The sequence below is a fragment of the Actinocorallia longicatena genome, from assembly GCF_039534125.1.
Classification (GTDB): domain Bacteria; phylum Actinomycetota; class Actinomycetes; order Streptosporangiales; family Streptosporangiaceae; genus Actinocorallia; species Actinocorallia longicatena.
This window is the reverse complement of record NZ_BAAAUV010000035.1, coordinates 1-55,747: the sequence shown is the minus strand read 5'-3', so window position 1 is coordinate 55,747 and position 55,747 is coordinate 1. Positions and strand designations below refer to the sequence as shown.

At 71.9% G+C, this 55,747-nt stretch carries 53 protein-coding genes (1 of these 53 cut by a window edge); 30 read left to right on the top strand and 23 right to left on the bottom strand.

The genetic code is table 11. From position 1 onward, the window contains the following. Both ABD785_RS37005 and ABD785_RS37000 read right to left on the bottom strand, forming a co-directional pair. A protein-coding gene (locus tag ABD785_RS37005; protein WP_344838256.1) for an FG-GAP repeat protein crosses the window boundary here: on the bottom strand, nt 1-811 show its 5' portion. It extends 569 nt beyond the left edge of the window; only the first 811 of its 1,380 coding nucleotides appear in the window; its start codon is at nt 809-811; its stop codon lies beyond the left edge, outside the window. Further along, a complete protein-coding gene (locus ABD785_RS37000; RefSeq protein ID WP_344838253.1) occupies nt 808-2,454 on the bottom strand; it encodes a serine/threonine-protein kinase in 1,647 nt (548 codons plus the stop codon). The genes ABD785_RS37005 and ABD785_RS37000 overlap by 4 nt, the downstream gene beginning before the upstream one ends. A 165-nt stretch (nt 2,455-2,619) precedes the next feature. Between ABD785_RS37000 and ABD785_RS36995 the strand changes: the two genes are divergently transcribed. Further along, nucleotides 2,620-3,093, top strand: coding sequence for a 4'-phosphopantetheinyl transferase family protein (locus ABD785_RS36995; protein ID WP_344838250.1), 474 nt, complete (start codon nt 2,620-2,622; stop codon nt 3,091-3,093). A gap of 19 nt (nt 3,094-3,112) precedes the next feature. On the opposite strand, the gene ABD785_RS36990 is transcribed toward ABD785_RS36995, so the two are convergent. The 3 genes from ABD785_RS36990 to ABD785_RS36980 form a co-directional block, all read right to left on the bottom strand. Then, nucleotides 3,113-3,958 (bottom strand): SDR family NAD(P)-dependent oxidoreductase, encoded by an 846-nt coding sequence (locus ABD785_RS36990; RefSeq protein WP_344838247.1) that lies wholly within the window; start codon nt 3,956-3,958, stop codon nt 3,113-3,115. After that, a complete protein-coding gene (locus tag ABD785_RS36985; RefSeq protein ID WP_344838245.1) occupies nt 3,955-5,004 on the bottom strand; it encodes a ferritin-like domain-containing protein in 1,050 nt (349 codons plus the stop codon). Before ABD785_RS36985 ends, ABD785_RS36990 begins: the two co-directional genes overlap by 4 nt. A 92-nt stretch (nt 5,005-5,096) precedes the next feature. Further along, the gene (locus ABD785_RS36980; RefSeq protein WP_344838242.1) at nt 5,097-5,693 is read right to left on the bottom strand and encodes a TetR/AcrR family transcriptional regulator; all 597 of its coding nucleotides are present in this window, start codon (nt 5,691-5,693) and stop codon (nt 5,097-5,099) included. A gap of 80 nt (nt 5,694-5,773) precedes the next feature. On the opposite strand from ABD785_RS36980, the gene ABD785_RS36975 reads away from it, so the two are divergent. Then, nucleotides 5,774-7,210, top strand: a complete 1,437-nt coding sequence (locus tag ABD785_RS36975) for a flavin-containing monooxygenase (protein WP_344838240.1) — start codon at nt 5,774-5,776, stop codon at nt 7,208-7,210. A gap of 160 nt (nt 7,211-7,370) precedes the next feature. Here the strand turns inward: ABD785_RS36975 and ABD785_RS36970 are convergent, their stop codons facing one another. Beyond that, nucleotides 7,371-8,717, bottom strand: coding sequence for an ABC1 kinase family protein (locus tag ABD785_RS36970; protein ID WP_344838237.1), 1,347 nt, complete (start codon nt 8,715-8,717; stop codon nt 7,371-7,373). A 101-nt stretch (nt 8,718-8,818) separates the two neighbouring features. Here ABD785_RS36970 and ABD785_RS36965 point away from each other — a divergent pair, with 101 nt between their 5' ends. From ABD785_RS36965 to ABD785_RS36955, 3 genes are all read left to right on the top strand, one after another. Next, nucleotides 8,819-10,117 carry an AarF/UbiB family protein gene (locus tag ABD785_RS36965; RefSeq protein WP_344838236.1) on the top strand — a complete coding sequence of 433 codons (1,299 nt, stop codon included), beginning with the start codon at nt 8,819-8,821 and terminating at the stop codon, nt 10,115-10,117. Nucleotides 10,118-10,130: 13 nt separating this feature from the next. Then, complete coding sequence (locus ABD785_RS36960) at nt 10,131-10,517, top strand: hypothetical protein (protein WP_344838233.1); 387 nt, start codon at nt 10,131-10,133, stop codon at nt 10,515-10,517. A gap of 64 nt (nt 10,518-10,581) precedes the next feature. Next, entirely contained in the window at nt 10,582-10,911 is a 330-nt protein-coding gene (locus ABD785_RS36955) for a hypothetical protein (protein WP_344838230.1), read from the top strand. Nucleotides 10,912-10,961: 50 nt separating this feature from the next. On the opposite strand, the gene ABD785_RS36950 is transcribed toward ABD785_RS36955, so the two are convergent. Continuing rightward, complete coding sequence (locus tag ABD785_RS36950) at nt 10,962-11,540, bottom strand: TetR/AcrR family transcriptional regulator (RefSeq protein ID WP_344838227.1); 579 nt, start codon at nt 11,538-11,540, stop codon at nt 10,962-10,964. 75 nt (nt 11,541-11,615) lie between these two features. Here ABD785_RS36950 and ABD785_RS36945 point away from each other — a divergent pair, with 75 nt between their 5' ends. Continuing rightward, nucleotides 11,616-12,884: a nitroreductase/quinone reductase family protein gene (locus tag ABD785_RS36945; RefSeq protein ID WP_344838225.1), complete on the top strand. Its 1,269-nt coding sequence runs from the start codon at nt 11,616-11,618 to the stop codon at nt 12,882-12,884. Here the strand turns inward: ABD785_RS36945 and ABD785_RS36940 are convergent. Beyond that, on the bottom strand, nt 12,858-13,505 hold the full coding sequence (locus ABD785_RS36940; protein ID WP_344838222.1) for a TetR/AcrR family transcriptional regulator: 648 nt from the start codon (nt 13,503-13,505) through the stop codon (nt 12,858-12,860). The two genes, ABD785_RS36945 and ABD785_RS36940, sit on opposite strands and share 27 nt — an antisense overlap. 65 nt (nt 13,506-13,570) lie before the next feature. Between ABD785_RS36940 and ABD785_RS36935 the strand changes: the two genes are divergently transcribed. Beyond that, on the top strand, nt 13,571-14,146 hold the full coding sequence (locus ABD785_RS36935; RefSeq protein ID WP_344838219.1) for a TetR/AcrR family transcriptional regulator: 576 nt from the start codon (nt 13,571-13,573) through the stop codon (nt 14,144-14,146). 22 nt (nt 14,147-14,168) lie between these two features. Here ABD785_RS36935 and ABD785_RS36930 read toward each other — a convergent pair whose 3' ends face one another. Both ABD785_RS36930 and ABD785_RS36925 read right to left on the bottom strand, forming a co-directional pair. After that, complete coding sequence (locus tag ABD785_RS36930; protein WP_344838217.1) at nt 14,169-14,831, bottom strand: aggregation-promoting factor C-terminal-like domain-containing protein; 663 nt, start codon at nt 14,829-14,831, stop codon at nt 14,169-14,171. An 11-nt stretch (nt 14,832-14,842) separates the two neighbouring features. After that, the gene (locus tag ABD785_RS36925) at nt 14,843-16,030 is read right to left on the bottom strand and encodes a M20 metallopeptidase family protein (protein ID WP_344838214.1); all 1,188 of its coding nucleotides are present in this window, start codon (nt 16,028-16,030) and stop codon (nt 14,843-14,845) included. A 93-nt stretch (nt 16,031-16,123) separates the two neighbouring features. Here ABD785_RS36925 and ABD785_RS36920 point away from each other — a divergent pair, with 93 nt between their 5' ends. Continuing rightward, entirely contained in the window at nt 16,124-16,807 is a 684-nt protein-coding gene (locus ABD785_RS36920) for a hypothetical protein (protein WP_344838211.1), read from the top strand. Between the two features lie 89 nt (nt 16,808-16,896). Then, nucleotides 16,897-17,457, top strand: a complete 561-nt coding sequence (locus tag ABD785_RS36915; protein ID WP_344838208.1) for a MarR family winged helix-turn-helix transcriptional regulator — start codon at nt 16,897-16,899, stop codon at nt 17,455-17,457. A 197-nt stretch (nt 17,458-17,654) separates the two neighbouring features. Here the strand turns inward: ABD785_RS36915 and ABD785_RS36910 are convergent, their stop codons facing one another. After that, nucleotides 17,655-18,542 (bottom strand): TauD/TfdA dioxygenase family protein, encoded by an 888-nt coding sequence (locus tag ABD785_RS36910; protein ID WP_344838206.1) that lies wholly within the window; start codon nt 18,540-18,542, stop codon nt 17,655-17,657. Nucleotides 18,543-18,689: 147 nt separating this feature from the next. After that, on the bottom strand, nt 18,690-19,298 hold the full coding sequence (gene rpsD / locus ABD785_RS36905) for a 30S ribosomal protein S4 (RefSeq protein WP_344838203.1): 609 nt from the start codon (nt 19,296-19,298) through the stop codon (nt 18,690-18,692). A 79-nt stretch (nt 19,299-19,377) separates the two neighbouring features. Here rpsD and ABD785_RS36900 point away from each other — a divergent pair, with 79 nt between their 5' ends. Then, complete coding sequence (locus ABD785_RS36900) at nt 19,378-20,130, top strand: DUF2470 domain-containing protein (protein ID WP_344838200.1); 753 nt, start codon at nt 19,378-19,380, stop codon at nt 20,128-20,130. A 78-nt stretch (nt 20,131-20,208) separates the two neighbouring features. Here the strand turns inward: ABD785_RS36900 and ABD785_RS36895 are convergent, their stop codons facing one another. The 3 genes from ABD785_RS36895 to ABD785_RS36885 all read right to left on the bottom strand — a co-directional run bounded on the left by ABD785_RS36895 (nt 20,209) and on the right by ABD785_RS36885 (nt 23,633). Next, nucleotides 20,209-21,378, bottom strand: coding sequence for a trans-sulfuration enzyme family protein (locus ABD785_RS36895; RefSeq protein ID WP_344838197.1), 1,170 nt, complete (start codon nt 21,376-21,378; stop codon nt 20,209-20,211). Nucleotides 21,379-21,440: 62 nt separating this feature from the next. After that, on the bottom strand, nt 21,441-22,244 hold the full coding sequence (locus ABD785_RS36890) for a lysophospholipid acyltransferase family protein (RefSeq protein ID WP_344838195.1): 804 nt from the start codon (nt 22,242-22,244) through the stop codon (nt 21,441-21,443). A 15-nt stretch (nt 22,245-22,259) separates the two neighbouring features. Continuing rightward, complete coding sequence (locus ABD785_RS36885) at nt 22,260-23,633, bottom strand: FAD-dependent oxidoreductase (protein ID WP_344838193.1); 1,374 nt, start codon at nt 23,631-23,633, stop codon at nt 22,260-22,262. A 131-nt stretch (nt 23,634-23,764) separates the two neighbouring features. On the opposite strand from ABD785_RS36885, the gene ABD785_RS36880 reads away from it, so the two are divergent. The 3 genes from ABD785_RS36880 (at nt 23,765) to ABD785_RS36870 (ending at nt 28,378) form a co-directional block, all read left to right on the top strand. Then, on the top strand, nt 23,765-24,523 hold the full coding sequence (locus ABD785_RS36880) for an iron-containing redox enzyme family protein (protein WP_344838190.1): 759 nt from the start codon (nt 23,765-23,767) through the stop codon (nt 24,521-24,523). A gap of 131 nt (nt 24,524-24,654) precedes the next feature. Beyond that, nucleotides 24,655-26,757, top strand: coding sequence for an MMPL family transporter (locus ABD785_RS36875; protein ID WP_344838187.1), 2,103 nt, complete (start codon nt 24,655-24,657; stop codon nt 26,755-26,757). A gap of 169 nt (nt 26,758-26,926) precedes the next feature. Beyond that, nucleotides 26,927-28,378 (top strand): WS/DGAT/MGAT family O-acyltransferase, encoded by a 1,452-nt coding sequence (locus ABD785_RS36870; protein WP_344838185.1) that lies wholly within the window; start codon nt 26,927-26,929, stop codon nt 28,376-28,378. Here the strand turns inward: ABD785_RS36870 and ABD785_RS36865 are convergent. Together ABD785_RS36865 and ABD785_RS36860 are read right to left on the bottom strand one after the other, a co-directional pair. Further along, nucleotides 28,375-29,046, bottom strand: coding sequence for a uracil-DNA glycosylase (locus ABD785_RS36865; RefSeq protein ID WP_344838184.1), 672 nt, complete (start codon nt 29,044-29,046; stop codon nt 28,375-28,377). The genes ABD785_RS36870 and ABD785_RS36865 overlap by 4 nt on opposite strands. A 76-nt stretch (nt 29,047-29,122) precedes the next feature. Further along, on the bottom strand, nt 29,123-30,652 hold the full coding sequence (locus tag ABD785_RS36860; RefSeq protein ID WP_344838181.1) for an N-acyl-D-amino-acid deacylase family protein: 1,530 nt from the start codon (nt 30,650-30,652) through the stop codon (nt 29,123-29,125). Nucleotides 30,653-30,676: 24 nt separating this feature from the next. Between ABD785_RS36860 and ABD785_RS36855 the strand changes: the two genes are divergently transcribed. From ABD785_RS36855 to ABD785_RS36800, 12 genes are all read left to right on the top strand, one after another. After that, nucleotides 30,677-32,002, top strand: a complete 1,326-nt coding sequence (locus ABD785_RS36855) for a serine hydrolase domain-containing protein (RefSeq protein WP_344838179.1) — start codon at nt 30,677-30,679, stop codon at nt 32,000-32,002. After that, entirely contained in the window at nt 31,999-33,090 is a 1,092-nt protein-coding gene (locus ABD785_RS36850) for a M20/M25/M40 family metallo-hydrolase (RefSeq protein ID WP_344838177.1), read from the top strand. Before ABD785_RS36855 ends, ABD785_RS36850 begins: the two co-directional genes overlap by 4 nt. A gap of 76 nt (nt 33,091-33,166) precedes the next feature. Further along, nucleotides 33,167-33,946 (top strand): GNAT family N-acetyltransferase, encoded by a 780-nt coding sequence (locus ABD785_RS36845; RefSeq protein WP_344838175.1) that lies wholly within the window; start codon nt 33,167-33,169, stop codon nt 33,944-33,946. 7 nt (nt 33,947-33,953) lie between these two features. Further along, a complete protein-coding gene (gene menC / locus ABD785_RS36840; RefSeq protein ID WP_344838173.1) occupies nt 33,954-35,066 on the top strand; it encodes an o-succinylbenzoate synthase in 1,113 nt (370 codons plus the stop codon). 52 nt (nt 35,067-35,118) lie between these two features. Further along, on the top strand, nt 35,119-36,795 hold the full coding sequence (locus tag ABD785_RS36835; RefSeq protein WP_344838171.1) for a PucR family transcriptional regulator: 1,677 nt from the start codon (nt 35,119-35,121) through the stop codon (nt 36,793-36,795). 34 nt (nt 36,796-36,829) lie between these two features. Next, the gene (locus ABD785_RS36830) at nt 36,830-38,410 is read left to right on the top strand and encodes an ABC transporter substrate-binding protein (RefSeq protein ID WP_344838168.1); all 1,581 of its coding nucleotides are present in this window, start codon (nt 36,830-36,832) and stop codon (nt 38,408-38,410) included. Further along, nucleotides 38,411-39,346 carry an ABC transporter permease gene (locus ABD785_RS36825; RefSeq protein ID WP_344838166.1) on the top strand — a complete coding sequence of 312 codons (936 nt, stop codon included), beginning with the start codon at nt 38,411-38,413 and terminating at the stop codon, nt 39,344-39,346. Then, nucleotides 39,343-41,124: a dipeptide/oligopeptide/nickel ABC transporter permease/ATP-binding protein gene (locus ABD785_RS36820; RefSeq protein ID WP_344838164.1), complete on the top strand. Its 1,782-nt coding sequence runs from the start codon at nt 39,343-39,345 to the stop codon at nt 41,122-41,124. The genes ABD785_RS36825 and ABD785_RS36820 overlap by 4 nt, the downstream gene beginning before the upstream one ends. 1 nt (nt 41,125) lies before the next feature. Beyond that, the gene (locus ABD785_RS36815; RefSeq protein ID WP_344838161.1) at nt 41,126-41,812 is read left to right on the top strand and encodes an ABC transporter ATP-binding protein; all 687 of its coding nucleotides are present in this window, start codon (nt 41,126-41,128) and stop codon (nt 41,810-41,812) included. Between the two features lie 26 nt (nt 41,813-41,838). Further along, nucleotides 41,839-42,318 carry a helix-turn-helix transcriptional regulator gene (locus ABD785_RS36810; protein WP_344838159.1) on the top strand — a complete coding sequence of 160 codons (480 nt, stop codon included), beginning with the start codon at nt 41,839-41,841 and terminating at the stop codon, nt 42,316-42,318. A 223-nt stretch (nt 42,319-42,541) separates the two neighbouring features. Continuing rightward, on the top strand, nt 42,542-43,219 hold the full coding sequence (locus ABD785_RS36805) for a purine nucleoside phosphorylase YfiH/LACC1 family protein (protein ID WP_344838156.1): 678 nt from the start codon (nt 42,542-42,544) through the stop codon (nt 43,217-43,219). A 21-nt stretch (nt 43,220-43,240) separates the two neighbouring features. Further along, the gene (locus tag ABD785_RS36800) at nt 43,241-44,104 is read left to right on the top strand and encodes a spermidine synthase (RefSeq protein WP_344838153.1); all 864 of its coding nucleotides are present in this window, start codon (nt 43,241-43,243) and stop codon (nt 44,102-44,104) included. Between the two features lie 3 nt (nt 44,105-44,107). On the opposite strand, the gene ABD785_RS36795 is transcribed toward ABD785_RS36800, so the two are convergent. The 4 genes from ABD785_RS36795 to ABD785_RS36780 form a co-directional block, all read right to left on the bottom strand. Then, a complete protein-coding gene (locus ABD785_RS36795) occupies nt 44,108-44,629 on the bottom strand; it encodes a DinB family protein (RefSeq protein ID WP_344838149.1) in 522 nt (173 codons plus the stop codon). Nucleotides 44,630-44,713: 84 nt separating this feature from the next. Next, nucleotides 44,714-46,603, bottom strand: coding sequence for a PhoX family protein (locus tag ABD785_RS36790; RefSeq protein WP_344838146.1), 1,890 nt, complete (start codon nt 46,601-46,603; stop codon nt 44,714-44,716). 139 nt (nt 46,604-46,742) lie between these two features. Continuing rightward, nucleotides 46,743-48,101 (bottom strand): MFS transporter, encoded by a 1,359-nt coding sequence (locus tag ABD785_RS36785; protein ID WP_344838141.1) that lies wholly within the window; start codon nt 48,099-48,101, stop codon nt 46,743-46,745. Between the two features lie 36 nt (nt 48,102-48,137). After that, entirely contained in the window at nt 48,138-48,485 is a 348-nt protein-coding gene (locus ABD785_RS36780; RefSeq protein ID WP_344838136.1) for a nuclear transport factor 2 family protein, read from the bottom strand. 88 nt (nt 48,486-48,573) lie between these two features. Between ABD785_RS36780 and ABD785_RS36775 the strand changes: the two genes are divergently transcribed. Together ABD785_RS36775 and ABD785_RS36770 are read left to right on the top strand one after the other, a co-directional pair. After that, entirely contained in the window at nt 48,574-51,192 is a 2,619-nt protein-coding gene (locus tag ABD785_RS36775) for a helix-turn-helix transcriptional regulator (RefSeq protein ID WP_344838134.1), read from the top strand. A 71-nt stretch (nt 51,193-51,263) separates the two neighbouring features. Further along, complete coding sequence (locus ABD785_RS36770) at nt 51,264-51,665, top strand: VOC family protein (protein WP_344838129.1); 402 nt, start codon at nt 51,264-51,266, stop codon at nt 51,663-51,665. Nucleotides 51,666-51,752: 87 nt separating this feature from the next. On the opposite strand, the gene ABD785_RS36765 is transcribed toward ABD785_RS36770, so the two are convergent. Continuing rightward, nucleotides 51,753-52,181, bottom strand: a complete 429-nt coding sequence (locus tag ABD785_RS36765; protein WP_344838125.1) for a DUF6010 family protein — start codon at nt 52,179-52,181, stop codon at nt 51,753-51,755. Between the two features lie 152 nt (nt 52,182-52,333). Between ABD785_RS36765 and ABD785_RS36760 the strand changes: the two genes are divergently transcribed. Then, a complete protein-coding gene (locus ABD785_RS36760) occupies nt 52,334-52,849 on the top strand; it encodes an NADPH-dependent F420 reductase (RefSeq protein ID WP_344838122.1) in 516 nt (171 codons plus the stop codon). A gap of 195 nt (nt 52,850-53,044) precedes the next feature. Next, a complete protein-coding gene (tuf, locus tag ABD785_RS36755; protein WP_344838119.1) occupies nt 53,045-54,229 on the top strand; it encodes an elongation factor Tu in 1,185 nt (394 codons plus the stop codon). 46 nt (nt 54,230-54,275) lie between these two features. On the opposite strand, the gene ABD785_RS36750 is transcribed toward tuf, so the two are convergent. After that, complete coding sequence (locus tag ABD785_RS36750; RefSeq protein ID WP_344838116.1) at nt 54,276-54,554, bottom strand: helix-turn-helix domain-containing protein; 279 nt, start codon at nt 54,552-54,554, stop codon at nt 54,276-54,278. Between the two features lie 177 nt (nt 54,555-54,731). On the opposite strand from ABD785_RS36750, the gene ABD785_RS36745 reads away from it, so the two are divergent. Next, nucleotides 54,732-55,301: a hypothetical protein gene (locus ABD785_RS36745; RefSeq protein WP_344838112.1), complete on the top strand. Its 570-nt coding sequence runs from the start codon at nt 54,732-54,734 to the stop codon at nt 55,299-55,301. The last annotated feature ends 446 nt before the right edge of the window (nt 55,302-55,747 follow it).

Sequence of the window (55,747 nt, the reverse complement as noted above, 5' to 3'; positions counted from 1 at the left end):
AGTGCTCGCCCTTGGCGCCGCCCGGCCGGTAGACGTCCTCCACCACGCTGAAGGAGCCGACGTCGGTGCCCTCGGAGTCGACGTCCTCCAGCGGCTCGCTGACGACGAGGTCGTCGAGGCCCGCGTCGCCGCGGATCCGGCCGAGCGCGACCGACCAGCCGAACAGGTCGCCGGGCTCCGCGACGCCCTCGGCCCGCTCGTCGTCCTGGGTGATCACCTGGCCGCGGCCGATCTTGCCGTCGCGGAAGTACTGGAGATGGACGGCCCCCGCGTTGGCCTTGCCTCCGACCGTCTGGGCCGGGGCCCCGACGGCCAGCAGGGCGGGCTGGTCCCCGCTTCCGGCGGCGATGGCCAGCGACCAGCCGAAGCGGCGGGAGCCGGCCGCGGGCTCGACGACGTCGCCCGGGGTGAGGCCGTCGGGGGAGCCGTAGAAGACGTGGACCTTGCCCTCGCCCTTGTTCGCCCAGGGGGCGCCGACGGCCAGGTCGAGACAGGTGTCGTCGTTGAGGTAGCCGGTGGCGAGCGCCTGGCCGAACCCCTCGGCCGCCGCGGGCCGCGCCGCCGTCAGCACGACGGTCCGCGCCTTGCCGAGGCCGCCGTCGGCGCCGTACAGGACCGACACCGCACCGGCGGACGGTGCGCCCGCCGCCGAGGCACGGGAGTCGCCGACGGCCAGATCGGCCCTGCCGTCCCCGTTGAAGTCGCCGGGGGCGGTGCCCGTGCAGGACGCCGCGTGGGACGCCCGTCCCGGGAGGACGACGAGGCCGGTCGCGAGCAGCACGGCCGACGTGGTGAGCAGGGGCTTTCTCACAGGGCGATCCTCACGGGGGTGGCGTAGCCCTCGGCGGTGAGCTCGACCCCGGTGAGGTCGGTGCCCGCGGGGACGTCGAACAGGAGGGTTCCGGCGGTGCGTCCGCCGGGTTCGAGCGAGGAGGCCTTCTCGGGGAGGCCGCCGGGGAACTCCTTGGCGACGGCCCTGAGGGAGTCCTCGCCGAGGAGCGTCACGCCCGGACGGCCGATGCCGGGCGCGGCGTTCAGCAGGTCGGGGTTGTCGAGGGTCAGGTCGACCAGGCAGAAGGTCCCGGTGGCCGTCAGGTTCTGGTGGGTCTTGGCCCCGCAGCGCGGCGCCCCGACGGTCGCCTGGACCTTGCCGAGCGCCACCGGCCGGTTCACGCCGGTCTCGTCCGACAGTTTCACCGCGGCGAAGCCGTCGGGGGCCGCGGTGGTTCCGCCGTCTCCGCGCTTGCCGCCGTCGCCCCGTTCCTCGAGGGCCCAGTAGAGGCCGCCGCCGAGCAGCAGCAGCCCGGCCAGCGTCGCCACCAGCGAGGCGATCACCCGGTCGGGCCCCCTGCGCCGCAGCGGCACCGGCCCGGTCGGGCCCTGGGCCGCGGGCCGGGTGGAGGGCTCCGCGACGCCGAACCCGTCGGGCTGGGCGAAACCGCCGGGCGGTCCCGGCCGCCCGAACCCCGCGGGGGCGTCGGGCTGGGCGAACCCGGCGGGCGCCGGGGCGTACGGGGGCGGGGTGCGGGGGCCGGAGGGCGGCTCGGGCACCGGGTCGGGGTCGGGGGGCGGGGGCGACCACGAGCGTTCGAGGACCGCGGTGGCCCGCTCGTCGCTGGTGCCCGCGGAGCCGCCGACGAGCTGGAGCAGCAGGTCACGGGCGCTGGGCCGGCGGGCGGGATCCTTGTCGAGGGCCCTGCGCACCTGGGTGAGCAGCGGCTCGGGGACGCCGTCGAGCTCGGGTTCGCCGTGCAGGATGCGCGAGGCCATCGCGATGGGCTCGCCCGTCCCGAACGGGTGCCGGGCGCGGGCGGCGAAGGCGACGAGGCAGCCCCAGGTGTAGATGTCGACCGCGGTGGTCGCGCTGTCGCGCAGGAGCTGCTCGGGGGCGATCCAGCCGGGGCTGCCGATGAGCTGGCCGGTCATGGTCATGCTCGTCGTGGCGTCCATCGCCCGGGCGATGCCGAAGTCGATGACCCGCGGGCCCGACACCGAGAGGATCACGTTGGACGGCTTCAGGTCGCGGTGGATCAGGCCCGCGCCGTGGATGGCGGTCAAGGCGGCCGCCACCCCGACGGCCAGGCCCTGGAGCGTCCCGTAGGACAGCGGGCCCCGCTCCAGGACATGGTCGAGCAGCGTGGGCCCGTCGATGTACTCGGTGATGAGATAGGGGCGGCCCTCGTGGACGCCGCTGCCGAGCATCGCCGCGGTGCAGAACGAGGCGACCCTGCGGCCGGCCGCGACCTCCTGGGCGAAGCGGGCGCGGAAGCCGGGGTCGACACCGAGCTCGTCCCGGATCACCTTGACCGCGACCAGCTCTTCGGCCCCGGTCTCGCCGACGCGGCTGCCGAGGAAGACGGCCCCCATGCCGCCGGCGCCGAGGCGCCCCACGATGGTGAAGGGCCCGATGGCACGCGGATCGCCGGGGGAGAGTGCCTGCGCGTTACTGGTCACACTAATGTGACGTACGTGCGGGAACTGGGGTTCGGATTGCGGATTCACTGGGCGAACACCTCCGATAGTGATTCGTCCGATCTATCCCTCTTGGATGGGATAGAGAAGGATCGACGTAACGCCTATCTCCGAGAGGAGGACAGGCGGCGCTTCACCCTCGGCGTCGTGTGGACCAAGCGCCTGGTGGCCGAGCGGGCCGGGCTGAGCCCCGGCGAGATAGCCCTCGACCGGACCTGTGAGGACTGCGGCCGTCCGCACGGACGGCCCCGCTACCCGGGCGTCCACATCTCGGTGACCCATTCGGGCGCGCTGGCGGGGGTCGCCGTCGCCGACGTCCCGATCGGCATCGACGTCGAGCAGCGCGACCGGCCCCTCACCGAGGTGGCCTCCCACCTCGTGGCGCCCGGCGAGCGCTACGACGATCTCCACATCCTGTGGACGCGCAAGGAGGCCCTGCTCAAGGCCACCGGCGACGGGCTGCGCGTGCCGATGACCGACCTGCTGGTCTCCGGTCCCGGTGAGCCGCCCGCCCTGCTCGGCTGGAAGGACCGGCCCGACCTGCCGTCCCGGATCCTCCTGGACGACCTCGAGCCCGCCCCCGCCTACGCGGGAGCGGTCGCCCTGATCCGGCCCGCCTGAGGCACGCCGGGAGACCGGTTCAGAAGCCCGCCGGGATGCGGGCGATGAGCCGGTTGACCGACGGGGCGAAACGGGCGGCGTAGTGGGCGAGGTGGCCCTCGAAGTTGACGGACACCACCGCCTCGTTCCGCTCGACCGCCTTCACGATCCGGGCGGCGACCTTCGACGGCGGATAGCCGCGCAGCCGAAGCGCCCGCTCACCCCGCCGGTGCAGGCGCTCGGCGACCTCCTCGGGCACCCCGGCGGCGACCAGGGAGTTCCTGGCGATGTTGGTGCCGCTGAAGCCGGGGCAGACGCAGGTCACGCCGATGCCCTCGGACGCGAGGTCGGCGCGCATGCACTCGCTGAGCATCCGGACGGCGGCCTTGGTCGTGCAGTAGGACGGCAGCGAGCGGACCGGCGTGTAGCTCGCGGCCGAGGCGATGTTCACGATGTGGCCCGACCGCTCCCGCCTCGGCAGCCCGCGGTTCCGCTCGGCCATCTGCCGGCCGAAGATCCGCGACCCGTTGACGACGCCCGTCAGGTTGACGCCGATGATCTTCTCCCAGTCCTCGAAGGACGTGTCGAGGAACGGCCCGGTGATCGCGATGCCCGCGTTGTTCATCACCAGGTCGGGCACCCCGTGCTCCGCCTTCACCGCATCGGCGAACTTCTCCATCGCCGCCACGTCCGCGACGTCCACGGCGTAGGCGGCCCCGCCCGGCCCCAGCCGCGCCGCCAGCTCGACCGTGCGCTCGGCGCCCGGCAGGTCCAGATCGGCGGCGAGGATCCGCATCCCGCGCTCGGCGAGGGCCAGCGAGGTCGCCCGGCCGAAGCCGCTCGCGGCGCCGGTGATGACGGCGGTCCCGCCCCGGAAGTCCTTCAAGAACGCGCCTCTTCCCTGCGCTCGAGTTCGATCAGTTCGTCCACCTCGGCCCGGCGCGCCTCCTCCTCGGCGGCGAAACGCTCGGCGTCGAGCCGGTCGGCCTGCTCCTCGTCGGCCCGCATGAGCGCGTCGAGGTCCTGCCGGGCCATGTCGATCACGCCCATGTCGGTGTATGCCCGCTGGACGCGCTCACCCCACAACCCGATGTCCTTGACGCACGGGACGATCCGGCTGAACAGGAAGCTCTGGTACATGTTCATGAACTTCGAGCCGTCGAGGACCTGCTTGATCTCGGGGATCGGCAGCCCGAAGTGCTCCCAGACCTCGTACTGCCGGATCCGGTCCTTCATCAGGTGGCAGCCCTCGATGACGAAGTCCTCGCGCTCGCGCAGCTCGGCGGCGGAGAGGTCCTTGTAGTAGTCGCGCAGCGCCATCCGGCCGAACGCGACGTGCCGCGCCTCGTCCTGCATCACGTAGGTGAGGATCTGCTTGGGCAGCGGCTGGGTGGTGATGTCGCGGGCGACGCCGAAGGCGGCCAGCGCCAGGCCCTCGATGAGGACCTGCATGCCGAGGTAGGGCATGTCCCAGCGGGAGTCGGTGAGGGTCTCGGCCAGCAGCTTCTGGAGCTGGTCGTTGATCGGGTAGACCAGGTCGAGCTTCTCCAGCAGGAACCGCTTGAAGGTCTCGACGTGCCGGGCCTCGTCCATGGTCTGGGTGGCCGAGTAGAACTTGGCGTCCAGGTCGGGGGCGGCCTCGCCCTGCTCGCCGTGCAGGAACTGGGAGAACTGCCACGACGCCTGGTGGTGGCGCAGCTCCTTACGGCCGGACTCGCCGAGCTTGTCCCACCAGACGGTGCCGAACAGCGGGCTGGCCTGGTCGGGAACGCCGAACGCGTTGCAGGGGTCGACCTCGATGGACCAGTCGATCCGCTTGTCGGCGTCCCACTGGCGGTCCTTGCCCTTCTGGTAGAGGTCGAGCAGCCGGGCCCGCCCCTCGTCGTACTCCCAGCTGAACCGGGCGTCGCCGGACATCGGAATCTCCCACATGGAGTCCTCCTCGCGCCTTACGGTGTACGAATCCCTCGGTCCGTACCGTCGCATCCGGCGAGACGGGCTGTCAAGAAGGGGGCGGGCGCCCGTCAGGGGGAGGGGTCGACGAGGACGCGGAGGCCGTCCCAGCAGAAGTCGAGGGTGTAGGCGGCGGCGCGTTCGGGGCTGATGCCGTCGTGCATGGCCCACAGCGAGATCCGCTCGCAGGCGCCGATGATCAGCTCGGTGTAGGCGGTGATCCGCTCGTCCTCGACGTGCGGCGCCCAGGCCGCGATCACCGGGGCGATCAGGCCGTGCTGCTGGCGGCGGACCGACTCGACGGCGTCGAAGGTGGCGGCCATCGGCTCCTGGATCAGCACCGCGAACGAGCGGCTGTGCGCCGTGGCGAAGGTGTAGTAGGCCACCAGGCCGCGTTCGAGGATGTCGCGCGGCTCGGTGCCGAGGGCCATCGCGGCGGTCGTCACCTCGTAGAGCTCGGTGCGGGCCCGGTTCACCGCGGCGGTGAGCAGGCCCTCCTTGGAGCCGAAGTAGTCGTAGAGGAGGGGCTTGGAGACTCCGCAGCGCTCGGCGATCTCGTCCATGGTGGCGACGGCGAAGTTCCGTTCGGCGAAGACCTCCTCGGCCACGTCGAGCATCTGCGTCTCGCGGTCGGCCCGGGACATCCGCTTTCTTGTGGTCCTGCTCACAGGGACTTATCCTACCATTGGTAACTTACTCGGGGTAACTTACCGGGAGTACTAGACGGGCTAGCTAATAGAGGACGGCCATGAGCAAGTCGATCGTGATCATCGGAGCGGGCTTCGCCGGGCTCGGCATGGCCATCCGGCTCCGCAAGCAGGGCTTCGACGACTTCGTCATCCTGGAGAAGTCGCACGCCGTCGGCGGGACCTGGTGGGACAACACCTACCCGGGCTGCGCCTGCGACGTCCCGTCGCCGATGTACTCCTACTCCTTCGAGCTCAACAAGAACTGGTCGCGGCTGTTCGCGCCGCAGCCCGAGATCCAGAAGTACCTGGCCGCCTGCGCCGAGAAGTACGACCTCCAGCGCTACATCCGCTTCGGTACCAAGGTCGACTCCCTCGACTGGGACGACGCGGGCGAGCACTGGAACGTCCGGCTCGGCGACGGCGACACCCTCACCCCGCGCGCCGTCATCTCGGGGATGGGCGCCCTGCACATCCCGAGCCACCCCACCATCCAGGGGATGGCCGACTTCAAGGGCACCGTGTTCCACTCCGCCGAGTGGGACCACTCCTACGACATGGCGGGCAAGCGCGTCGCCGTCATCGGGACGGGCGCCAGCGCCATCCAGTTCGTGCCGCAGATCGCCAAGAAGGCCGCGAAGCTCACCCTGTTCCAGCGGACCGCGCCGTGGATCCAGCCCAAGCCGGACATCCCGATGCCGGGCGCGTTCAAGCTGCCCGGCGCCGCCCGGTTCGTCCGCAACGCCGTCTACTGGGCGCTGGAGGCCCGCGCGGTCGGCTTCGCGCTCGACCCGAGGCTGTCGGCCCCGCAGAAGACCATCGCCATACGGCACATCCAGCGCCAGGTGAAGGACCCCGAGCTCAGGGCCAAGGTCACTCCGGACTACACGATCGGCTGCAAGCGGGTCCTGCTGTCCAACGACTACTACCCGGCCCTGTCCCGCGCCAACGTGGACCTGCGCACCGAGGGGATCGCCGAGATCCGCGAGCACTCGATCGTGACGGTCGACGGCGAGGAGATCGAGGTCGACGCCATCGTCTACGGCACCGGCTTCAAGGTCGTCGACGCGATGGCCGAATGGCACATCAGCGGCCGCGACGGCGTCAAGCTCCAGGAGGCCTGGGCCGAGGGCATCGAGGCCCACCACGGCGTCACCCTGCCCGGCTTCCCCAACTTCTTCATGCTGCTGGGCCCCAACACCGGCCTCGGCCACAACTCGGTCGTGTTCATGATCGAGGTCCAGGTCGCCCACATCCTGAGCTGCCTGAAGCTGCTGTCCGACCGCAAGGCGACCACGATCGAGCCCAGGCCCGAGGCGATGCGCGCCTACAACGACAAGATGCACCGCCGGCTGCGCCGGGCCGTCTGGAACGAGGGCGGCTGCAACTCCTGGTACCTCGACGAGCAGGGCGTCAACCGTTCCATCTGGCCCGGCTTCACCTTCGAATACTGGGCCGGCAGCAAGACCGCCAAGCCCGCCGACTACGTGCTCTCCTAGGGGCTGTTTCAAAGTCAACTGCCCTACTGCGCGGCGCCCAGGCACGCGCCTCGCGAGGTTGTCGTCGGTCGCCGACCCAACCAGGTCGACTCCCTCCTCCGCCCCCGCGAGGCACGCACCTGGACGCCGCTCGCCACGGGCGCCGACTTTGAAACAGCCCCTAGGCGGCGTCCTCGGCGCCCGGGAAGATGTTGGTGACGAGCTTGCGGTCGGTGAACAGGACCCAGTCGGGGGCCAGGGCCTTGGAGTAGCGCTCGAAGTAGATGAGCTGCTTGGAGACCAGGACCAGCTCCCGCGGGGTCTCGGCCTCGAACTGCTTGGCCATGTCGAAGAGCATGACGATGGTCTTGCCGAGGCTGACGTTCTTGAGGCCGGTGCGCAGCAGCGGGCCGAAGATGAGGTTCATCCGCATCGCGATCTCGGCCTCGGTGCCGACGTGCTCGGGGATGATGCCGAGCCGCCGGTAGCCCCGGACGATCCGGGTGAAGTCGAGGTCGAACATCGCGGTGTAGAAGAAGTCGCGCAGAAGCTGCTGCCACTCGGGGGTGATCTCGCCCATGATCCCGAAGTCGAGGTAGCAGGTCCTGCCGTCGTCGAGGACCCAGAGGTTCCCGGCGTGGACGTCGCCGTGGAACAGCCCGTGGATCAGGCAGGCCTCGGCCCAGGCCTTGACGCCGTGGCGCAGCATGTCGGGGCCGTCCATGCCGCGCTCCCTGAGCGTGTCGGACTCGTCGAAGGGCGTGCCGTACATGCGCTCCATGCAGATGACGCGCGGGCCGCAGTGGTCCCAGTAGATCTCCGGCGCGGTGACCTGCCGGTTGTCGCCGAACTTGTGGAGGTTCTCGCGGAACTGGTGCTGGCGGTGGGCCTCCAGGGCGCTGTTGAGCTCCTGGAAGGTCACCGCGTGCAGGTCCTCGATGATCGCGGTGGGCTTCGTGAGCCGGGCGGCCTTGGAGATCCGCTCGGCGAAGCGGGACAGCAGATGGGCCAGGCGCAGGTCGCGGGCCATCCGGTCGCGGATGCCGGGCCGCTGGATCTTGACCACGGCCTCCCGGCCGTCCAGCAGCACGCAGGCGTGGACCTGGCCGATCGAGGCGGCCGACAGGGGCGTCTCGTCGAAGGACTTGAAGATCTCGCCCGGATCGCCGAGGTCCTCACGGATCACCGCGACGGCCGCGGCCGGGTCGATCGGCGGGACCTCGTCCAGGCAGCGCAGCGCGGCGTCGGCCAGCGGCTTGGGGAAGATCCCGGGGGAGGAGGCGATGAGCTGGCCGAGCTTCACGAAGGTCGGGCCGAGCCGCTCGAAGCCGGTCACGACCCCGCCCCAGACGGCCGTGGCCTTCTTGTCGCGGACCCGGAGGATCGCGGTGCCGATGCTGACGCCCATGACCGTCGCGATCACGATCAGCCGGCCGACGTCGCGGGGCTTCAGGCCCCGCAGCGGCGGCGAGTCGACCAGCAGATCCTCCGGTGAAGGGCCGTCGGCGTACGGTCCGCGAAAGGTCATAAGTCCTCCATTACAGTGGCTCCCCAGGGGGAAGTTAGTTCATTGCAACAAAGGTGTCGATATGTTGCATGTCACGCTGAGAGGGATCTAGGGTCGAAAGCATGACGACCCGCGACGAACGCCTGGCGCTGGAGGCGGCGGACTGGACGCGTCCCGGCCGGATTCCGCTGCTGAGAACAGCCCGGCACGCCCTCGCCGTCCCGATCGGGCAGGCGAGGTGGACGGCGCGGCTGGTCACGGGGGGTGTCCGCTCGCCCAAGGCGATCATGTCGGGCTGGCTGCGGGAGCAGCTCGCCGTGCTCGGGCCGTCCGCGGCGGAGGTCGCCCGGCTGCTCGAACAGGCCGGCGGGATGGCCCCCGCCCCGCTCGTCGAGGAGTTCCGCGACCGTCCCGTCGTCCCCGATCCGCTGACCGCCGACACGGTCTGGGCGATCCTCCGGAGGTCCTTCCCCGGCCGGGTCGCCTCGCTCGACTGCGAGCCGCTCGCGGTCTCCCCGCTCAGCCAGCTCCACCGGGCCGTCCTCGACGACGGCACGCAGGCCCTCTTCCGGGTGGCGCGCCCGGGCGTCCGCGCCCAGCTGGAGGCCGACATCAGGCTCGCCGCGACCCTGCTGATCCCGGCCCAGCTCGTGCCGCCGTTCAACCACGCCAACCCGCTCGGCGTGCTCCGCTCGGCCGCCCGGCAGGCCGTCGAGCACACCGACCTGCGCAACGACGCGCTCAACACCGCGGAACTCGCGGCGGCCGTCCCGAAGGTGGCCGTCGCCGAGCCCCTGGACGGCCTCAGCTCACCGGACGCCGTCGGCTTCGCCGCGGTCCCCGGGGCCGTCCCGCTGGCGCGGGCCCTCGGCCGGGTCGACCGGCGCAAGGCCGCCGCCGCGCTCCAGGCCGTGACGGTCGAGGCGGCCCTCGCCGACGGGATCTTCCACGCCGACCTGCGCTCCGAGCACCTGTTCGTGCTCGAGGACGGCTCCCTGCTGATCGTCGGATGCAGCGCGCTCGGCAGGCTCGGCACCGCGACCCGCCGGGCGGTCCTCGACTACGTGACGGCCCTGTTCGGCGGGGACCACCCCGGCCAGGTCGACGCCCTCGGCCGCCTGGGCGTCCTGTCGCCCGGCACCGACACCGCCGCCCTGCTCGACGACCTGCGCGCCGCGCCCGAACTGTCGCCCAAGGCCCTGTTCACCGGCGGCGACGCGGCCGGGAAGGTGCTGGGATCGCTCGCGGTCCGGCACGGCTTCCAGGCCCCCGTGGAGATCGTCCAGTGGTTCAGGGCCTTGCTCACCTTCCGCGCGGTCACCCATCATGTTGCCCCTGCGATGCCACTCGCGCAGGCACTGTTCCCGCTCATCCCGAGGCTGGCCGAGATCAACGGCCGGCTCGGCAACCCGCGATCCTGAGGAGTACTCAGCAATGGCGCATGTCTTCCTTTCCAACGCCTGGCTCGACGCCGTCGAGGCCCTGAAGCCCGAGTGGCCCGAGCCCCCGGCGGAGGCCAAGGGAGTCCTCGTGAACCTCGTCGTGAAGGGCGGCCCCGACGGCGACGTCCAGGTCCACTCCCGCGACGGCGTGGTCGAACGCGGCCTCACCGACGCCCCCACCACCGTGAACGTGCCCTACGAGGTGGCCCAGCGCCTGTTCGTCGACCAGGACCCCAGCCTGGTCATGGCCGCCATCATGTCCGGCGAGCTGACCATCGAGGGCGACTCCGCCCAGGTCATGGGCCTCGTCGCCGACCAGGGCGAGCCCACTCCCGAGCAGATCGCCTTCCACAAGCGCATCCAGGACCTCACGGCCTGACACCGGTCTCTATGTCCGCTTCCGGTCAGACGGAACACATCCGTCACATCTAAGCTGCGTCGTCATGACCGCAGAACAGGTGATCCGCGACAGGATCGGGCCGCTCGTCCAGATCGAGCGGATCAACGAGTACTTCGCCGCCCATCCGGCGCCGTCCGAGGCGGAGGTGGAGAAGGTCGTCAACGAGAACGTCCCGGTGGAAGCGGTGATCGGGGCGGCCGTGGAGCTGCTCGGTTCCGACGCCTCCGTCCAGGAGGCGCTGGCCGGCACCGTGTCCGAGCGCGACAAGCTCCAGTTCTTCTTCGACGCGGTCAGCTCGCTGCTCTCCGACACCGCGCGTCCCGTGGTCTCGGCGTTCGTGGCCAAGAGCCTCGCCGCCGCGATGCCCGCCTAGCCTCCCACCCCCACGACGGCCCCCGCTGCGAGAGCGGGGGCCGTTCGCGTTCAGGGCGTCAGGGCGGGGAGCAGCAGTTCGGCGAGGAAGGGGCGCAGCGGGGTCGGCGGTGGGGCGACCACGAGGGAGCAGGCGATGCGCACCAGCCACTCGGCCAGCACCGAGGGATCGCGGGTCGCGATCTGGGACGAGCTGAGCGTCAGCGCGACCAGCGGAGTGATGATCTCGGCGGTGGAGCGCAGCAGGGCGGGGATCTCCGAGGCGAACAGGACGCCGATGGTCTCGCGCTCGTCGGCGAGCATCTTGGCCAGCACCGGATGGGCGATGGCCTCGTCGATGACGGTCGCGACCAGGTCCACGACCTCCTCCGGGCCAAGGGCGCCGGTCAGCCGGGCCGGCAGGGAGGTGAGGACGCGGTTCACGTCGCGGGCGCACAGCAGCAGCGCGATCTGCTCGACCGTCCCGACCTGCCGGTACACCGTGGTCCGGTTGACGCCCATCTCCTTGGCGACGTCCTGGACCGAGGTGTGGCCGAGGCCGAACCGGGCGAAGCAGCGGGAGGCGGCGTCGAGGTAGGGGTCGAGGGCCGGCGGGGGGACCGGGGGGAGACCGGGTAGAGCGGCGATCACCTGCGACAATGTAACAGATACGTCGCAATAGGCTAGGCTCGTACGGCGTAAGCCTCACCCTTCGAGGGAGACTTCATGGGCGTCATCGAACGGCTCGCAGCGGCTCCGCACTGGAAGGCCGCCGACCCTCCGCGCGTCCCGTTCGGCGGCCGTGCCGATCTGGGCGTCCCCGCCTGGCTGGTCTCGAAGGGCGTGGGCCTGCTCGCCGGGACCGGCGAGACCCGGCTCGTCCAGGTGCTGGGCCTGCTCCCCGAGGTCGCCCGCGCCTACCTGCCCTTCGCCTACGAACTGGTCCCGCGCGGCAGCCTGGGCCGCGCCCCCACCGAGCTCGTGACGCTCCGCGCCACCTGGAACGCCGGCGGCTGGTACGAGTTCTTCCACCATGTCCACCTGTCGCGCAACGCCGGGATCTCCATCGGGAACGTCGAGCGGATCGCCGAGGGCAAGGGCGGGGACGAGCGGCAGCGCGCCCTGATCGCCGCCACCGACGACCTGTACCGGGAACGGGAACTGGGCGCGGCCGCCCGCGCCCGGCTGGAGGGTTTCCTGTCGGCCGGGCAGATCCGCGACCTGTGCTTCCTGGTCGGGCACTACGAGATGCTCGCCATGCTGCTGAAGTCCGCGGGGGCCGAGCCCGAGCCCGGGGCGTGGGAGAGCGGCCCGCTCGGCTGGCTGCGCTCCGCCGACGACAGCGACCGGTTCCTGCCGGACTGGCCCGGCTGGTTCTCCAGGGCCGCCAACGCCGTCCAGGGCCGGTACTCGCCCTATCTGCCGCCCTTCGCGACCGTCGTGCACCGGGGCAGGATCTCGGGCACGGTCCGGCGCACCCCGGTGACGGCCGTGCGGAACGGCAACAAGATCATCATCTTCGTGATGTACGGGGACCGCTCCGACTGGGTCCGCAACGTGCTGGCCGCGGACGGGGGCGGGATCGAGCGGCTCGGCCGGCTGCACCGGATCCGTGGGGTCCGGCTGACCGACGCCGCGACCGACGGCGACCTCGTGCCCGCCCCGTTCCGGCCGGTGGCCCGGCTGAGCAGGCTCCTGGTCGCCGACCTCGACGGCGTCCCGGAACGCCCGTCGCCGCCTCGCCGGGAGGCCGGTGCGGGCCGTCCGCTGCTGCCGGCCTGGCACCGCTTCCGCGAGGCCGTCCGCGCCGAGGTGCCCCCGGGTCTGTACGCCGCGGCGGAGGCCGAGCTGCTCACCGACCGGATGCTGTCGGACCGGACCTGGGCCGAGCTCGCGCTGACCGTCCCGCAGAAGCTGGCGCTCTGCCTGTCCGTCGGCGTGGACGCGACGGAGGCGATGGTGCGGAACTCAGGATTTCGCGTCGAAGACCGGTGAGAGCGTCCGCACGAACGAGCGGATGATCGGGTACTGCTCCTGGGGGGTGCGGCCGCGCAGCCCGAGCACCGGGTCGATGCCGTCGTAGTAGGGGCCGAGGGCGATGTGCGGGAGGATCAGCAGGAGCAGCGCGGTGGCGTGGTCGTCGTCGAGCTCCTCGCGCATCTGGTTGCGCTCGCGCCAGGTCGCGATCAGCGGCCTGATCGAGGCGAGGTAGTGCTCGTTGGACGGCTTGCGCACCAGCGCCCGCACCGTGTTGTCGATCTCCAGGTTGATCGCGGCGGTGACGGCCCGCTCCAGCGGGTGCTCGGCGAAGTAGTCGGCCCACATGCAGCACACGTCGGCCAGCCATTCGGTGTAGGGCTGGTCGAAGTCGCTGGCCGCTATCCGCCGCTCCATCTCCGCGCGGATCCGGCCGGTGGTCTCCTCGGCCACGTAGGTGAAGAACTCCAGCTTGTCGGCGAAGTACTGGAACAGTGAGCCCTTGGCGATGTCGGCCTCGCGGGCGATCGTGTTCAGGCTCCCCGTGGAGTAGCCGTGCGTGCCGAACTCCCGCTGAGCGGCCTCGAGGACCCGCTCGCGCTTCGCCGGATTCAGCCGGTACCAGGTTGATGTAGGCATCGGCCGACATCCTAGTGGGACGGGCCTGTGAGCATTGTTCTAGAAGGATGTTCTAAAATCATCACATGAGCGAGAACCGGCAGTGGGCGCGGGCCGATGCCACCCGTCAGGCGCTGTTGGACGCGGCGCAGGCCGTCTTCGCCGACCGGGGATACGCCGGGGCGGGGATCGCGGAGATCGTCGAGCGGTCCGGGATCAGCGTCGGCAGCCTCTACCACCACTATGGCGGGAAGGCCGGGCTGTATCTCGCGCTCTGGGAGGACTACACCACCGAGCAGGAGCGCCGCGCCACCCTCGCGGTCAAGGCCGCGCGGGCCGAGGGCGAGAAGGACCCGATCCAGCTGTTCATCCTGGGTTCGCGGGCCTTCCTGGAGGTCTGCTGGGAGCAGCGCACCGCCTCCCGCCTGTTCCAGGGGGGCGAGGGCCCGTCCGGCTTCGGGCTGACCCGCCGCGCCAGGGCCCGCCAGTGGATCGAGTCCAACACCCGGCTGCTCGGGGCCACCGAGAGCCGGGTCCTGGCCCTGGTGCTCACGACCGTCATGGGCGAGGCGGGCCGCGAGGTGGCCGCCGCCGAATCCGACCAGGAGGCCTTGGAGGTCATCGGCGAGGTCACCGCGATCCTCGGCCGCCTGGCCCGCTGACGGGTTCTCAGTTGACGGGGCCTCAGTACCAGTTGTGGGACTGCCAGAAGCCCCAGGCCTTGCACGGGTCGCCGTAGCGGGACTTGATGTAGCCGAGTCCCCAGACGATCTGGGTCGTGGCGTTGTACTGCCAGTTGGGCCCGGCGGTGGCCATCTTGGTGCCGGGCAGGGCCTGCGGGATGCCGTAGGCGTCGCTCCACGGGTTGTCGGCGCGCTCGTTCCAGTGGCTCTCGTGGGTCCACAGGGTCTCGAGCGACTTCCAGCAGGACGACCAGCCGCGCAGGTCGCTGAGCTGCTTGCCGAGCTTCTTGTTCTCCTCGGAGGAGGGGTTGGGGAGCTTGGCGATCCGCTCGGCCTCCTTCTTGGCGTCGATCTCCTTCTTGTGCTTGCGGTACCAGGCGCGCTTCTCGCGGGCCTTCTTCTCGATCGCCTTCTGCCGCTCGTAGGCGCGCCGCTTGGCGTTGGCGATCGCGTTGGCCTCGATCGGGCCGATGTCCGGCTGCTGGATGAGCTGGAGGGCCTCGTTCGCCGAGATGGGGCCGTCCTCGGCCAGCGCGGGCGGCCCGGACGTGCCGCCGAAGTTCAGATTGAAGGCCACGACCCCCAGCACGACCATCGCGACCAGCCCGATCAGCGCGTTGCTGGTCAGGATCCGAATGATCAGGGGGCGACGGCTTTCATGCATGGATACGTAGGTTAGACCCGGTTCAGACGTTTTAGTGCGAGTTCGGCGTAGATCGCGCTGCCGCGGGCGAGCGCGGAGTCGTCGAAGACGGCCTCGGCCGAGTGGATGTCGGGCAGCGTCGTCTCGTCCTGGTCGGGCGGGCAGGCGCTGATCAGGGCGAGCGCGCCCGGCACCGAGCCGAGCACGAAGGAGAAGTCCTCCGAGCCCGGCAGCGGGACCGGCAGATCCCGGTACCGGTCCGCCCCGAGAAGATCGCGGACCGCCCCGCCGAGGAACTCGGCCTCGCCCGGATCGTTGACGGTCACCGGGTAGTCCTGCCGGTAGTCGATCTCGACCGCGACGCCGTGCGCCGCCGCGACCCCGTTGACGACCTGGTGGAAGCCCGCCTCGATCCGCCGCTGCGACTCCGGCGAGAAGGACCGGATGGTGCCGGTGAAGGTGACGTCGTCGGGGATGATGTTCGGCGCGTGGCCGGAGTGGAACGAGCCGATCGTCAGCACGACCGGGTCGAAGACGTCGAAGGCGCGCGTCACGTAGGTCTGGAGCGCGGTCACCATCTCGCAGGCCGGCGGGATGGGGTCGCGGGTCTGGTGCGGGGTCGAGGAGTGGCCGCCGAGTCCGCGCACCCGGACCGAGACGGTGTCGGCCGCGGCCAGGATCGGCCCGCCCTTGCAGGTGACGAGGCCGTGCGGCAGCGCCGGGATGACGTGCAGGGCGAAGGCGGCGACGGGCTTCTGCCAGGTGGCCTCCAGCACCCCCTCGTCGATCATCATCTTGGCCCCGGCGTAGCCCTCCTCACCGGGCTGGAACATGAAGATCACGCTGCCGGGGAAGTCGGACTCCGACAGCAGGCGGGCCGCCCCCACCAGCATCGCGGTGTGCAGGTCGTGCCCGCAGGCGTGCATCACCCCGCCCCTGGTCGAGCGGAACTCCACGTCGGCCTGCTCCTCCAGCGGAAGGGCGTCCATGTCGGCGCGGAGCAGGACCGTCGGCCCCGGCCGCGAGCCGTTCAGGACGGCCGTCACCGACGACAGGGCCTTCCCGGTGGTGATCTCCAGTGGCAGCCCCCGCAGCGAGGCGAGGACCTTCTCCTGGGTGAGGGGGAGGTGAAGGCCGAGCTCGGGTTCGGCGTGGATCGCGCGCCGCAGCTCGACCAGCCCGTCTTGCAGCGCCATCGCCGCCGTGAGGGTGGGGGTCACCACCTGATCCTCTCTCACCTTCGCACCGGTCACCACAGGCTGAGCGTTTTGGGGCCCTGTACACCCTCGGTCGCGCTGGGTGATGATGGGCGCATGAGCTCCACCCCTGAGCAGAATCCGGTCCTGCGCGCCGGGGCCGATCCCGAGGAAGCGGAGCTGATCAAGGCCGAGCTGATCGGCGCGGAGGAGGCGGGCGCGCGCCCGCCCGCCGAGCGGCCGTCCGGGGCGCGCGGCGGCCTGGTGGCCGGGTTGTCGGCCGCGGTCGTGGCGCTCGCCCTGCTGGCCGGGTTCGCGCTCCTCCAGTGGCGGTCGGCGGGCTCACCCGACGACGACCGGGCGGCGCTGGTGGCCCGGGTCACCGGCTACGGAGACGCGCTGGGCACCTATCCCGTGGGCGGGGTCGACGCCGCGCAGGCGCGCGTCCTGACCTTCCTCACCGGCGAAGCCCTGGCCGACCTGAGGACCTCGCAGGCCGACCGGCTGAAGCGGCAGCTGACCGACGCCGAGGTGTCGCTGGAGTCCAGGACCGACGCCGTCTACATCGCCTCGATCGACGGCGGCAAGGCCGACGTCGTCCTGGTCTTCGACCTGACCTTCACCGGCCCCGGCGGCTCCCGGACGGTCGAGCGGAACCATCTCACCCTGGGCATGGTCCGGAAGGACGGCATCTGGATGGTCGCCTCCACGGCCGCCGCGGGTTCCGAGCGCGACTCGGGCGGAGCCGTCCCCGGCCTCGGCGACGACGCCCCCGGCGACGGCCTGCCGACGGGCCCGTAGAAGGGAAAGGCCTTAATGTAGGGAAACAACTCCTTCGGGAAGGTGTCGTCCCCCGCCGCTGTTGGACATGATGGATGCGGGAGGCAGCGGTGAACACGGATACGGCGGGCACGGAGAGCGGGTACGACCTGAACGGGGGATCGGCCGGCCGTTCCGGCGACGATCCGATGACGGGCTGCCCCGGGCTCGGGCCGCAGGTCGGCCCCGACGAGCAGCTGATCCGCGACTACGGCCTCATGCTCAGCGCGTCCACGCGGCTGGAGCGGATCGTCGGCAAGGAGTTCGAGCGGCACGTGGGGATCACCCACGCGATGTACGAGGTGCTGCGGCGGCTGGAGGGCGGCTGCACGTCCATGAGCCATCTCGCCGGTGAGACCATCCTGACCAGCGGCGGGATGACCCGGCTGATCGACCGGATGGAGAAGGCCGGGCTCGTGTCGCGGTACGCCTCCGACACCGACCGCCGGGTGCAGAAGGCCTCGCTCACCGACAAGGGGCGCGCCACCCTCGATCACGCCAACCGTGTCCACACCCAGACCCTGCGGCGGGTGTTCGCCGGAGCCCTGGACGAGGACCAGCGCGAGTCGCTGAAGCACATTCTTGTCAGGCTGGAGCGGGTGGGCCGGGCGGAGCTGCCCAGCCTCGGCTGAACGCCGGGCGGCTCGGGTCAGATCCGGGCGGTGTCGAGGTCGAAGCCGAGCGGTTCGGGGATGTTCCCTCCCGGTAGGAGCCGATGGCGAGGACCGTCGTTGTCGGGCTGTCCGTCATGGCAGTCATGTACCCATCGTAGGGGGCCGAACACGAAGACGTAGGGCCGCCGCCGACGGCGGCGGCCCTACGGGGAATGCTAGAGGTAGCGGGCGGCCGCGGCCTCGGCCGGGGCGTCGGCGCCGGTGACGCCGCCGGGGCCGGTGGGGACGCCGGAGTCGAGGGACTCGGGGGCCATGAAGGTGACGCGGTGCATCTTGCGGCGCTCGGTGTAGTCGGCGACGGCGTAGTGCTGGGTGGGGCGGTTGTCCCAGAAGGCGAGGGTGCCGACGCGCCACTTGAGGCGGACCTGGAACTGGGGGTCGCGGACGGCGTCGAACAGCAGCGGGAGGATCGCCTCGTTCTCGCGGCGGGACAGGCCGATGAGGCGCGTGACCGAGCTGCGGTTGACGTAGAGGGCCTTGCGCCCGGTCTCGGGGTGGACGCGGACGACCGGGTGGATCGACGGCGGGTTCTTGTCCTGCATGTCGCGCAGGTCGAAGCGGTGGCCCTTGTCGATCGCCTTGGAGATCGACATGGTCAGGTCGTGCTCGGCGTACAGCTCGTCGCACAGGCGCTGGAGCCACGGCGCGAGCGACTCGTAGACGAGCTGCATGTTCGCCCAGTTGGTGTCACCGCCGACCTCCGGCAGGATGACGGCCCGCAGCAGCGAGCCCGTCGGCGGCCGCTTCATGAACGTGTTGTCGCTGTGCCACTGGTCGCCGCCCTCGCCCTTGGGGTCGGTCTGGTCGAGCACGTGGATGGCCCCGCCGGTGGTGTTCATCTTCGGGATGTCGAGCGTGCCGAAGTTCAGCGCGAACGCCTGGTGCTCCTCGTCGGAGATGTGCTGGTCGCGGAAGAACAGCACGTAGTTCTCCAGCAGCCCCTGCCGGATCGTGTGCACCTGCTCCTCGTCGAGCGGCTTGCGAAGGTCGACACCCGTGACCTCAGCGCCGATGTTCCGCGTGACCTTCTGGAATTCGATCATGGTGTGAAGAGCCCTTCCCGGCTGACAAGCAATCGCTAGGTTGAATGTACTCCACACACATTTTTCTGGCTAGGGCCGACTTCTCCCGGGATGCGGAACGGGCGCCCACGAAGAGATCGTGGGCGCCCGTTCGCGGGGAGGGTGGGGTCACCTCGAGTAGAACTCGACGACGAGTTGCTCGTCGCAGATGATCGGGATCTCGGAGCGGAGCGGGAGGCGCTCCAGCTTCGCCAGCAGGGCGGAGCCCTGTACCTCCAGGTAGGGGGCGGGGGCCGCCGGGGTGTGGGCGCCCGCGGCCGCGACCTGGAACGGGGGCAGGTTCCTGCTCCGCTCGGCGACCTGGATGAAGTCGCCGGGGCGCAGCCGGTAGGACGGGCGGTCCACGCGCTTGCCGTTGACCAGGATGTGGCGGTGCACGACGAACTGCCGGGCCTGGTAGATCGTCCGGGCGAAACCGGCGCGCAGCACGAGGGCGTCCAGGCGGCGTTCGAGGTCGATCACGAGGTTCTCGCCGCTCTTGCCCTGGATCTTGCGCGCCTTGTCGAAGGCGTTCCTGAGCTGGGCCTCGCGGATGTTGTACTGCGCCCGCAGCTTCTGCTTCTCCAGCAGCTGGGCCTTGTATCCGGAGTCCTTCTTGCGCGCCCGGCCGTGGACGCCCGGCGGGTAGGGCCGGTTCTCGAAGTACTTCACGCACTTGGGGGTGAGGGGGATGCCCAGTGCGCGCGAGAGCTTCGCTTTCGGCCGGGGGTTGTTCATGAACACTCCTTGCGAGATTCCTGGTGGTCGTGGTTAGGCGAGCCTTACTTAGGCTAGCCTAACCTAAAGGAGCACAGCAATGATCCACGGACCCTCCGGAGCCGAGCGCGCCCGCACCCTCGCCTACGGCGTGGCCGGTGGATCACTGGCCGCCCTGGGCGAGGCCGAAGTGACCCTCGCCGCCCACGTGACCGACGAGCAGGGCGTCCCGCTGATGCTCGTCCCGGCCGCCTCGCCGATCGTCGCCGCCCTCACGGCCGAGCCCGACCTGCCCGCGACGCTCCGCATCAGCGATCTGACCCCGGTCCCGCTCGCCGACCGGGTGCGGGGCCGCGCCTGGCTGCACGGCTGGATCACCGAGGTCCCGCCGGAGAGCCGGCGGGAGGCCGCCGTCCGGATCTCCCGGCTCCACCCCCGGCCCGACCTGCTCGACCTCGGCGCGCGGATCCCGGCCGTCGAGGAGTGGACGATCCTCGCCCTGGAGGTCGCCGAGATCGAGATCGAGGACGTGTGGGGCAGCGCGGTCGTCGAGCCCGACGAGTACGCCGACGCCCGTCCCGACCCGTTCGTGGCCCTCGAGGCCGGCGCGATCGTCCATCTCGACCACGCGCACAGGCCCGAGCTCGCCGCCCTGGTCAAGGCCCGCTTCGGCGAGCTGGAGCCCGACCACGTCGTCCGGGCCGTCGCCCTCAACCGCTTCGGCCTGAACGTCCGCTGCCTGGCCCCCGGCCGCGAGCCCTTCGACCTGCGCTTCGCCTTCGACGCCCCGGCGCGCGACCTCAACGGCCTGCGCGGCGCCTACCGCAAACTCTTCGCGACCGTCAACGCGTAGGGCCCCGGCGGACGCGAAGACGTCGGCCCGTGGCGGACCCCCGGCATCCAGTCCGGGCCCGCCACGGGCCGACGAGTTCTACAGCAGCGCCTGGCTGATGTCGTCCCACAGGTCGTCGGGGTGCTCCAGGCCGACCGCCAGCCGGACGGTGCCCTCGCCGAAGCCCGCGGCCTCCAGCGCCTCCGCCGAGTACATGCGGTGGGAGGTGCTGGCGGGGTGCATCGCGAGGGTCTTGCCGTCGCCGAGCGAGGCGGTCAGGGTGAGCAGCTTCACGTTCTCGATGAAGTGCCGGCCCGCCTCCCGCCCGCCCTTGAGGTCGAAGGCGAGGACGCCGCCGCCGCCCGACAGCAGCCGCTGGGCCACGTCGTAGTCGGGGTGGTCGGGCAGGGAGGGGTAGTTCACCCGCTCCACCGCGGGATGGGCGGCCAGGTTCTTGCCCAGGTGGACGGCGTTGTCGCAGATGCGCGGCAGCCGGACGCCCAGCGTCGTCAGCCCGCGCAGCAGCAGGAAGGCCGCGAACGGGTCGAGGGTCGAGCCGAGTTCGACCGCCTCGTTCCAGACGGTCCGGTGGACGGCCTCGTCGGCGAAGACCGCGACCCCCGCCACGACGTCCCCGTGCCCGCAGATGTACTTGGTCGCCGAGTGGACCACCACGTCCGCGCCGTGCTCCAGCGGCCGGAACAGCAGGGGAGTGGCGAAGGTGTTGTCCACGACGGTCTTCACGCCGGGGCCCGCCGCCGCGACGAGCGCCGGAACGTCGGTGACCCGGGTGGTCGGGTTGGCGATGGTCTCCAGGTAGAGCAGCCGGGTGTTCGGCCGCAGCGCCGCGGTCACCTCGGCCGGGTCGTGCCCGGAGACGTAGGTCACCTCGACGCCCCACTTGGCCGCCAGGCTCTGGAGCGATCCATACGTGCCGCCGTACAGGCAGCTCTGGGCGATCACATGGTCACCGGTGCGCAGCAGGCCGTGCAGGACCGCGTTGATCGCGCCCATGCCGGAGCCCGTGGCGAGCGCCCCGACCCCGCCCTCGAGCCCGGCGACGGCCTCCTCGAACGCCCTGACCGTGGGATTGCCGAGCCGCGAGTAGAACGGCGGCTGGTTCGGGCCGTCGAAGGCGTCGGCCATGGCGTCGGCCGAGTCGAAGGAGAACAGGTGGCCCTGGTAGATAGGCATCCCCAGGGGCCGGCTACCGGACGGAACGATGACGGGCGTGTGGACGGCACGGGTCTCTCGGCGCAGCTCGGTCATACTGACCAGTCTGCCTCGCCGCTGACCTGGACAAACAGGGCCAATGCCGTCCAGTGGCCTGCTTATTCGGCCGGTTTGTCCGTCGCCGCTTCGGTCCTGGCGGCCTCCGCCTCGCGCAGCGCGCGGCGGCGGGCCTTCTCCTCGGCCTCGGCGGCGTCGAGGGCCTCGGCCTCCTCGAAGGTCGGCGCCGTGCCGCCGAGGTGCCGCGGCTGCCACCACTGGCCCTTGCCGTCCACGGGATACTCCCGCTGGGCCTTGTCGAGCAGTTCCTGCATCTTGGCGCGGAGCCGCTCGGCGACCTCGGTGGCGTCGTCCTTGCGGGTGACGTGCATCGGCTCGCCGATGAGGATCGTGATGTCGACCCCACGCTGGAGGATCTTGCGAGGCCGGCCCTTGGTCCACATCCGCTGCTCGCCCCAGACCGCCACCGGGATCAGCGGCGTGCCGGAGGCCATCGCCATCCGGACGGCGCCCGACTTGATCTCCTTGACGGTGAAGGACTGGCTGATCGTCGCCTCGGCGAAGACGCCCACGCACTCCCCGGCTTTGAGCGCCTTGAGCGCCGCGATGTAGGAGGACGCCCCGTTCTCGCGGTCGACCGGGATGTGCTTCATCCCGCGCATCAGCGGCCCGGAGATCTTGTGGTCGAAGACCTCCTTCTTCGCCATGAAGCGGACCAGCCGCCTGGCCGGGTTCGCGCCCAGGCCGACGAAGATGAAGTCGAGGTACGACACGTGGTTGCTGGAGATCACCGCCCCGCCGGTGGCGGGAATGTTCTCGTATCCCTCGATCCGGAAGCGCATGCCCAGTGCCTTGAACATGCCCTTGGCGGCCAGGATCACCGGCGGGTAGACGATCTCGCTCATGCCTAGAACCGTAACCTACGACTTCGTAACCCCCGAAATGTGGGAGGTCGACAACTCGCCGGGCGAAGTTTTGGGGGGTCTGGTGTTGGTGAGGACCCGGGCGAGTGTGCCCGGGAGGAACAGCGAGGTCGGCAGGGCCTTCAGCGCGAGGACGTCCAGCAGGGCCGCCTGGCTGGCCGGGTCCACGTTGGCCGCCGCGACGGCCTTGCTCACATAGGCGTTGATGACCTTCGTGTGCAGCCGGACGGGCGGCCCCTCGGTCTCGGTGTACCGCCGGTCCTCACCGGTCGCCACCAGCCAGGCGCCGGCCGCGCACCAGCGCGCCCGCTTCTGGAACCAGTGCGCCGACCTGCGCTCGGCCAGCGTCCGGTCCAGTTCGAGCGCGGTCAGCGCCGCGACGCTCATCCCCTGGCCGTAGATCGGGTCGAACGCGCAGACGGCGTCGCCGGTCACCACGAATCCCTCGGGCCACGTCCGCATCCGGTCGAAGCGCCTGCGGACGTTGGACGTGTCGCGGAAGGAGGTGATCGGGCTGAGCGGCTCCGCGTCCTTGATCGCCTCGTAGAGCACGGGGCTGCGCAGGTTCCGCGCGTAGTCCAGGAAGCCCGCCTCGGTCGTCGGCGGGTAGTCCCGCCCGGTTCCGGAGAGGCTGCAGATCCACCGGCCGCCCTCCTGCGGGAACAGCCCGCCGGTCCGGCGCGTGAGCGGCGGGTCGGCCTGGAGGTAGAGGGCCTTCCAGCCGGGGTCGAACCCGTCGGGGATGGCGTAGGTGCGGCTGGCGTAGCCGAGCAGCGGGTCGATGCGCGTCTCACGGAGCCCGGAGTGCCCGAGCCCGGCCAGCCACGCCGGAGCCTTCGACGCCCGTCCCGAGGCGTCGACGACGAGATCGGCCCGCAGCTCGCCCTTGCCGCCCGGCGGAACGGCGCCGCCGCGCGCCCGGAAGGCCACCCCGGTGACGTTCCGGGCGCCCAGAAGGCCGGTCGCCTCGATCCCGGTCAGCGCCGTGACGTTCGGCAGCTCCAGCACGCGCCGCCGGACCGTCCACTCCAGCAGGCCGCGGCTGAAGGTGATCATCCGGTCGGTGTCGAACCGCTCCCGCCATCCTTCCGCCGTCAGCCACAGGAAGTCGCGCGGGATCCGCAGGTCGACCGCCCCCTCCGCGAGCAGGTCGTCGACGAAGCCCGGCAGCAGGCCGGACAGAATCTCCAGTCCCCTGGTCCACAGAACGTGCAGGTGCCTTCCCTGCGGTACTCCCGCCCGGAATACCGGCTCCGCAGGGAAGACGTCCCGGTCCAGGAGGGTGACCCGCTCGAAGTGATCCGCCAGTACCCGTGCGCTGAGCAGCCCGGCGATGCTTCCGCCGATGACCACCGCGTGCTTGCGCTCCATCTGTCCCTCTTCCGCGTCCATGTGAGGGTCGCCGATCCGCCATGTCCACTATGGAATTAAATATTTACAATGATCAGCTCGCGGCCGATAGTGGGCAACGTCTACCACCTGGGCGTGGAGGGGATACACGCATGACCGAAGCTCTGACCACCAGGGGACGCCCGCCGTCCCGGACCCAGCATCACCGGACGGTGAAACGGGAGCTGTCCGAAACACCGCATCCGGCATGGGTCGAGAACATGATCGCCGAGCTGCAGCACGACTGGGACGATGTGCTCGCCTCACCGCTGTTCACCCGTACCGTCGCCGACGGCGTCGACGACGAGTCCTGGCGCAACCTCGTCAAGGAGTTCTTCTGCGTCGTGGAGGCGTTCCCGAAGTACATGGGCGTGTACCTCGGCCGCACCACCTACGGCAAGTCCGAGGGCGACCTGCTCGCCCGTGACTGGCTCATCGGCAACATCCGCACCGAGGCGCTGCACGCGCAGTGGTTCATCGACTGGGGGGTCGGCCTGGGCCTGACCGAGCAGGAGATCCTCCACCACCGGCCGGGACCGGAGGTCGCCGCGCTGTGCGAGTTCCTCTGGTCGGTCTCCTACCGGGGATCGGTCGCCGAGGCGTTCGGCGCCGTCAACTTCGCGATCGAGGGCACGACCGGCGAGTGGACGCGCCTGGTCATGCCCGCGTTCAGGGAGCGGATGGGCGACGACAAGTACTCCCTCATGTGGCTCGCCGAGCACGCGGAGTACGACGACGCCCACCCCCGCGAGGCCCTCGAGCTCATCAAGCTCTCGGTCCGCGACGACGACGACCGCGCGGCCGTGAAGGAGGTGACCCGTCGTTCGCTGGAGCTCTTCCGCCGCGGCTTCGACGCCTGTGTCGCCTCGTGATGTCTCGCTGACCGAGTTACCCTCTGACCGCTTCCGGTCACGGCTCTCACCTGCGGGAACGTTCCCGGGCACCCTGTTCAGGACGCGATATGTCTTGACCCCTCCGGGGTGTCCGGGATAGCCGTTGACGTGTGAAGCTCGCCAGGGTCCCCACCGGCAGGTGGGCGAAGTGGATCGTCCTCGTCGTCTGGATCGCGCTGTTCATGGGCCTGGGAGGCCTGGGCGGCAAGCTCACCGAGGTCCAGAAGAACGAGGCGACGGAGTGGCTGCCCACGTCGGCCGAGTCCACCCGGGTGTTCAAGGACTCCGAGAACTTCGTCGACACCGACTCCATCCCCACGCTGGTCGTCTACCACCGCGACGGGCAGCCCGTCACGGCCGCCGACCAGGCGAAGGCCGAGGCCGACGCCGCGAAGTTCCAGGGCATCACCAGTGTCGGCAAGGTGGCCCCGGTGGTCAGGTCGCAGGACGGACTGGCGCTCATGGTCGTCGCCGACTTCGTCCTGGGCGACAAGGGCTGGGACGCCCTCGGCCCCGCCATCAAGGACTTCCGCGCCATCGCGCATAACGGCGGCCCGCCCGGGCTGAAGGCGCACGTCACCGGTCCCGGCGGCTACAGCGGGGACTTCGGGCTCGTCTTCGGCGGCTTCGACACCACGCTGCTCTACATCACCGCCGCGATCGTCATCGTGATCCTGCTGCTGACCTACCGCAGCCCCATCCTGTGGATCCTGCCGCTGCTCTGCGTCGGCGTCGCCCTGGCCGTCGCCGAGGGGATCGTCTACCTGCTGGCGAAGAACGACGTGCTGACCGTCAACGGGCAGAGTTCGTTCATCCTCATCGTGCTGGTCTTCGGCGCCGCGACGGACTACGCGCTGCTCCTCATCGCCCGTTACCGGGAGGAACTGCGCCGGCACGAGGACAGGCACGAGGCGATGGCCGTCGCGCTGCACCGGGCGGGACCGGCGATCATCGCCTCCGGCGCGACCGTCTCCCTGGCCATGATGTGCCTGCTGCTCGCCGAGCTGGCCTCCACCCGGAGCCTCGGTCCCGTGATGGCCGTCGGGGTGGTCTTCGGGCTGCTGGCCATGGTCACCCTGCTGCCCGCGCTGCTCGTCATCTGCGGGCGCTGGCTGTTCTGGCCGGTCAAGCCGCACGCGGGCAGCGACGAACCGGCCGAGCGCGGGTTCTGGTCCCGGGTCGGCATGGTCGTCGCCCGGCGGCCGCGGGCGGTGTGGACCGGGACGGCCGTCGCGCTCGGGCTGCTGTCGGTCGCGCTGTTCGGGCTCGACACCGGCGGCCTGCAGAACCACGACGCGTTCCGCGACAAGCCCGACTCCGCGATCGGCGAGGAGGTCCAGAACAAGCACTTCCCGGCCGGTTCCGGCAACCCGATCCAGATCACCGGCAGGGACACGGCCGGGCCGCGGATCCAGGCGCTGCTGGCGGCCACCCCGGGCGTCCTCGACGTGAAGCCGCCCGTCACGAAGAACGGCATCGCCTACGTCGAGGGCACGCTCAGCCACCCCGCCGACAGCGACGCCGCCTTCGCCCTGGTCAAGGATCTGCGCACCCGGGTCGACTCCATCGAGGGCGGCGACGTCAGGGTCGGCGGGTCGAGCGCGGTCGTGCTCGACATCACCGACGCCTCCCGGCACGACACCAACCTCGTCGTCCCGGTGGTGCTCCTGGTGGTCCTGCTGATCCTCGGGGCGCTGCTGCGGTCGGTCGTCGCGCCGATCCTGCTGGTCGTCACCGTCATCCTGTCGTTCGGCGCCGCGCTCGGCTTCAGCGCGCTGATGTTCGAGCACGTCTTCGGCTTCGAGGGCGCCGACCCGTCGTATCCGCTGTGGGTGTTCGTGTTCCTGGTCGCCCTCGGCGTCGACTACAACATCTTCCTGATGACGCGCGTCCACGAGGAGGCGGCGCGGCACGGCACCCGGCGCGGCGCGCTCATCGGCCTGGCCGCGACGGGCGGCGTCATCACCTCGGCGGGCGCGGTCCTCGCGGGGACCTTCGGGGCCCTCGGCTCGCTGCCGCTGGTGTTCATCACCGAGATGGGCTTCGCGGTCGCGTTCGGCGTGCTGCTCGACACCTTCATCGTCCGCTCGGTCCTGGTGACGGCGCTCAACCTCGACATCGGCGGCCGCATGTGGTGGCCGTCCCGGCTGGCCGGGGAGCCGGATGTGCCGCTGGCGGAGCTCCGCGACGAGCTTCCCGAGCGGGTTTCCTGACGTCCTGACACGATGTGGCCGTACCAGTCGGTAGTTCCGCGCAGGGCTGCGGAAACCTGGGTTAAGTCCTCGTTATCAATGCCCGACCTCTGTTGACCCGCTTCGTCCCGACGACATACCCCTTGAAGGGAGACACAGGGCCACGAAGAGCAGACGGGACGCGACGAAGATGACTCAGTTGACCGCGGTGGACGCGAACTTCCTCAACATCGAGTCCGGCAGGACCCAGGCCCACATCGGCGGGCTCGGCATCGTCGACACCACCCTCTGCGAGGGCGGAAGGCTCACCCGGCAGGACGTCGTCGACCTCATCTCCGAGCGCGCCCACCTGGCCAGGCCGCTGCGCCGCAAGCTCGCCGCCGTTCCGCTCGGGCTCGACCGGCCCTACTGGGTCGACGACGAGGACTTCGACCCCTCACGGCACGTCCACGAGGCGGCGCTGCCGGCTCCCGGCGACGACCTCCAGCTCGGCGCCGAGATCGCCCGCATCCACGAACGACCGCTCGACCGGCGGCGGCCCCTGTGGGAGGTGCATCTCGTCCAGGGGCTCGCCGGAGGACGGGCCGCGATCTACATCAAGGTCCATCACGCGTGCGTCGACGGGGTGCTGGCCGCCGAGCTGCTGATGGCCCTGCTCGACCTCCAGCCGGAGGCCGTCTCGGTGCCGCCGGACCTGACCGAGCGGGAGAGCGCCCCCGGTCTCGCGCCGATGGTCGGCAAGGGGCTGGCCCGGGCGGTGCTGCACCCGGTCAGGACGGCCGAGGAGCTGCTGAAGACCGCGCCCTACCTCGACCAGCTTCCGATCGTGGGGAACCTGCCCGGAGTCCGGGAGGTGTCGAACACGCTGCGCGCGGTGCTGCGGCGCGCCAACCCCGAGCGGGCGGACCTGGCCGGAGCGCCGCGGACCCCGTTCAACGCCTCGATCTCCCAGCACCGGACCTTCGCGTTCGGGTCGCTGCCGCTGGACGACGTGAAGAAGGTCCGGCGGGAGCTCGGCGTCAGCGTCAACGACGTCGTGATGGCGATGTGCACCGGAGCGCTGCGGCAGTGGCTGATCGACCACGACGCCCTGCCGTCCCAGCCGCTGGTGGCCTGCGTCCCCGTGTCGCTGCGGCGGGGCGCCGCCTGCGACGAGAGCAACGCGCTTTCGGCGATGTTCGCCCCGCTGCCGGTCCAGATCGAGGATCCGGCGGAGCGCTTCGCCGCGGTCAGGACCCAGATGCAGAGCGTCAAGCGGAGGTTCGCCAGCTCGACGGGGACCTGGTTCGAGATGGTCAGCGGCCTCGTGCCGTCGCCGATCTCGGGGCTCGCCACCCGGCTGGTGATGCAGGTCGTCCCCGCGATCACGCCCGTCAACCTGATCATCTCGAACGTGCCGGGCCCGCAGCAGCCGCTGTACGTGCGGGGCGCCCGGATCCTCACCTACTACCCTGCGTCGGTGATCTCCGACGCGACCGGCGGCGTCAACATCACGGTCTTCTCCTACAACGGCAGCCTCGACATCGGCATCATCGCCTGCCCCGAGCTGGTGCCCGACGCCTGGAACCTGGTCGACTACCTGCGCGACGCCCTCACCGAGCTCCTCAAGCTCACCGACGCCCAGACGTACGAGACGGCCTAGGGCAGGCGCCAGTCGATCGGGGCGGCGCCCTGCCTGCTCAGGAACTCGTTGGCGCGGCTGAAGGGCCGCGAGCCCCAGAAGCCGCGGTCGGCCGACATCGGGCTGGGATGGGCCGAGGTGATCGCCGGATAGTCCGACAGCAGGGGGCGCAGGGTCTGGGCCTGGGCCCCCCACAGGATGGCGACCAGCGGGGTGCCGCGGTTGGCGAGGGCCCGGATGGCCTGCTCGGTGACGGCCTCCCAGCCCTTGCCCTTGTGCGAGGCGGGCTTGTTCGGGGCGACCGTCAGGACCCTGTTGAGCAGCAGGACGCCGCGTTCGGCCCACGGGGACAGGTCGCCGTCGGCGGGCCCCGGAAGGTCGAGGTCCTTCATGTACTCGGTGTAGATGTTGACCAGGCTCGGCGGGACCCTGCGGCCGGGCGCGACCGAGAAGCTGAGCCCGACGGCGTCGCCGGGCGTCGGATACGGATCCTGGCCGACGATCAGCACTCTGACCTGGTCGAACGGCTGCTGGAACGCGCGCAGCACGTTCGCCCCCGACGGCAGGTAGGAGCGGCGGGCGGCCAGTTCGGCCCGGAGGAAGTCGCCCATCTTGGCGATGTCGCCCTCGACCGGGGCGAGGGCCCGCGCCCACCCGGCCTCGACGATCTCGTGCAGCGGTCGTGCCATGACCCGAAAGCGTAGTGGGACGGTCCGACAAATGACGCGCCACCGGGGGAATCGGCGGAGCCTCGGCGCCGGAGGCTCAGAGGCGGAGCATCCGGCCGTGCCTGCCTCCGGTGAACTCGCCCTCCTCGACCACCGGGACGCCCTCCAGCAGGACGTAGGGGATCCCGGTCGGCCGGGCGTCGGGGACGGCGTAGGTGCCGGGATGGCCGACCGTCGCCGGGTCGAAGACGGTGATGTCGGCGTGGGCGCCGGTCAGCAGGACGCCCCGGTCCCTCAGCGGGAAGATCCTGGCGTTGGCCGAGGTCATCTTCCGGACGGCCTCCGCGAGCGGGACGATCCCGAGGCCGCGCACGTAGGTGCCGAGGAACTCGGGGAAGCAGCCCCAGGTGCGGGGGTGCTCGAGGCCGACCGGCATGCCGTTGTCGGAGCCGATGCCGATCAGCGGGTCCGCCATGATCGTCCGTACGTCGGGTTCGGCCATCATCGTCACGACCATGGAGGCGGCCGGGTCGTCGGCGATCAGGCGGCAGGCCGTCGCGAACGGGTCGCCCGGCAGCTCCGACAGGCGCCGGCCGACCACGGACGGGTCGGTGTGGGTGACGATCAGGACGCCCTCCGCCGTGGTGTCGCGCCACAGACCGGTGCCCGTCCTGGCCTCGGGGTCCTCGGCCGCGGCGCGCAATGCTCCGACGTCGGCGAGGCGGGCGCGCAGGGCGTCGATCCCGCCCTCCAGCGCGGCCGGGGGCACGAGGGCCGACAGGGTGGTCGCCCCGGCGAGGTAGGGGTACTGGTCACCGCGCACGTCGACGCCCTCGGCGCGGGCGGCGCGCAGCCTGCCGAGCAGCAGGGCCGCGCCGCCGTGGCTGCGCGGTCCGGCGGCCTTGCAGTGCGAGACCTGGAGCCTGACCCCGGCCCGGCGGGCGATCTCGACCGCCTCGTCCAGCGCCTCGGCCAGCCCGAGTCCCTCGTCGCGCAGATGGGTCGTGTAGGGCCGGCCGTGGCGGTGCGCGACCTTGGCGAGCGCGACGAGCTCGCCGGTCCCGGCGAACGAGCCCGGCGGGTAGATCAGCCCGCTCGACAGCCCGGCGGCCCCGGCCGCGAACGCCTCGTCGGCGAGGCGGCACATCTCCTCCAGCGCCTTCGGGCCGAGTTCGGCGTCGAACCCGGCGACGGCCATCCGCAGCGTGGAGTGGCCGACCAGCGTGGCCATGTGGTTGGTCGGCCCCGCCGCCTCGACGGCGGCGAGATGCTCGGCGAACGACCCGACCCCGACCTCCGCTCCCGCGTAGGCCGTCATCAGCTCCCGGAACGGTTCCGTCACCGGCCCGAAGGAGAACCCGCAGTTGCCGCTGACCTCGGTCGTCACCCCCTGGAGGAGCTTGAACGGCTGCGCCTGCGGCAGCATCGGCACCAGATCGGAGTGGCAGTGCGGATCGACGAATCCGGGGGCGACGGCCAGGCCCGTCACGTCGATCGTCCGGCGGGCGGGGCCGGGGTCGCGGCCGATGGCGGCGACGCGCCCGCCGAGGACCGCGACGTCCGCCGTGACCGCCGGAGAGCCGAGCCCGTCGTGGACTTCGCCGCCACGGAGCACTAGGTCGAACATGGACACGCACACTAGTGTCCTTCCGTGACCGATACCTGGGGCAGGCGTCTGAACGAACTGATCACCGAGTACGGCGTGCCCGGCGCGACGCTCGCCTACTCCCACCGGGGAGAGCGGCACGAGTTCGCGGCGGGGGTGCTTCACCGGGGCACGGGGGTGGAGGCGACCCCGGACTCGCTCTTCCAGATCGGCTCCGTCACCAAGATCTGGACGACCACCCAGATCATGCTCCTGGCCGAGCGGGGCCTGCTGACGATCGACACCCCCGTCCGCGAGCTGTTGCCGGAGTTCAGGGTCGCCGACCCGCACGTCACCAGGTCGGTGACCGTCCGGCATCTGCTGACGCACACCTCCGGCATCGACGGCGACCTTTTCCTCGACACCGGCCGCGGCGACGACACCCTCGAGAAGTACGTGGCGGCCTGCGCCGAGCTGACCCAGCTCCATCCGATGGGCGCCACCCAGTCCTACGTCAACGCCGCGTTCCCGATCCTCGGCCGGATCGTGGAGAGGCTGACCGGCCAGGTCTGGGACGCCGCCCTGCGCACCCAGATCATCGAGCCGCTCGGGCTGAGGCACACCGTCACCCTGCCGGAGGAGGCGCTGCTGTACCGCACGGCCGTCGGCCATCTCGGCAAGGAGACGGCGCCGACCCCGAAGTGGGGGCTGATGCGCCCCATCGGCCCCGCCGGGCTGATCTGCGCGAGCGCCGCCGACGTCGTCACCTTCGGCCTCGCCCACCTCGGCACGGAGCTGCTGTCGGCGAGGTCCGCCGCCGAGATGCGACGGCCGCAGGTCGAGCTGCCCAACCGGCACTCCCTCGGCAGCCACTGGGGCCTGGGCTGGATCCTCGACTGGTGGGACGGCCTGCCGATCCTCTGGCACTCCGGCAGCACGATCGGCCAGCAGTCCGCCCTGTGGGTCGTCCCGGACCGGGACCTGGTCATCGCCCTGTGCACCAACGGCGGCCACGACGGGGCGCTGCGCCAGCGCCTCATCGAGGAGATGGCGGGGGAGCTGGTGCGCCTCACCCCACGGCCGACCCTCCGGCCGCCGGACAGCCCGGTCTATGTGGACGTCGAACGCTACGCGGGCGTCTACGACCGCAGGCACGTCCGCACCGAGATCACCACGAAGGGCACCGGCCTGCACGCCAGGGTCGAGGTCACCACGCCCGGCCTGACCGAGCTGTCGCCCCCGCTGGAACTCGACCTGATCCCCGTGGACGAGACCACCTTCGTCGGACGCGCCGAGGGCGACCCGTCCTGGATCCCCTTCGTCTTCTACGACCTGCCCGACGGGACCTCCTACGTGCACTACAGCGCCCGGGCCAACCCCCGCGTCGCATGACGGCCTTCGACGGCGCGGCGATGACCGCGGACCTGGCCCGCCTGGTCTCCGCCGAGTCGCCCTCCGGTGCGGCCGAGGCCCTGGCGGCCTGCCGTGAGGAGGTCGCCGCGCTGGGCGAGCGCCTGCTCGGAGCGGCTCCGGCCGTCCACGGCGAGCATCTGCTGTGGGGGAGCGGGACGCCGCGGATCCTGGTGCTCGGCCACTACGACACCGTGTGGCCGCTCGGCACCCTGGCCCGGTGGCCGTTCACGATCGACGGCGACCGCGCGACGGGTCCTGGCTGCTTCGACATGAAGGCGGGGCTCGTCCAGGCCTTCCACGCGCTGGCCGCGCTGCCGGACCGCGAGGGCGTCTCCTTCCTCGTCACCTCCGACGAGGAGACGGGTTCGGTGACGTCCCGTCCGCTGATCGAGGCGCTGGCCGCCCATGCTGAGGCGGCCCTGGTCGCCGAGCCGAGCGCCGACGGGGCCCTGAAGACCTCCCGCAAGGGCCTGGCCCGCTACGACCTGCGCGTCACCGGGCGCGCCGCCCACTCGGGCCTCGATCCGGAGCGCGGCGTCAACGCGGGGCTGGAACTGGCCCACCAGACGCTGGCCGTCGCCGCCCTGGCCGATCCGGCGGCCGGGACGACGGTCACCCCGGCGGCCAGCCGCGCCGGGACCACCGCCAACACGGTCCCCGCCGCCGCCTCACTGGCCATCGACGTCCGGGCCTTCACGGCCGCCGAGCTCGCCCGGGTCCACGACGCGCTGCACGCCCTCGTGCCCGTGGTGCCGGGCGCGTCCCTCGCCGTCGTGGACGGTCCCTCCCGCGGGCCGTTCCCGCGCTCGGCCGCCGCGGCGCTGTACGAGCGGGCCGCCCGGACCGCGGAGTCCCTGGGCCTGCCCCCGCTCCGGGAGGCGGCCGTCGGCGGCGGCTCCGACGGCAACATCACCGCGACGCTGGGCGTCCCGACCCTGGACGGGCTCGGCGCGGTCGGAGGCAACGCCCACGCCGAGGGCGAGTGGCTCGACCTGCGGGAGATGCCCGCCCGCTCCCGGCTGCTGTCCGCCCTGGTCGCAGGGATGATCAACGACGCCCGATGGTGAGATCGGACAAAAAGCGCGTTACCGGTTGGGAATTCGGACGATGAGTACATCGTAGGCCGGTGGGCACGCTGGGAACGTGAGCGCGAGCGCCGGGAACGCCCGGGTGGAAGTGGCGGAACTGACCGGGGTGGACGAACTCCACGAGGCGGCATCGCTGCTCACGGGGGTGTGGGGGCACACGCTGGTCGCCCCCGGGATGCTCAGGGCCTGGTCGTTCACCGGCAACTATGTGGCGGGCGCCCGTGCGGGCGGCCCGCTGATCGGGGTCGCCGCCGGGTTCCTCACCGGGGGCGGGGCGCTGCACTCCCACATCACCGGGGTCGCCGCCGGGGCGCGCGGGCTCGGTGTGGGCCGGGCGCTGAAGGGGCACCAGCGCGAGTGGGCGCTGGAGCGCGGCATCCGCCGGGTCGAGTGGACCTTCGACCCGCTGGTGCGGCGCAACGCCCACTTCAACCTCCAGGTGCTCGGAGCGCTGCCCGACGGCTACCTCGCCGACTTCTACGGGACCATGGACGACGGGCTCAACAGCGGGTCGCCGTCCGACCGGCTGCACATCGCCTGGGAGCTGGACAAGGGCCCGCCGGGGGAACCGCCGGAGGCGGCGGCGCTGGTGCGGGCGGGCGCCCGGATCGGCCTCGGCCTCGACGGGCGTCCCGCCGGGACGCCCGCCGGCCCGGGGGTCACGCTGGTGGCGATCCCGGCGGACATCGAGGCGCTGCGCGCCGCGCGCCCCGCGCTCGCGGCGCACTGGCGGACGGCGGTACGGGCCGCGCTCGAACCGGCGCTCGAGGCCGGCCATCGGATCACGGGGATCACCCGTGAGGGCTACTACGTCGTGGAGGAACCGTGCAGGTGAGGGAAGCGTGAAGATCGAAGGCATCGAGCTGCGGTGGGCGGAGCTGCCGCTGGTCGCCCCCTTCCGCACCTCGTTCGGCACCCAGACCGACCGAGAGGTGCTGATCGTCCGGGTGCTCGCGGACGGCGCCGAGGGGTGGGGGGAGTGCGTCGCGATGAGCGAGCCGTCCTACTCCGCCGAGTACGTGGCGGGCGCCGCGCACGTCATCAAGGAGTTCCTGCTGCCCCGCCTGACCGGCGACCCGTGGCGGACCGAGCGGGCGTTCGCGCCCGTCCACGGCCATCCGATGGCGAAGTCCGCGGTCTCCTCCGCCCTCCTGGACGCCTGGCTGCGGCAGCGCGGCACCTCCTTCGGCGAGTTCCTGGGCGCGGTCCGCGGCGAGGTCGACGCCGGGGTCTCCGTGGGGATCATGAACTCGGTTCCGGAGCTCCTCGACGCCGTGGACGCCTACGTGGCCGAGGGCTACCGCCGCGTCAAGCTGAAGATCGAACCGGGCTGGGACCTGGAGCCGGTCCGCGCGGTCCGGGAACGCCACCCCGACCTGCCGCTCCAGACCGACGCCAACACCGCCTACACCCTCGCCGACGCCGCCCATCTGGCGAAGATGGACCCGTTCGGCCTGCTGCTGATCGAGCAGCCGCTCCCCGAGGACGACATCGCGGGGCACGCCGAGCTGGCCAGGCGGATCACCACCCCCGTCTGCCTGGACGAGTCGATCACCTCGGCCCGGATCGCCGCCGACGCCATCACCCGGGGCGCCGCCGCCGTCGTCAACATCAAGCCGGGCCGGGTCGGCGGCTTCCTCGAGGCACGCCGGATCCACGACGTCTGCGTCGCGCACGGCGTCCCCGTCTGGTGCGGCGGAATGCTCGAGACGGGCATCGGCCGCGCCGCCAACGTCGCCCTGGCCGCCCTGCCCGGCTTCACCCTGCCCGGCGACACCTCGGCCTCGTCCCGCTACTACGCGGCCGACCTGACCGACCCCTTCGTCCTGGCCGACGGCCGCCTCACCGTCCCCGCGGGCCCGGGCCTCGGCGTCGTCCCCGACCTCACCGTGCTCAAGGCCCGCACGGTCCGCACCGAGTACATCCCGGCGGGAGCCGGATACTCCCGGCCCTGATCGAGGGAGAGCGTCTGGCGCGCGAAAGCCCCGGACCCGTACGTTAAGGATCATGGCGACGGGGCTGAAACGCGTTCTGGAGGACCTGGGCTCGACGGTGCTCGGCGTGACGGCGCTGCCCGGCGAGCCCGCGGGGCAGGTCACGGGCGTCCACATCTACGATCCCCTGGACGAGATGCTCGTCGCGCCGGGCGGGCTGCTGCTCGGCATCGGGGTCGAGGGCGAGGAGACCATCGCCGCCCTGCTGGGGAGGCTCGGCGGGTTCGGCGCCGCGGGCCTGGTCGTGAAGTCGCTCAGCCCGCCGGGGCCGGAGCTCCAGGCGCGGGTCAGGGAGACGGGGGTCGCGCTGCTCGGCCTGACCAGGGCCGCGTCCTGGGCGCAGATCGCCGCGCTGCTCCGCTCGCTGCTGGCCGAGGGCGAGGTCGGCGAGACCGAGCACGAGACCGACCTGTTCTCCGTCGCCAACGCCGTCTGCGAGCTCCTCGGCGCCCCCGTGACGATCGAGGACCGCTCCTCGCGCGTCCTGGCCTACTCCATGCGGCAGGAGGAGGCCGACGAGTACCGGGTCGAGACGATCCTCGGCCGCCAGGTGCCCGAGCGGTTCGTGCAGCTCTACGAGGAGATGGGCTTCTTCCGCCGGCTCTACCAGTCGCGCGAGCCCCTCTTCCTCGACGTCGAGGGGATGCTTCCGCGGGTCGCGATCGCCGTCCGCGCGGGCGACGAGATCCTCGGCTCCATGTGGGCGGCCGTCCACGAGCCGCTCAGTGCCGGTCGGAGCGCGGCCTTCGCCGACGCCGCCAAGATCGTCGCCCTGCACCTGCTCCGCCAGCGCACGGGCGCCGACGCCCAGCGCCGGCTGCGCGCCGACCTCCTCGCGACGGTCCTCGCGGGCGGCGACCAGGCCGCGGAGGCCGCCGCCAGGCTCGACCTCGCGACGTCCCGCGTCTGCGTCCTGGCCGCCCGGCTGACCCGCGAGCCCCGCGACGACGACGGGTCCCCGCCGGACGAGCCCCGCCGGTTCGACGTCGCCAGGGCCGAGAGCGAGCGCCAGCGCTTCTGCGACGCCCTCGCCCTGCACATCGGGGCCATCCACCCGAAGGCGTCCGCCGCGCTCGTCGGCACCATCGCCTACGCGGTCCTGCCGCTCCCCGGCGACGAGGCACGGGCCGTCCAGGTCGCGGAGGACTTCCTGGCCAGGGTCGGCGGCCGGCACGCGGCCAACATCGGGGTCGGCCGCCCGGCGGGCTCGATCACCGAGATCGCCCGCTCCCGCGACGACGCCGACCGGACCCTGCGGGTGCTGCGCAGCCGCCGCGCCACCGGGACGGCCGCGAGCTTCCGCGACGTCCACTTCGACTCGCTCCTGCTCCAGCTCGGCGATCTCGTCATCGCCCAGGAGCAGCCCCCGACCGGCGCCTACGAGCGGCTGAGCACCCACGACGCGGACAACGGCAGCGACCTCCTGCCCACCCTCGCCGCCTACCTCGACGCCTTCGGGAACATCAACGAGGCCGCCGCGGCCGTCCAGATCCATCCGAACACCTTCCGGTACCGGCTGCGCAGGATCAGCGAGATCTCCGGGCTCGACCTCACCGACCCCCGCGCCCGGCTGGAGGTCATGCTCCAGCTGAGAATGTACGAACCCGGCGGATTGTCGGGAAGTACAGGGAACGCCCACCGCCTTGGGAGATCCGACGATGCGGACCACGGCCGGAGCCCGCGAGTGTGAAGGATCCCCCCAGGCCCCCGACTGGAGTCCCGTCATGAAGAAGCCTCTGGCCATCGCCGTAGCGCTCGCGCTCGGCACGACCGCGTGCGGTTCGGACGACAAGGGGAAAGCCCCCGAGGTCGTCAAGGACGGCACCTTCACCTATGCCATCCCGGCCGACCCCGGCGTGCTCGAACCGGCGACCGCGGTCCTCGGCTCGACCAACACCGTGCTCGGCTTCGCCTATGACACCCTGGTCCACTCTGACGCCACCGGGAAGATCATCCCCGGGCTGGCGGAGAAGTGGGACGCCGGGCCCGAGAAGGTCACCTTCACCCTCCGCAAGGGCGTCACCTGCTCCGACGGCTCACCCGTCACGGCCAGGACCGTCGCGGACTCGATGAACTACCTGGCGGACCCGAAGAACAAGGCGTCCCTGCTCGGGGTCCTCATCCCGGCCGGGATGAAGGCCACCGCCGACGACGCCGCGGGCACCGTCGGCCTCGCCACGGCCGCCCCGAACCCGTTCCTCCTCGAGAGCATGACGGCCGTCTACGTGGTGTGCGGCAAGGGCCTCGCCGACCGTTCGCTGCTCAAGGACTCCACCTCGGGCTCCGGTCCCTACGAGCTGACCGAGAAGGTCGCGGGCGACCACTACACGTTCAAGGTCCGCAAGGGCTACGCGTGGGGCCCGGACGGCGGCGGGATCGTCGACGGGATGCCCGGCACCGTGACGCTCAAGGTCGTCAAGGACGAGTCGACCGCGGCCAACCTGGTGACGTCCGGGGGCCTGTCGGGCGGCCAGTTCACCGGCGCCGAGCGCAAGCGCGTCGAGATCATCCCCGGCATCCACAAGGGCTCGGCCCCCGACGGCATCGGCGAGCTGTTCTTCCACCAGGGCGACGACCGGCCGGGGAACGCCCTCGATGTCCGCAAGGCCCTGATCCAGTCGCTCGACCTCGCCGACCTGCGCAAGATCACCGGCCAGGGCAACGCCGCGGCCCCCACCCACCTGACCTCCCTCGCCCCCGACCCGTGCCGCGGCGACAGCGTCACCGGCAACCTGCCCGCGACCGACACCGCGGCGGCGGGCACCGCCCTGGACGCCGCGGGCTGGAAGGCCGGGGCCGACGGCGTCCGCGCCAGGGACGGAAGGAGACTGACCCTCCGCATCGCCTACTCGACCTCGGCGGGACCGGGCGTCCAGGCGGGCATGGAGTACGTCGCCACCCGGTTCAAGGCGATCGGCGTCGAGACGAAGCTGGCCGGCTCGGCCGACGCCAAGTACGCCGAGTCGCTGTTCAGCACCGGCGACTGGGACCTGGCCTGGGTGCCGCTGGGCCTCAGCCTCCCGACCCAGCTCACCGGCTACCTGTCCGGCCCGTTCCCGGACGCCAAGGGCTCCAACTTCGCCCATCTGAAGAACACCGAGTACGTCAGGCTCAGCGGCGAGGCGGCCAAGACCGTCGGGGCGCCGGGCTGCCCGGCGTGGACCACGGCGGAGGCCTCCCTGGTCAGGAACCTGGACGTCGTCCCGGTCTCCCAGCCGACCCAGCTCGTCGCCAGCAAGGGCGCGACCCTCGACGTGATCGGCGGCATCGTCCGGCCGACCTCGATCAGGATGCTGGCGGAGTAGGTGTACCTCGTGCGGCGCGCGGCCAGGTTCGCGATCTCGGCGGTGCTGGTGGTGCTGGCCTCCTTCGCCATGCTCCACCTCATCCCCGGCGACCCGGTCCGCGCCGCGATGGGCCCGACCGCGCCCGCCGACGCCGTCGCGGCGCGGCGGGCCGAGCTCGGGCTGGACCGGCCGGTCCTCGACCAGCTCTGGACCTATCTGGGGAAGGTCGCGACCGGCGACTTCGGCGTCTCGGCCCTCACCCGGCAGCCCGCCGGGGAGATGGTCGCCGACCGGCTGCCCGCCACGCTCCAGCTCGTCCTGCCGGCGATCGTGGTCGCGTTCGCCGTGGCCGTGCCGCTCGGCATGTGGACGGCCGCCCGCACCGAGCACGGCCGGAGCCCGCGCACCGAGCTGGCCTTCTCCTCGGTGACCGGGATCCTCACCGTGCTGCCGGAGTTCCTGCTGGCCGTCTTCATGATCTGGCTGTTCTCCAACCGGCTCGGATGGCTGCCGCCCGCCGAGCGGAGCGGGCCGTCGTCGTTCGTCATGCCGGTCGCCGCGATGGCCGCGGGCCCGATCGCGCTGCTGGCCAGGTACGTCCGGCTGGAGGCCGTCAGGGAGCTGTCGTCGGACTACATCCGACTGGCCCGCGCCAAGCGGCTGCCCGTCCACCGGATCCATCTGCGGCATCTGCTGCCCAACACCCTCACGGCCGCCCTGACGTCCGGCGGCACCGTGCTGTCGTCGCTGCTCGCGGGCTCGGTGGTGATCGAGAACGTGTTCCGCTGGCCGGGGCTCGGCGGAGCCATGGTCGACGCGATCGTCAACAAGGACTACGCCCTCGCCCAGGCCTCGATCCTCGTCTACGGGATCATCGCGCTGACCGTGGTCTTCGCGGTCGACCTGCTGCTGGTCGCGCTCGACCCGCGCTCGACCCTGCGGGAGACCGGATGAGATCCCTTCCGGCGCGGGCCGGGCTCGTCCTGGTGCTGGCGACGCTCGCGCTGGCCGTCGCGGGGCCGTGGGTGTGGGGCGACGCCGCCGCGCGGATCGACCCCGACCACATCGTCGAGGGCCACGGCTCCGCCCACTTCCTCGGCACCGACGACGCGGGCCGCGACATGCTCGCCCGCACTCTCGCGGCGTCCCGGCTGACGCTGGAGCTGGCGGGCCTGGCGACCCTGCTCGGGGTCGTGCTGGGCGTCCCGCTCGGGGCGCTGCCCGCCGTGCTGCCGTCGCGTGCGGCCCGGCCGGTCTCCGCGACGATCAGTTTCCTGGTGGCCTTCCCCGGGCTCCTGCTGGCCATGTTCGGCGCGATCATCACCGGCGCCGGGGCGCGCGGGGCGGTCGTCGGGATCGGGCTGGCCGCCGCGCCCGCGCTGGCCAGGGTCACCCAGACCCTGGCGGCCTCGGTAGGGGCCGCCGACTACGTGCGGGCCGCCCGGGTCCTCGGGGTCTCCCGGCCCCGGATCCTGGTCCGGCACATCCTGCCGAACATCGCCGAGCCGGTGATCCTCTCGATCACCGCGCAGCTCGGCTACAACCTGCTCGGCCTCGCGACGCTCTCCCTGCTGGGCCTCGGAGTCCAGCCCCTCGACTACGACTGGGGGCGGCTGATGCACGACGCGCTGCCCCGCGTCCAGATCCATCCCGAGGTGATCGCCGGTCCCGCGCTGGCCGTCGCGCTGGCCGGTACCGGATTCGCCCTGGCCGGGGAGTCGCTGGCCCGCGCCGCCGCCCGCACCGCCTCGCCGCCCCGCGGTGAGCCCCGCGTCGATCTCCCCATCGGACGCGGGCCTCTCCCCGGGGCGGCGGTGCTGTCGGTCCGGAACCTGACGGTCGGGTTCGGGGCGGTGACGCCCGTCCGCGACGTGTCCTTCGACCTCGCCCACGGAGAGCTCGCCGGGCTCGTCGGCGAGTCCGGCAGCGGCAAGTCCCTGACCGCGCTCGCGATCGGCGGCCTGGTCCCGCACCCCGGCCGGGTCCTCGGCGAGATCATCCTGGACGGGCGCCCGCTCGCCGCGCACTCCCGCCGCGAACTCGGCACCGCCCTGGCGATGGTCTTCCAGGACCCGATGGCGTCGCTGAACCCCGCCCTGCGGGTCGGCTCCCAGCTCGCCGAGGTCGCCACCGCCCACCAGGACGCCTCGCGGGCCGAGGCGTGGAAGCGGGCCGTCGACCGGCTCGGCCGGGTCCACCTGCCCGAACCCGGGGTCCGGGCGCGGCAGCGCCCCCACGAGCTGTCCGGCGGGATGCGCCAGCGGGCGGTCATCGCGATGGGCCTGATGGGCACGCCGAAGCTCGTGGTCGCCGACGAGCCGACCACCGCCCTGGACGTCACCGTCCAGCGCCGGGTCCTCGACCTGCTGGCCGAGGTCAACGACGACACCGGGGCCGCCGCCCTGCTCATCTCCCACGACCTGGCCGTCGTCGCGACGCTCTGCACCCGCGTCCTGGTCATGTACGCGGGCCGGATCGTCGAGGACCTTCCGGCCGCCGATCTGCGGCGGGCCCGCCACCCCTACACCCGGGCGCTGGTCGCCTCGCTGCCCGACCTGGACACCGACAGGTCGGTGCCGCTGGTGACCGTCCCCGGCCGGCAGCCGTCGCCGGAGGAGGTGCCGCCGGGCTGTGCGTTCGCGCCGCGCTGCCCGTCGGCGGCCGAGGACTGCGCGGTCCGCCCCGAGCTCGTCTCCGGGGTCGCCTGCCACCACCCCCACGAGGAGGGCTGACATGCGGGTCGACGGGCTGAGCGTCCGGTACGGGCGGTTCCTCGCGGTGGACGGGGTGTCCTTCGAGGTCGGGCCGGGGGAGATCGTCGGCCTGGTGGGGGAGTCGGGGTCGGGGAAGTCGACCGTCGCCAGGGCGCTGGTCGGCCTCGTCCCCCGCACCGGGACGGTCGAGGGGGTGCGGCGCGGCGGTGTCCAGATGGTCTTCCAGGACCCCTACGCCTCCCTGAACCCGCGGATGCGCGTCGGACGGGCGGTCGCCGAGGGCGTCCGGGAGAAGGGGGAGCGGCGGGCGGCCGAGGCCCGGCGGCTGCTGGCCCAGGTGGGCCTGGACGCCGGGCTCGCCGGACGCTATCCCCGTGAGCTGTCGGGCGGCCAGCGCCAGCGGGTGGCGCTCGCCAGGGCGCTCGGCGCACGGCCCGATCTGGTCGTCGCCGACGAGATCACCTCCGCGCTGGACGTGTCGGTGCAGGGCGCCGTGCTGAACCTGGTGAAGGAACTGCGGAGGGACCTGGGGCTGTCGGTGCTGTTCATCTCCCATGATCTGGCGGTCGTGAGGTACGTGTGCGACCGGATCCTGGTGATGCGGGAGGGCCGGATCGTGGAGTCCGGGACGGTCGGACAGGTCATCGGCTCACCGGGGCACGAGTACACGAAAGCCCTGCTGGAGGCCGTTCCACGGGTGCCGTGATCGAACATTTGTGCTAATATTGTGGCATGGGCACGATGACCCTCCCGGGTATGGAGATCATGAACCTGTCCGCCGCCGAACTCGCCGCGCTCGCGCTGTCCCTCGCGCATCTGGGCGCCGGTCCCCAGTCCGTCACAGCACGCCGCGCCCTCGCGCATCTCGCCGAGAGCGGCCTCGTCGACGCCCGGGCGTTCGCCACCCTCCTCGACCCGCTCGACGTCGAGACGGCCAGGCGCGCCAAGGTCCTGGCGACCGCGATCAGCGAACGCCGCGTCGTCCGCGTCCACTACGCCGACGAGCAGGGCCGGGTCTCGCACCGCGAGGTCGAGCCCGTCACCACGCTCGTCCACGGCGACCACTGGTACCTCGTCGGCTGGTGCAGGCTCCGCAGGGGCATCCGCGCCTTCCGCCTCGACCGCCTCCTCGCCGTCGAGCCGACCGAGCTCCAGGCCCGCCCCCACCGCGCCGACGCCTTCCTCCCCTTCCAGGGAAGGCTCGCCGCATAGGGGCTGTTTCGAGGCCAACTGTCCTACTGCGCGGCGTCCAGGCACGCACCTCGCGGGGTTGTCGTCGGTCGCCGACCCAACCAGGTCGACTCCCTCCTCCGCCCCCGCGAGGCACGCACCTGGACGCCGCTCGCTACGGACGCCGACCTCGAAACAGCCCCGGAACTCCGCGCGGCTCTTCGCGACCCCCGAGCGGAGGGCCGCGCGGTCCTATCCTGGACGCATGATCCCTGGAGTGCGGACGGCCGTCACCGATCGGTCGGGCGGTTTCAGCGCCGCCCCCTACGGCGGCCGGAACCTGGGCGGCAACGTCGGAGACGATCCCGCGACGGTCGCGAGGAACCGGGAGAAGACGGCCGCCGAGCTGGGCGTCGAGCGGCTGGCGTTCATGCGGCAGATCCACAGCGCCCGGGTCGAGCGCCTCCCGCGGGGCGATCTCCCCGAATGCGACGCGATCTTCACCGACGTGCCGGGGCTGGCCCTGGGCGCGCTCGGCGCCGACTGCCCGGCGATCCTCGTCGGGGCGGAGAACATGGTCGGCGCCGCCCACTCGGGCCGGGTCGGCACCCTCCTCGGCGTCGGCCCCGCCCTCGTCGAGGCCATGCGCGCGGCCGGCGCCACCGGCCCGATGACCGCCCTGATCGGCCCCGCGGCCTGCGGGCGCTGCTACGAGGTCCCCGAGGCCATGCGGGCGGAGGCGCCCGAGCCGATGAGGTCCACCACGAGCTGGGGCACTCCGGCCCTCGACCTGCGGGCGGCCCTGGCCGTCCAGCTCGCCGCCCTGGACGTCACCGTCGAGCACGACCCCCGCTGCACGATCGAGGCTCCCGAGCTCTACTCCTACCGCCGCGACGGCGTGACCGGCCGGTTCGCCGGACTCGTCTGGCTGGAGCCCGCCTGACCGCTGACTACCCTTGACGGCATGAGCCGATCAGGTGGTGCCAGGCGGGCGGCGGACCGTCCCGCGGAGGGGCGCTACCCGATCGCCCAGGGCGAGGCGGAGCTGGTGCGCGATCCCGACCGCGACGGCGGCTGGGTGATCACGATCGCCGGGGTCCCGCAGTCCTATGTCGATCTCGACGATCCCCGCTACCTGGACTTCGAGTACATGCGCCTGCTCGGTGACGTCGTCGACCATCTCGACGACGGCCCGCTGGACGCCGTCCACGTGGGCGGGGCCGGCTGCACTCTGGCCCGCTACATCGGCACCACCCGGCCGGGCTCCCGGCAGGTCGTCCTGGAGCTCGACGGCAAGCTGGTCCAGCTCGTCCGCGACCAGCTCGACCTGAAGTCCGTCCGCGGGCTCAAGGTCAGGATCGGCGACGGCCGCGAGGGCGTCGCCGCCCTTCCCGCGGGCGCCGACGACCTCGTGGTCCTCGACGCCTTCTCCGGCGCGGTCATGCCGACCGCCCTGGCCTCGCGCGAGTTCGTCGAGGACGTCGCCAGGGTCCTGCGCGCCGACGGGGTCCTGCTGGTCAACGTCGCCGACGGGTCCCGCCTGTCGTTCGCCCGGCGGCTCGCGGCGACCGTCCAGTCGGTGTTCCCGCACACCCTGCTCCTGGCCGAGCCGGGGGTGCTGCGCGGCCGGCGCTTCGGCAACCTCGTCCTCGCGGGCTCCCGCACCGGGCTGCCGATCGCCTCGCTGACGCGGATCAGCGCGGGCAAGCCCATCCCGGCCCGCTGCCTCGACCACGAGGAGCTGGCCCGCTTCGCCTCCGGCTACGCCCCGATCCACGACGGCGACGAGGTCGAGGCGCCCGTCCCCCCGGCGTCGATCTTCAACTGACCCTCAGCCTCGCACGTCGTGCCAGTGGTGGATCGGATCGTGGATGAAGTACCGCGCGAAGGTCTCGACCGTGAAGGACGCGCCGTCGCTCCGGTGCCCCGTCCGCCGCCACTGTTCGCCCGTGACCCCGGCGAAGCGCGCCTCCAGCGAGCGGGACGCCTCCAGCAGCTCGTCCGCGACGGTCACCGGATCCTGCTCGCCGTACCGCTCCTCGACCGCGGTCGCGTCCTGGTCCCAGCCGGGATAGGACGGCCCGTCCTCCTCCAGCATCCGCCGCAGCCGGTAGTCGTAGATCCGGATGCAGTCCCGCACATGGCATCCGTACTCCAGCGCCGACCATTTCGAGGGCACCGGCCGGACGTCGTGCGCCCCGGGCGACCTCAGCAGCGCGTGCCACTCGGCGGAGTTCGCCGCGAGCAGCCCCGCCACGTCGCCGACGTCGATCGCGGAGGCGTCGAACCCGCACTCGGGGCAGGCGCGCTCGACGACCCAGGTCCAGTTCTTGTCGTCAGGTGTGATGCTCACGAACGAACCTTACAGATCGCTCGCGGGCGATCCGCCGGAGGACGGCCGGTGCCAGGACGGCCACGAGTGCGGCTCCCGTGATCGTCAGGTTCCGATCTTCCCTCCGTCGTTCTTCGTGATGACGACCGTCGCGGAGCGGGGGCGGCCGTCGGGGTCGAAGTCGGGCCAGTTGGAGACGGCGCGGGGGTCGGCCGGGGTCGGCGCGCCCCAGGCCGTCGAGGCCTCGCCGGGGTGCTGGATGTTGACGAACATCGCCTTGAAGTCCGGGGTGAAGGTCACCCCGGTCACCTCGGCGCCGCGCGGGATCGTCAGGAACCGCTTGATCTCCCTGGTCGCCGGGTCGGACGCCAGCAGCGCGCAGTTGCCGATGTGGTCGTAGCCCTTGGACGCCAGGTTCTGCGAGGTGTTGGAGATGTCGGTCTCGATCCAGAGCCGGCCGTCGCCGTCGAAGCCGAGGCCGTCGGGGGAGCCGAAGATGTCGTCGGCGCCCAGAGCGGCGGCGGCCGGGTCGTAGGCGGGGTCGCCGGCGAGCAGGAAGACGTCCCAGGTGAAGGTCAGGGCGCCGTTGTCGTGGCCGGACTCGTTCCAGCGGATGATGTGGCCGTAGGGGTTGGGCTTGCGCGGGTTGACCTTGCCGCCGTTGCCGACGCCGTTGGTCAGGGTCGCGTAGACCTCGCCGGTCTCGGGGTGGACCGCGATCCACTCGGGCCGGTCCAGCCGGGTGGCGCCCTGGGCGTCGGCGGCGGTGCGGGTGCGGATCAGGACGTCGGCCTGGTCCTTCCAGCCGCCGGCCGCGGTGAGCGCGCCCTGGCCGAAGACCAGCGGGATCCAGGAGCCGGAACCGTCGTCGTTGAACTTCGCGACGTAGAGGGTGCCGTCGTCGAGCGGCGACCGGCCCTTCTTCGCGGAGTTCTTCCAGCGCTCGGCCGAGACGTACTTGTAGATGTACTCGCCGTCCTGGTCGTCGCCGGTGTAGACGACGACCCGGCCGTCGGAGGCCTCGGCGAACGTCGCGCCCTCGTGCTTGATCCGGCCGAGCGCGGTGCGCTTGACGGGCGTCGACTTCGGGTCGAACGGGTCGATCTCGACGCACCACCCGAAGCGGTTGAGCTCCTTCGGGTTCTTCACCAGGTCGAAGCGCGGGTCGGCCTTGTGCCAGCCGTAGCCGAACCCGGCCGCGGCCACGCCGTAGCGCTTCTGCTCGGCGGTGGCGGCCCAGGTGGGGTCGTCGGTGCCGAAGTAGCCGTTCCAGTTCTCCTCGCAGGTCACGTAGGTGCCCCACGGGGTCGCGCCGGACGAGCAGTTGTTGAGCGTCCCGAGGGGCGCGTTGTTCGACCGGAGCTCGGGGTGGTCGGCCTTGACCGGGCCGGAGAAGGCGACCGGGGTCGCCCCGTGGACGCGCCGGTTGTACTTGGAGTCCTCGACGATCCAGGTCCCGCGCCGGTCGCGCACCTTGACGATGCTCACGCCGTGCCCGGCCAGGGCCTTGTCGACCTTCTCCCGGGTCATGACCGCGCTGCCGTCGGCGTAGTGCAGGGTCGTGTCGATGTACTCGTGGTTGAGCGCGAGCAGGCCGTGCTTGTCGCTGATCGGGAACAGGTGCATGCCGTCGTGGTGGGCGCCGATCTGCTGGGCCTGCTCGGCGGCGGTGTTCGAGCCGTCCTTCTTGAAGGCGGGCCCGCCGGAGTGGATCGGGGTGCCCCAGGGGATCAGGACCTGCGAGGAGTAGCCGTCGGGGACGACCACGGCGTCCGCGCTGCTCGTCGGGACGGCCTTGAAGCCGAGGAGCGGCTTGCCCGCGGCGGCGACGGCCGCTCCGCCGGACATCGCGGTCCCGCCGAGGAAGCCCGCCGCGCCGACGACCGTCCCGGCCTTCAGCAGCGACCGGCGCGACAGGACGTCCTGGAAGTGCCGGTTCCGCGAGGGGTTCACCGGGATGTCGTCGGGGTCTACGTCCACGTTGACGCGCGTCATGTCTTCTTCGTCCTTCGTATGACCTGAGGCTTGAGCACTCGCGAGCCTGGACGCTGCCGGACAATGCGCGGAGAACGCCGCGTGAACGGTGCGCGAACGCCGCCGTTCGGTGAACGGCGGCGTCCGCGCGGCGGGCGGGTCAGCGCCTGGGCAGGAACTGGATGACCCCGGCCAGGACGAGCTCCAGGACGATCAGCGCGAGCAGCCCCTCCCGGAATCCGTCGGTGATGTCGGTGAAGTGGTAGAAGACGATCCCGATGAGCGCGACGCCCAGCGCGTTGCCGACCTGGGTGAAGGCCGACAGGACCCCGCCGGCCGCCCCCGCGTGCCGGGGGGTGACCCGCTCCAGGATGGTCGTGGTGAGCGGGGCCAGCGCCATGCCCATCCCGATTCCGTCGACGGCCATCCCCGGCAGCAGCGGCCCGATGCCGTGCCCGGCCGCCGCGTACATCAGGGCCAGCCCGGCGACCATGATCAACGCCCCGGCCGCGATGACCTGGCGGCCGAGCCGCTCCTTGAGCAGGTGGGCGACCATCGAGGTGCCCATGTAGCCGATGCCGATCGCGAGGAAGGCCGTCCCGCTCTCCAGCGCGGTGAGCCCCAGCCCGTCCTGGAGGTACAGCGCCAGGATCAGGAAGTAGGACGCCATCCCGAGGAAGTAGACGAGCTGGGCGGCGAGCCCCACGGTGAACGCCCGCTCCCGGAAGAGCGTCATGTCGACCAGGGGGGAGGCCCTGCGCCGCTCGTAAGTGACGAACACCGCGAACAGGACGGCCGATCCGGCGAGGCTGAGCCACGTCCAGGCGGGCCGGCCCTGCTCCCTGCCCTCGATCAGCGGCAGGACCAGCCCGGCCAGCGCCGTCGTGACGAGCACGGCGCCGACCGGGTCGAGCCGGGCCGAGGGATCGGCCGACTCGGGGATCCGGCGGGCGAGCACCAGCGCGACGATCCCGATCGGGAGGTTGATGAGGAAGACCCACCGCCAGTCCAGAAGCTGGATCAGCACCCCGCCGATGAGCTGCCCGAACACCGCCCCGAGCCCGAGTGTGAGCCCGTACACGCTGAACGCCTTGCCCTGCGCGGGCCCGTGGAAGGACGTCCTGAGGATCGCGAGGACCTGCGGCTGGATCAGCGCGGCGCCGAGCCCCTGCAGGACCCGTCCGGCGATCAGGACGCCGGGGCCGGGCGCCACCCCGCAGACCAGGGACGCGGCGGTGAACAGGGCGAGCCCGGCGGCGAACACCCGGCGGCGCCCGTAGAGGTCGCCCAGCCGCCCGCCGGTGATCAGCCCGGCGGCCAGCGCCAGGCCGAACCCGGCGACGACCCACTGGAGCTGGGCGGTCCCGGCGTGCAGCTCCGTCCGGAGGGACGGCATCGCGACGTTGACGATGAAGAAGTCGAGCGACGTCATGAAGGTGGCGGTCATCAGCACCGGCAGGACCGGGCCGGTCCGCGCCGCCGGTGCCGTCCCGGCGGCGGTCTCCGCTTGAAGGCTCATCGAACCGCTCCTCGGCAGTCTCGTGGGGGGGGGGGGTCAGGCCGGGACCTTGTCGAGGAAGCCGAGGACGTGCCTGATCCGGCCGTCCTCGATGACCGCGACGTCGAACCCGACGACCAGGGCCTCGCCGCCCTCGGGGCCGAGGTGCCAGGTGAAGCGGGCGAGGCCGTGGTGGGCGTCGACGTCGCCGCCGAGGGTGAACACCAGCCCGGCGAACCGCTCCTGGACGGCCGCGATCACGGCGTCGATCCCGTCGACGCCCGCGACGTCGGCCAGCGGGTCGGTGTAGGTGCCGTCCTCGGCCCAGACCTCCTGGAGGAGGGCGCGGCGGGCGGCGGCGTCGGTGGTGTTCCAGGCTTCGAGGTAGTTCTTGATGATTTCCATGGCCCGAACGCTACGGACCTGGGCTTTCGCCGGAATCGGTACTGCTTAGGTAGCGGATGCTGGTCTTCGGTTGGGTATCGTCCGATCCATGTTGGTCGGCCGGTCTCCCGAGCAGAAGCAGCTGGCGTCCCTCCTCGACGCGGCGGGGGACGGCACCAGCGCCGCCCTCGTCCTGCGCGGCGAGCCGGGCATCGGCAAGACGGCGCTGCTGGAGTGGGCGGCCGCGGAGCGCGGCGGGATGAGCGTCCTGCGGGGCGGCGGCGTCGAGTTCGAGGCGGAGCTGCCCTTCGCCGGGCTCAGCCAGATCCTCCGCACCGCCCTGCCGCTGCTGCCGCGCCTGCCGGGACCCCAGCGCGCCGCCCTGTCCGGCGCCTTCGGCCTGGCCTCCGACGCCCCCGCCGACCGGCTCCTCGTCGGCCTGGCCGTGCTGTCGCTGCTGGCGGAGGTCGCGGACGGCGCGCCGCTGCTGGTGCTCGTCGACGACGCCCAGTGGCTGGACGGCGTCTCCGCCGAGGCCCTGCTGTTCGCCGCCCGCCGCCTGCACGCCGAGGGCGTGGTCATCGTGTTCGCCGCCCGCGACGACGGGTTCGCCGCGCCCGGCCTGCCCGAGCTGCGGCTGGGCGGCCTCGAACCGGCCGACGCCGCCGCGCTGCTGCCCCGCGACCTCGATCCGGCCGTCAGGTACCGGGTGCTGTCGGAGTCGCACGGCAACCCGCTCGCGCTCCTGGAGCTGCCGTCGGTGGTGTCGGCGGGAGATCCGTCGCTGCCGCTGACCGCGCGATTGCAGGCGGCGTTCGCCGGACGCGTCGCGGGACTGCCCGAACGGACCCGGGTGCTGCTGCTCGTCGCCGCCGCGGAGGAGACCGGCGACCTGCCGGTGATCCTCGCCGCCGCCGGGGCCCTCGGCGCCGGCCCCTCCGACCTGCCGTCGGCGGGCGACGGGGGCGGCACCCTCGTCCGGCTCGACGGCCAGCGCCTGACCTTCCGCCATCCGCTGGTCAGGGCGGCCGTCTACCGGGAAGCCCCGCTCGACCTGCGGCTCAGGGCCCACGCGGCGCTCGCCGCGGCCCTCACCGACCCCGATGTCGCCGACCGCAGGGCCTGGCAGCTCGCCGCCGCGGCCACCGCCCCGTCGGAGGAGGTCGCCGCCGCGCTGGAGGCCTCGGCCCTGCGCGCCAGGGACCGCAACGGCTACGGTGCCGCCTCCGCCGCCTTCGAGCGGGCCGCCCGGCTGACGCCCGTCCCGGCGGACCGGGCGATCCGGCTGCTGCGCGCCGCCGAGACCGGCGCGGACGCCGGCCAGATGGAACGCGCCGTGGCCCTGGCCGAGCAGTCGTTCCCCTACACCTCGGATCCGGAGATCCAGGCCCGCATCGCCCATGTGGAGGCGCTGGCCTGGCTGGCGCAGGGCAACTATCCGACCGCCCACGACCTGCTGCTGGCGGGCGCGGACATCGCCGATCCCGTCCAGGCCGCCCGCATGCTGTGCCAGGCCTTCCACACCGCCTGGTTCCTGGGCGAACCCCAGCTCAGCGATATCGTCGAACGGCTCGAACCGCACGGCGCACCGCTGGCGGCGTCCCTGGTCGCGGCCGTCCGGGACACGCCCCCGTCGCTCGGCCGGGCCGCCTTCGAGGCGCGGGCGGACGGCGCGACGGTGCGCGAGCTCACCCTGCTGGCCGGTGCGGGCTTCGCGACCGGCCAGGACACCGAGATCCACGCCCTGACGGCCTCCCTGGCAGCCGAGGCGCGCGGCGCGGGCGCGATCGGCGCGCTTCCGCAGCTCTTGTGCTTCCAGGCCCAGGCCGAGCTCTTCACCGGACGCCTCCGCGACGCCGAGATCAGCCTCGCCGAGTCCGTCCGGATCGGCCACGACATCGGCGCCCTGCTCCCGGCCGGCCAGGCGAGCTCGGTCGCCGCCTACATCGCGGCGCTGACCGGCGACGAGGAGGGCTGCCGCGCCCATGTGGCCGCCGCCCTGTCCGCGGCGGCCCCCGGCACGCCCGCCGCCGGATACACCTGGACGCGCTGGGCCCTGGCCCTGCTCGACCTGGGTCAGGGCCGCCCGGAGTCGGCGCTGGCCCGCCTGACCGAACTGCACGCCACCGGCCTGCCCCACCAGATCAGCGCCACGCGCTCCGATCCGGACCTGGTCGAGGCGGCCGTCCGCACCGGCGACCGCACCGCCGTGACGGCCGCCGCCGCCCGCTTCGCCGCCTGGGCCCACCGGGTCGCCCAGCCCTGGGCCCTGTCGATCCACCACCGCAACCAGGCCCTCCTGTCGGACGACCCGGCCCCCCGCTACCGCGAGGCACTCGCCCACTCCTCCCGCCCGTTCGAGGAGGCGAGGACCCACCTCCTGTTCGGCGAGCACCTCCGCCGCTCCCGCCGCAAGGCCGAGGCCCGCCCCCACCTCACCCGCGCCCTGGAGCTCTTCACCACCCTCTCGGCCGCCCCCTGGTCCCACCGCGCCCGCCTGGAACTCGAGGCCACCGGCACCCCGGCCCCCGCCCCCACCGCCCCGGCGTCCTCCCCCCTGACCCCCCAGGAACTCCAGATCACCCGCCTGGCCGCCCGGGGCCTGTCCAACAAGGACATCGCCGCCCAGCTCTTCCTCAGCCCCAAGACCGTCGCCTACCACCTCTACAAGGCCTATCCGAAACTGGGCATAACCTCCCGAACAGACCTCCCCGCCCTCACCCTCTAACCCACCGGCTCGGACATCGTCGTGACGGAGCACGAGAGAGACGACTCCATGGGCAGGGCAGGATGGGGGGCATGCCTCTTGGTCATCTGGGTGTGAACGTCAGCGATCTCGACGGGGCGCGGGAGTACTACGCCGCGCTGATGCCGCTGGTGGGGTACGAGCCGTTCGTGGAGGGGCCGGACCAGTTCTCCTACCGGCCGGCCGGAGGGAAGCACGGGACGTACCTGTTCTTCTACCCGGCGCTGGAGCGGGGAGAGTACTCACGGCACGAGCCGGGCCTCCAGCATCTGGCGTTCATGGTGAAGAGCCGGGCCGACGTGCACCGCGTCCACGCATGGGCCGTGGCCCGCGGGGACGACGTCGTCCATCAGCCCCGCGAGTTCGCCGAGTACCACGAAGGCTACTTCGCGGTCTTCTGGACCGGCCCCGACGGCTTCATGCTCGAGGCCGTCTGCCACAGGGACGAGCCCTGACGGAGCGCAGAGCCTCGGCGAACTCTGCGACCCGGCGGGCCTGCCGCCGCGCTTCGACTCTTCGTCAGAGGACGAGCATGACCGACGTCAGAGGACGAGCAGGATCGACAGGGCTACGGGAAAGTCGAAGGCCGCGCAGGCCGGGACGTACCAGCGGGGGACTCCGCGTGTTCCGAGGACGTGGTGGTCGCGGTGGTGGAGGAGGTCCCATCCGCCGTGCAGGGCCCAGGCCAGGGCGAGCCAGCGCGGATCGTGCCACAGGCCGAGGCAGGCGAGTGCGACGCCCGCGCAGACGAAGGCCAGCTCGATCAGGAGCTCGGGCGGGGTCCCGCGCGTCATCGCGAATCCCAGGTAGATCCCGTAGCAGAGGGCCACGCCCAGCGCGACGGCCTGCACGGCCCGGCCGTGGGGGAGCAGCGCGATCAACGCGAGATGGGCGGCCGCGCCGGCGAGCCCGGCGGCGACGGCCTGCGGAGTGGTCAGCCAGCGGTCGGCCTCGATCGGGGGAGTGGTCATGCGCCGACAGTAGGACGCCACCGCCCCCGGCCCCTCGGACGAGGCGCACCATGTCACGAATCATGGGGAACTCGTCCGAAACGGCCCGCGAATCGTCCCAGGTGGACGGCGGCGAAGTAAGATCCTGCCCTGTCCATGGCGCTGGAGGTCGGATGGACGTCGCAGTCATCGGCACGGGCACGGCCGGCAGAGCCCTCGGCGAAGCGCTGACCGTCGCCGGCCACCTGGTCCGCTACGGCTCCCGCACGCCCGAGGACGCGATCAAGATCGCCCTCGACGGCGCCGACGCGGTGATCCTCGCGATCCCCGGCGCCGCGGTCGCCGACTTCCTCCGCGAGCACGCCCCGGCCCTCGACGCCAAGATCGTCATCGACGGCACCAACAAGCACGACGGCGACGGCCCCACCCACAGCGCCGCGGAGTTCGCCATCCTCGCCCCCGGCGCCCGCTACGCCCGCGCCTTCAACGCCCTGGCCTGGCGGAGCTTCGCCGACCGCGGAGCCCACGCCGACCTTTTCTACAGCGCCGAAGAGGCCGACCGCCCGACGGTCGAACGCCTCATCCGCGACTGCGACCTGACCCCGGTCCCGCTCGGCCCCGCCCAGTACGACCTCCTCGACCGGCTCCTGGAGCTCTGGTCGACGCTGGAAAAACCCGTGGACTCCTGACCCGTCCGCTTCCTATCCTCAGATCCATGTTCACCGCAGTCGCCACCCTCTCGCCCGCAGCAGCGGGCGCGTTCGCGGCTGCGTTCGACGGCCTCGAACTGTGACCTTCCTCCGCCTCGTCCTCTGAGAACCAGCGGAGGGAGGTGGGATCCAGTTCGGTTCTCGCATGCACTCCACGCAGAAGAGAGAACAGCCATGGCCAAGGAGCTCTACGGCCGCACGAAGCCGCACCTCAACATCGGGACGATGGGCCACGTCGACCACGGCAAGACCACCCTGACCGCCGCGATCACCAAGGTCCTCAGCGAGCGCGGCCTGGCCAGGGCCGTCCCGTTCGGGCGGATCGACCGCGCCCCCGAGGAGCGCGACCGCGGCATCACCATCAACATCGCCCACGTCGAGTACGAGACCGACACCCGCCACTACGCGCACGTGGACATGCCCGGTCACGCCGACTACGTCAAGAACATGATCACCGGTGCCGCCCAGGTGGACGGGGCCGTCCTCGTGGTCTCGGCGCAGGACGGCGCGATGCCGCAGACCCGCGAGCACATCGTGCTGGCCAGGCAGGTCGGGGTCGGTCACCTCGTCGTCGCCCTCAACAAGGCCGACGCGGTGCGGGACCCCGAGCTGCTCGACCTGGTGGAGCTGGAGATCCGCGACCTGCTCACCGAGTACGGCTACCCGGGCGACGACACCCCGGTCGTCCGCGTCTCCGGGCTGCGGGCGCTCGAGGGCGACCCCTACTGGTCGGCGCGGATCGGCGACCTCCTGGACGCCGTCGACGCCCACATCCCGGTCCCGGCCCGCCTGCTGGACGTCCCGTTCCTCATGGCGATCGAGAACGTGATGACCATCAAGGGCCGCGGGACGGTCGTGACGGGCGTCGTCGACCAGGGTTCGCTGGCCGTCGGCGAGCAGATCCAGGTCGTGGGCCTCGGCGCGGAGGCCGGCACGGTCACCTGCACGAGCCTCGAGACGTTCGGCCACTCCATGCCGCACACCGAGGCCGGTGACAGCGCCGCGCTCCTGCTCCGCGGTGTCCAGCGCACCGAGGTCAGGCGCGGCCAGGTCGTCGCGGCCCCCGGCAGCGTCAGCCCGCACGCCCGTTTCACCGCGGACGTCCGGCTGCTGACGGCCGCCGAGGGCGGTCGTTCCCGGCCGATCGCGACCGGATACCGCCCGCAGTTCCACATCAGGACCGCCGACCTGGTCGGCGCGCTCACCCTGCCGGACGACGGCGTCGCCTTCCCCGGCGACTCCGTCACGATGACCGTCGACCTGGCCTCCCCGGTCGCCCTCTCCGAGGGCCTCGGCTTCGCCATCCGCGAAGGAGGCCGCACGGTCGGCGCGGGCTTCGTCACCGCCCTGCTCGACTGAGCGGTCCGCCCCGGGGGACGTGGCACGTCCACGTCCCCCGGTCACTTCACGCCACGCCGATCTCCGTCTCGGTGGCGTCGGACGGGGTGCCGTGCGGGTCGGCGAGGATCGCCCGGCGGTCCCGGATCTGGAGGGCCTCGAGCAGACGCGCGAGCGTGCTGGGACTGACCCGCACCCGTGCCCCGGTCTCCAGGCGGCTCAGATAGGAGCGGTCGATGCCCGCGGCAGCGGCACAGGGGCCCGCGTCAACACCGGAGCGGATCCGGATCTCCCGGAAAGCGAACCCGTTGACCTCGACGGTCGTGGGCGTGGTGTTGCTGTCCATGGCCCCAGTCTAAGTTCATCTAGGCACAGCTACAAGCACTTTCACATAGGAACACCCCCGGGCATGTCACCGACCGGCAGGGGGCGTGGCCTGACCACTCCAGCAGCGCGCCCCGATCGGCCATCGAAAACGAAGCTATGCCTACCTGTGCCTAGCCGTGTCTGACATTCTGGGGAGGTGACCAACGAAGAGGCGTACAGGCTCCTCGGCGAGCTGGTGCGCCGCCGGCGGGAGTCGTTCACCGCGACGATCGACGAGGCCGCCCAGTCCATCTCCATGAGCGCCGTCACCTGGGGGAGGGTCGAGGCGGGCAAGAACGTCCGCGGACTCACCTACAGCAGGGTGGAGAAGGTCCTCGGCTGGAGGCCCGGCTCCTGCCGGGACTTCCTCGACGGTGCGGGGGAACCGCTCCTCGACGAGAACGCCCGCCCGCTCATCGCCCCGCCGCCGGGAACGTCCCGGACGCCCTCACGGTCCACGCCGGCGGAGGATCCGTCGCCGGAGGATCCGTCCCGGCCCTACGCGGTCGACCTGGCCCTCGGCGTCCGCGAACTCCACCCGGCGCCGAACGCCGCGGGCCTGGTCCCGCCGGGCAGGCGCTACCTGGAGCTGCGCGGCCGGGACAGGGACGTCATCTTCATGTGGGACGGGTCGCCGCTGCCCTCCGACCTCGAGGCCCTCCGCGACTACGTCTTCGCCACAGTCCGGATGGTCACTCCGTCCGAGAGCCGGAACACCGAAGGTTGAGACGTGGGGAACCCCGAGGTGTGCGGGGACCACTGAGGTGTGGGGGAAACCTGTGGCGTGTGCGTTTGACGTCGCCCCGGAGCGTGCGTAAGCTCAGCGAGCCGATCAACGAAAACCTCTGCGAGCAGAAGCTCGCCGCGGCTACATTGGTCAGGCCGACCCGGAGAAGGGGATGCAGGACGCCGCAAGGTGGCCGGCCCCGGCGGGACTTCCACCAGTCAGACCCGAACGAACGACGTCCATCGTGGTGTCTTCGTAATGGTATTTTTCTGTGTGCGGATTCCGGGTCGGGGAATCAAATGGCGCGAAAATCGCCGGTTTGACTCCCTCGAAGAACCTGCTAAATTAGAAACACACCGCGAGGGAAACGCCTGAAAGGGCCGGAACTTCACGGGCTCGTTTCTTGAGAACTCAACAGCGTGCTAAAAGTCAGTGCCAAAATAATG

Bases quoted from the DNA above. Each gene is read 5' to 3' on its own strand.
- ABD785_RS36985 (WP_344838245.1), bottom strand. From the start codon at position 5,004: ATGTGGGAGATTCCGATGTCCGGCGACGCCCGGTTCAGCTGGGAGTAC.
- ABD785_RS36975 (WP_344838240.1), top strand. From the start codon at position 5,774: ATGAGCAAGTCGATCGTGATCATCGGAGCGGGCTTCGCCGGGCTCGGC.
- ABD785_RS36970 (WP_344838237.1), bottom strand. From the start codon at position 8,717: ATGACCTTTCGCGGACCGTACGCCGACGGCCCTTCACCGGAGGATCTG.
- ABD785_RS36965 (WP_344838236.1), top strand. From the start codon at position 8,819: ATGACGACCCGCGACGAACGCCTGGCGCTGGAGGCGGCGGACTGGACG.
- ABD785_RS36960 (WP_344838233.1), top strand. From the start codon at position 10,131: ATGGCGCATGTCTTCCTTTCCAACGCCTGGCTCGACGCCGTCGAGGCC.
- ABD785_RS36955 (WP_344838230.1), top strand. From the start codon at position 10,582: ATGACCGCAGAACAGGTGATCCGCGACAGGATCGGGCCGCTCGTCCAG.
- ABD785_RS36945 (WP_344838225.1), top strand. From the start codon at position 11,616: ATGGGCGTCATCGAACGGCTCGCAGCGGCTCCGCACTGGAAGGCCGCC.
- ABD785_RS36940 (WP_344838222.1), bottom strand. From the start codon at position 13,505: ATGCCTACATCAACCTGGTACCGGCTGAATCCGGCGAAGCGCGAGCGG.
- ABD785_RS36935 (WP_344838219.1), top strand. From the start codon at position 13,571: ATGAGCGAGAACCGGCAGTGGGCGCGGGCCGATGCCACCCGTCAGGCG.
- ABD785_RS36930 (WP_344838217.1), bottom strand. From the start codon at position 14,831: ATGCATGAAAGCCGTCGCCCCCTGATCATTCGGATCCTGACCAGCAAC.
- ABD785_RS36920 (WP_344838211.1), top strand. From the start codon at position 16,124: ATGAGCTCCACCCCTGAGCAGAATCCGGTCCTGCGCGCCGGGGCCGAT.
- ABD785_RS36910 (WP_344838206.1), bottom strand. From the start codon at position 18,542: ATGATCGAATTCCAGAAGGTCACGCGGAACATCGGCGCTGAGGTCACG.
- rpsD (WP_344838203.1), bottom strand. From the start codon at position 19,298: ATGAACAACCCCCGGCCGAAAGCGAAGCTCTCGCGCGCACTGGGCATC.
- ABD785_RS36900 (WP_344838200.1), top strand. From the start codon at position 19,378: ATGATCCACGGACCCTCCGGAGCCGAGCGCGCCCGCACCCTCGCCTAC.
- ABD785_RS36895 (WP_344838197.1), bottom strand. From the start codon at position 21,378: ATGACCGAGCTGCGCCGAGAGACCCGTGCCGTCCACACGCCCGTCATC.
- ABD785_RS36890 (WP_344838195.1), bottom strand. From the start codon at position 22,244: ATGAGCGAGATCGTCTACCCGCCGGTGATCCTGGCCGCCAAGGGCATG.
- ABD785_RS36885 (WP_344838193.1), bottom strand. From the start codon at position 23,633: ATGGAGCGCAAGCACGCGGTGGTCATCGGCGGAAGCATCGCCGGGCTG.
- ABD785_RS36880 (WP_344838190.1), top strand. From the start codon at position 23,765: ATGACCGAAGCTCTGACCACCAGGGGACGCCCGCCGTCCCGGACCCAG.
- ABD785_RS36870 (WP_344838185.1), top strand. From the start codon at position 26,927: ATGACTCAGTTGACCGCGGTGGACGCGAACTTCCTCAACATCGAGTCC.
- ABD785_RS36865 (WP_344838184.1), bottom strand. From the start codon at position 29,046: ATGGCACGACCGCTGCACGAGATCGTCGAGGCCGGGTGGGCGCGGGCC.
- ABD785_RS36860 (WP_344838181.1), bottom strand. From the start codon at position 30,652: ATGTTCGACCTAGTGCTCCGTGGCGGCGAAGTCCACGACGGGCTCGGC.
- ABD785_RS36850 (WP_344838177.1), top strand. From the start codon at position 31,999: ATGACGGCCTTCGACGGCGCGGCGATGACCGCGGACCTGGCCCGCCTG.
- ABD785_RS36835 (WP_344838171.1), top strand. From the start codon at position 35,119: ATGGCGACGGGGCTGAAACGCGTTCTGGAGGACCTGGGCTCGACGGTG.
- ABD785_RS36830 (WP_344838168.1), top strand. From the start codon at position 36,830: ATGAAGAAGCCTCTGGCCATCGCCGTAGCGCTCGCGCTCGGCACGACC.
- ABD785_RS36820 (WP_344838164.1), top strand. From the start codon at position 39,343: ATGAGATCCCTTCCGGCGCGGGCCGGGCTCGTCCTGGTGCTGGCGACG.
- ABD785_RS36815 (WP_344838161.1), top strand. From the start codon at position 41,126: ATGCGGGTCGACGGGCTGAGCGTCCGGTACGGGCGGTTCCTCGCGGTG.
- ABD785_RS36810 (WP_344838159.1), top strand. From the start codon at position 41,839: ATGGGCACGATGACCCTCCCGGGTATGGAGATCATGAACCTGTCCGCC.
- ABD785_RS36805 (WP_344838156.1), top strand. From the start codon at position 42,542: ATGATCCCTGGAGTGCGGACGGCCGTCACCGATCGGTCGGGCGGTTTC.
- ABD785_RS36800 (WP_344838153.1), top strand. From the start codon at position 43,241: ATGAGCCGATCAGGTGGTGCCAGGCGGGCGGCGGACCGTCCCGCGGAG.
- ABD785_RS36790 (WP_344838146.1), bottom strand. From the start codon at position 46,603: ATGACGCGCGTCAACGTGGACGTAGACCCCGACGACATCCCGGTGAAC.
- ABD785_RS36785 (WP_344838141.1), bottom strand. From the start codon at position 48,101: ATGAGCCTTCAAGCGGAGACCGCCGCCGGGACGGCACCGGCGGCGCGG.
- ABD785_RS36780 (WP_344838136.1), bottom strand. From the start codon at position 48,485: ATGGAAATCATCAAGAACTACCTCGAAGCCTGGAACACCACCGACGCC.
- ABD785_RS36775 (WP_344838134.1), top strand. From the start codon at position 48,574: ATGTTGGTCGGCCGGTCTCCCGAGCAGAAGCAGCTGGCGTCCCTCCTC.
- ABD785_RS36770 (WP_344838129.1), top strand. From the start codon at position 51,264: ATGCCTCTTGGTCATCTGGGTGTGAACGTCAGCGATCTCGACGGGGCG.
- ABD785_RS36765 (WP_344838125.1), bottom strand. From the start codon at position 52,181: ATGACCACTCCCCCGATCGAGGCCGACCGCTGGCTGACCACTCCGCAG.
- ABD785_RS36760 (WP_344838122.1), top strand. From the start codon at position 52,334: ATGGACGTCGCAGTCATCGGCACGGGCACGGCCGGCAGAGCCCTCGGC.
- tuf (WP_344838119.1), top strand. From the start codon at position 53,045: ATGGCCAAGGAGCTCTACGGCCGCACGAAGCCGCACCTCAACATCGGG.
- ABD785_RS36750 (WP_344838116.1), bottom strand. From the start codon at position 54,554: ATGGACAGCAACACCACGCCCACGACCGTCGAGGTCAACGGGTTCGCT.